General features: G+C 62.4%; 56 protein-coding genes and 2 tRNA genes (2 of these 58 cut by a window edge). 34 read left to right on the top strand and 24 right to left on the bottom strand.

Going from position 1 to position 55,983, the window contains the following annotated elements; genetic code table 11:
* A protein-coding gene (locus BUC08_RS03255) for a hypothetical protein (protein WP_037920619.1) crosses the window boundary here: on the bottom strand, positions 1-1,222 show its 5' portion. It extends 47 nt beyond the left edge of the window; the window shows 1,222 of its 1,269 coding nt (coding positions 1-1,222); the start codon lies at positions 1,220-1,222; its stop codon lies off the left edge, out of view.
* Between the two features lie 51 nt (positions 1,223-1,273).
* Complete coding sequence (locus tag BUC08_RS03250) at positions 1,274-2,026, bottom strand: cytochrome c biogenesis CcdA family protein (RefSeq protein WP_028956450.1); 753 nt, start codon at positions 2,024-2,026, stop codon at positions 1,274-1,276.
* 92 nt (positions 2,027-2,118) lie between these two features.
* Between BUC08_RS03250 and BUC08_RS03245 the strand changes: the two genes are divergently transcribed.
* Positions 2,119-2,352, top strand: a complete 234-nt coding sequence (locus BUC08_RS03245) for a sulfurtransferase TusA family protein (protein ID WP_037920620.1) — start codon at positions 2,119-2,121, stop codon at positions 2,350-2,352.
* Here the strand turns inward: BUC08_RS03245 and BUC08_RS03240 are convergent.
* The 8 genes from BUC08_RS03240 to purC form a co-directional block, all read right to left on the bottom strand.
* The gene (locus tag BUC08_RS03240) at positions 2,349-3,557 is read right to left on the bottom strand and encodes an MFS transporter (RefSeq protein WP_037920622.1); all 1,209 of its coding nucleotides are present in this window, start codon (positions 3,555-3,557) and stop codon (positions 2,349-2,351) included. The genes BUC08_RS03245 and BUC08_RS03240 overlap by 4 nt on opposite strands.
* Positions 3,558-3,616: 59 nt before the next feature.
* Entirely contained in the window at positions 3,617-4,876 is a 1,260-nt protein-coding gene (locus tag BUC08_RS03235) for a SulP family inorganic anion transporter (protein WP_037920624.1), read from the bottom strand.
* Positions 4,877-5,031: 155 nt separating this feature from the next.
* Positions 5,032-7,839, bottom strand: coding sequence for an Rne/Rng family ribonuclease (locus tag BUC08_RS03230; protein WP_037920627.1), 2,808 nt, complete (start codon positions 7,837-7,839; stop codon positions 5,032-5,034).
* Positions 7,840-8,343: 504 nt separating this feature from the next.
* Positions 8,344-9,684 carry a sigma-54-dependent transcriptional regulator gene (locus tag BUC08_RS03225; RefSeq protein WP_028956446.1) on the bottom strand — a complete coding sequence of 447 codons (1,341 nt, stop codon included), beginning with the start codon at positions 9,682-9,684 and terminating at the stop codon, positions 8,344-8,346.
* A gap of 3 nt (positions 9,685-9,687) precedes the next feature.
* Positions 9,688-11,457 (bottom strand): sensor histidine kinase, encoded by a 1,770-nt coding sequence (locus BUC08_RS03220; RefSeq protein ID WP_037920629.1) that lies wholly within the window; start codon positions 11,455-11,457, stop codon positions 9,688-9,690.
* 37 nt (positions 11,458-11,494) lie between these two features.
* Positions 11,495-12,163, bottom strand: a complete 669-nt coding sequence (gene purQ, locus BUC08_RS03215; protein ID WP_037920631.1) for a phosphoribosylformylglycinamidine synthase subunit PurQ — start codon at positions 12,161-12,163, stop codon at positions 11,495-11,497.
* A gap of 32 nt (positions 12,164-12,195) precedes the next feature.
* A complete protein-coding gene (gene purS, locus BUC08_RS03210) occupies positions 12,196-12,426 on the bottom strand; it encodes a phosphoribosylformylglycinamidine synthase subunit PurS (protein WP_037920633.1) in 231 nt (76 codons plus the stop codon).
* A gap of 58 nt (positions 12,427-12,484) precedes the next feature.
* The gene (gene purC, locus BUC08_RS03205) at positions 12,485-13,246 is read right to left on the bottom strand and encodes a phosphoribosylaminoimidazolesuccinocarboxamide synthase (protein WP_037920635.1); all 762 of its coding nucleotides are present in this window, start codon (positions 13,244-13,246) and stop codon (positions 12,485-12,487) included.
* Between the two features lie 165 nt (positions 13,247-13,411).
* On the opposite strand from purC, the gene BUC08_RS03200 reads away from it, so the two are divergent.
* From BUC08_RS03200 to bmt, 3 genes are all read left to right on the top strand, one after another.
* Complete coding sequence (locus BUC08_RS03200) at positions 13,412-13,732, top strand: DUF1476 domain-containing protein (RefSeq protein ID WP_037920637.1); 321 nt, start codon at positions 13,412-13,414, stop codon at positions 13,730-13,732.
* Between the two features lie 150 nt (positions 13,733-13,882).
* Positions 13,883-15,763: a phosphatidylglycerol lysyltransferase domain-containing protein gene (locus tag BUC08_RS03195; RefSeq protein WP_051693804.1), complete on the top strand. Its 1,881-nt coding sequence runs from the start codon at positions 13,883-13,885 to the stop codon at positions 15,761-15,763.
* A 40-nt stretch (positions 15,764-15,803) separates the two neighbouring features.
* Complete coding sequence (bmt, locus tag BUC08_RS03190) at positions 15,804-16,823, top strand: betaine--homocysteine S-methyltransferase (RefSeq protein ID WP_037920639.1); 1,020 nt, start codon at positions 15,804-15,806, stop codon at positions 16,821-16,823.
* A gap of 12 nt (positions 16,824-16,835) precedes the next feature.
* Here bmt and BUC08_RS03185 read toward each other — a convergent pair whose 3' ends face one another.
* Complete coding sequence (locus BUC08_RS03185) at positions 16,836-17,930, bottom strand: PA0069 family radical SAM protein (RefSeq protein ID WP_234973736.1); 1,095 nt, start codon at positions 17,928-17,930, stop codon at positions 16,836-16,838.
* Between the two features lie 184 nt (positions 17,931-18,114).
* On the opposite strand from BUC08_RS03185, the gene BUC08_RS03180 reads away from it, so the two are divergent.
* Complete coding sequence (locus tag BUC08_RS03180; protein WP_037920641.1) at positions 18,115-18,813, top strand: corrinoid protein; 699 nt, start codon at positions 18,115-18,117, stop codon at positions 18,811-18,813.
* 93 nt (positions 18,814-18,906) lie between these two features.
* Positions 18,907-19,092, top strand: a complete 186-nt coding sequence (locus BUC08_RS03175) for a hypothetical protein (protein ID WP_037920643.1) — start codon at positions 18,907-18,909, stop codon at positions 19,090-19,092.
* A 2-nt stretch (positions 19,093-19,094) separates the two neighbouring features.
* Here the strand turns inward: BUC08_RS03175 and BUC08_RS03170 are convergent, their stop codons facing one another.
* A complete protein-coding gene (locus BUC08_RS03170) occupies positions 19,095-19,586 on the bottom strand; it encodes a hypothetical protein (RefSeq protein ID WP_037920646.1) in 492 nt (163 codons plus the stop codon).
* A 106-nt stretch (positions 19,587-19,692) separates the two neighbouring features.
* Here BUC08_RS03170 and BUC08_RS03165 point away from each other — a divergent pair, with 106 nt between their 5' ends.
* Complete coding sequence (locus BUC08_RS03165) at positions 19,693-20,343, top strand: DUF1638 domain-containing protein (protein ID WP_037920648.1); 651 nt, start codon at positions 19,693-19,695, stop codon at positions 20,341-20,343.
* A 50-nt stretch (positions 20,344-20,393) separates the two neighbouring features.
* Here BUC08_RS03165 and BUC08_RS03160 read toward each other — a convergent pair whose 3' ends face one another.
* A complete protein-coding gene (locus tag BUC08_RS03160; RefSeq protein WP_037920650.1) occupies positions 20,394-20,801 on the bottom strand; it encodes a SufE family protein in 408 nt (135 codons plus the stop codon).
* A gap of 126 nt (positions 20,802-20,927) precedes the next feature.
* On the opposite strand from BUC08_RS03160, the gene BUC08_RS03155 reads away from it, so the two are divergent.
* Positions 20,928-21,458, top strand: a complete 531-nt coding sequence (locus BUC08_RS03155; protein WP_037920653.1) for a hypothetical protein — start codon at positions 20,928-20,930, stop codon at positions 21,456-21,458.
* 87 nt (positions 21,459-21,545) lie between these two features.
* Here BUC08_RS03155 and rnd read toward each other — a convergent pair whose 3' ends face one another.
* The 3 genes from rnd to purM form a co-directional block, all read right to left on the bottom strand.
* Entirely contained in the window at positions 21,546-22,706 is a 1,161-nt protein-coding gene (gene rnd / locus BUC08_RS03150) for a ribonuclease D (RefSeq protein WP_037920655.1), read from the bottom strand.
* A 79-nt stretch (positions 22,707-22,785) separates the two neighbouring features.
* Positions 22,786-23,376 carry a phosphoribosylglycinamide formyltransferase gene (gene purN, locus BUC08_RS03145; RefSeq protein WP_037920657.1) on the bottom strand — a complete coding sequence of 197 codons (591 nt, stop codon included), beginning with the start codon at positions 23,374-23,376 and terminating at the stop codon, positions 22,786-22,788.
* The gene (gene purM, locus BUC08_RS03140) at positions 23,373-24,425 is read right to left on the bottom strand and encodes a phosphoribosylformylglycinamidine cyclo-ligase (RefSeq protein WP_037920659.1); all 1,053 of its coding nucleotides are present in this window, start codon (positions 24,423-24,425) and stop codon (positions 23,373-23,375) included. Before purM ends, purN begins: the two co-directional genes overlap by 4 nt.
* A 115-nt stretch (positions 24,426-24,540) precedes the next feature.
* Here purM and BUC08_RS03135 point away from each other — a divergent pair.
* A tRNA-Ile gene (locus BUC08_RS03135) sits at positions 24,541-24,617 on the top strand.
* A 110-nt stretch (positions 24,618-24,727) separates the two neighbouring features.
* Here the strand turns inward: BUC08_RS03135 and BUC08_RS03130 are convergent.
* The gene (locus BUC08_RS03130; protein WP_037920662.1) at positions 24,728-25,081 is read right to left on the bottom strand and encodes a VOC family protein; all 354 of its coding nucleotides are present in this window, start codon (positions 25,079-25,081) and stop codon (positions 24,728-24,730) included.
* A 15-nt stretch (positions 25,082-25,096) separates the two neighbouring features.
* The gene (locus tag BUC08_RS03125; protein WP_037920664.1) at positions 25,097-26,410 is read right to left on the bottom strand and encodes an ATP-binding protein; all 1,314 of its coding nucleotides are present in this window, start codon (positions 26,408-26,410) and stop codon (positions 25,097-25,099) included.
* A 45-nt stretch (positions 26,411-26,455) separates the two neighbouring features.
* Between BUC08_RS03125 and BUC08_RS03120 the strand changes: the two genes are divergently transcribed.
* Together BUC08_RS03120 and BUC08_RS03115 are read left to right on the top strand one after the other, a co-directional pair.
* A complete protein-coding gene (locus BUC08_RS03120) occupies positions 26,456-27,367 on the top strand; it encodes an MBL fold metallo-hydrolase (RefSeq protein WP_037920667.1) in 912 nt (303 codons plus the stop codon).
* A gap of 81 nt (positions 27,368-27,448) precedes the next feature.
* Positions 27,449-27,523: transfer RNA gene (locus BUC08_RS03115), tRNA-Asn, on the top strand.
* A gap of 157 nt (positions 27,524-27,680) precedes the next feature.
* On the opposite strand, the gene BUC08_RS03110 is transcribed toward BUC08_RS03115, so the two are convergent.
* Both BUC08_RS03110 and hemN read right to left on the bottom strand, forming a co-directional pair.
* Positions 27,681-28,505 carry a hypothetical protein gene (locus BUC08_RS03110; protein WP_037920668.1) on the bottom strand — a complete coding sequence of 275 codons (825 nt, stop codon included), beginning with the start codon at positions 28,503-28,505 and terminating at the stop codon, positions 27,681-27,683.
* A 268-nt stretch (positions 28,506-28,773) separates the two neighbouring features.
* Positions 28,774-30,129, bottom strand: coding sequence for an oxygen-independent coproporphyrinogen III oxidase (gene hemN / locus BUC08_RS03105; RefSeq protein ID WP_037920672.1), 1,356 nt, complete (start codon positions 30,127-30,129; stop codon positions 28,774-28,776).
* Between the two features lie 58 nt (positions 30,130-30,187).
* Between hemN and fnrL the strand changes: the two genes are divergently transcribed.
* The 10 genes from fnrL to ccoS all read left to right on the top strand — a co-directional run bounded on the left by fnrL (position 30,188) and on the right by ccoS (position 39,562).
* Positions 30,188-30,922, top strand: coding sequence for a transcriptional regulator FnrL (fnrL, locus tag BUC08_RS03100; protein ID WP_037920675.1), 735 nt, complete (start codon positions 30,188-30,190; stop codon positions 30,920-30,922).
* A gap of 74 nt (positions 30,923-30,996) precedes the next feature.
* Complete coding sequence (locus tag BUC08_RS03095; protein ID WP_037920677.1) at positions 30,997-31,404, top strand: universal stress protein; 408 nt, start codon at positions 30,997-30,999, stop codon at positions 31,402-31,404.
* A 216-nt stretch (positions 31,405-31,620) separates the two neighbouring features.
* Entirely contained in the window at positions 31,621-33,216 is a 1,596-nt protein-coding gene (gene ccoN / locus BUC08_RS03090) for a cytochrome-c oxidase, cbb3-type subunit I (protein WP_037920679.1), read from the top strand.
* Between the two features lie 34 nt (positions 33,217-33,250).
* Positions 33,251-34,054, top strand: a complete 804-nt coding sequence (ccoO, locus tag BUC08_RS03085) for a cytochrome-c oxidase, cbb3-type subunit II (RefSeq protein WP_224769742.1) — start codon at positions 33,251-33,253, stop codon at positions 34,052-34,054.
* A 9-nt stretch (positions 34,055-34,063) separates the two neighbouring features.
* Positions 34,064-34,264: a CcoQ/FixQ family Cbb3-type cytochrome c oxidase assembly chaperone gene (locus BUC08_RS03080; protein ID WP_037920681.1), complete on the top strand. Its 201-nt coding sequence runs from the start codon at positions 34,064-34,066 to the stop codon at positions 34,262-34,264.
* Positions 34,257-35,120 (top strand): cytochrome-c oxidase, cbb3-type subunit III, encoded by an 864-nt coding sequence (gene ccoP / locus BUC08_RS03075; protein ID WP_037920682.1) that lies wholly within the window; start codon positions 34,257-34,259, stop codon positions 35,118-35,120. The genes BUC08_RS03080 and ccoP overlap by 8 nt, the downstream gene beginning before the upstream one ends.
* A gap of 143 nt (positions 35,121-35,263) precedes the next feature.
* A complete protein-coding gene (gene ccoG, locus BUC08_RS03070) occupies positions 35,264-36,808 on the top strand; it encodes a cytochrome c oxidase accessory protein CcoG (protein ID WP_037920685.1) in 1,545 nt (514 codons plus the stop codon).
* Positions 36,805-37,260 carry a FixH family protein gene (locus BUC08_RS03065; RefSeq protein WP_037920687.1) on the top strand — a complete coding sequence of 152 codons (456 nt, stop codon included), beginning with the start codon at positions 36,805-36,807 and terminating at the stop codon, positions 37,258-37,260. The genes ccoG and BUC08_RS03065 overlap by 4 nt, the downstream gene beginning before the upstream one ends.
* Positions 37,257-39,410 (top strand): heavy metal translocating P-type ATPase, encoded by a 2,154-nt coding sequence (locus BUC08_RS03060; protein WP_037920689.1) that lies wholly within the window; start codon positions 37,257-37,259, stop codon positions 39,408-39,410. The genes BUC08_RS03065 and BUC08_RS03060 overlap by 4 nt, the downstream gene beginning before the upstream one ends.
* A complete protein-coding gene (ccoS, locus tag BUC08_RS03055; protein ID WP_028956415.1) occupies positions 39,407-39,562 on the top strand; it encodes a cbb3-type cytochrome oxidase assembly protein CcoS in 156 nt (51 codons plus the stop codon). Before BUC08_RS03060 ends, ccoS begins: the two co-directional genes overlap by 4 nt.
* Positions 39,563-39,759: 197 nt before the next feature.
* Here the strand turns inward: ccoS and BUC08_RS03050 are convergent, their stop codons facing one another.
* A complete protein-coding gene (locus BUC08_RS03050; protein ID WP_037920692.1) occupies positions 39,760-40,695 on the bottom strand; it encodes an aminotransferase class IV in 936 nt (311 codons plus the stop codon).
* A gap of 82 nt (positions 40,696-40,777) precedes the next feature.
* On the opposite strand from BUC08_RS03050, the gene BUC08_RS03045 reads away from it, so the two are divergent.
* From BUC08_RS03045 to BUC08_RS03030, 4 genes are all read left to right on the top strand, one after another.
* Entirely contained in the window at positions 40,778-41,719 is a 942-nt protein-coding gene (locus BUC08_RS03045) for an aldose epimerase family protein (RefSeq protein WP_051693807.1), read from the top strand.
* Between the two features lie 326 nt (positions 41,720-42,045).
* Positions 42,046-42,216 (top strand): YqaE/Pmp3 family membrane protein, encoded by a 171-nt coding sequence (locus BUC08_RS03040; protein ID WP_037915299.1) that lies wholly within the window; start codon positions 42,046-42,048, stop codon positions 42,214-42,216.
* The gene (locus BUC08_RS03035) at positions 42,209-42,571 is read left to right on the top strand and encodes a DUF4112 domain-containing protein (protein ID WP_037920697.1); all 363 of its coding nucleotides are present in this window, start codon (positions 42,209-42,211) and stop codon (positions 42,569-42,571) included. Before BUC08_RS03040 ends, BUC08_RS03035 begins: the two co-directional genes overlap by 8 nt.
* 64 nt (positions 42,572-42,635) lie before the next feature.
* On the top strand, positions 42,636-43,253 hold the full coding sequence (locus BUC08_RS03030) for an RNA ligase family protein (protein WP_037920699.1): 618 nt from the start codon (positions 42,636-42,638) through the stop codon (positions 43,251-43,253).
* 83 nt (positions 43,254-43,336) lie between these two features.
* Here the strand turns inward: BUC08_RS03030 and ndk are convergent, their stop codons facing one another.
* Positions 43,337-43,759 carry a nucleoside-diphosphate kinase gene (ndk, locus tag BUC08_RS03025; protein WP_028956410.1) on the bottom strand — a complete coding sequence of 141 codons (423 nt, stop codon included), beginning with the start codon at positions 43,757-43,759 and terminating at the stop codon, positions 43,337-43,339.
* A gap of 131 nt (positions 43,760-43,890) precedes the next feature.
* Between ndk and BUC08_RS03020 the strand changes: the two genes are divergently transcribed.
* From BUC08_RS03020 to BUC08_RS03010, 3 genes are read left to right on the top strand one after another with little or no spacing between them, the layout of a single operon-like run.
* Positions 43,891-45,738, top strand: coding sequence for an ABC-F family ATP-binding cassette domain-containing protein (locus BUC08_RS03020; RefSeq protein WP_037922016.1), 1,848 nt, complete (start codon positions 43,891-43,893; stop codon positions 45,736-45,738).
* Positions 45,739-45,787: 49 nt separating this feature from the next.
* On the top strand, positions 45,788-46,414 hold the full coding sequence (locus tag BUC08_RS03015; protein WP_037920702.1) for a MarC family protein: 627 nt from the start codon (positions 45,788-45,790) through the stop codon (positions 46,412-46,414).
* Positions 46,415-46,440: 26 nt separating this feature from the next.
* Positions 46,441-47,022 carry a retropepsin-like aspartic protease family protein gene (locus BUC08_RS03010; protein WP_037920704.1) on the top strand — a complete coding sequence of 194 codons (582 nt, stop codon included), beginning with the start codon at positions 46,441-46,443 and terminating at the stop codon, positions 47,020-47,022.
* A 19-nt stretch (positions 47,023-47,041) separates the two neighbouring features.
* Here the strand turns inward: BUC08_RS03010 and BUC08_RS03005 are convergent, their stop codons facing one another.
* The gene (locus BUC08_RS03005; protein ID WP_037920706.1) at positions 47,042-47,491 is read right to left on the bottom strand and encodes a DNA polymerase III subunit chi; all 450 of its coding nucleotides are present in this window, start codon (positions 47,489-47,491) and stop codon (positions 47,042-47,044) included.
* 3 nt (positions 47,492-47,494) lie between these two features.
* On the bottom strand, positions 47,495-48,979 hold the full coding sequence (locus tag BUC08_RS03000) for a leucyl aminopeptidase (RefSeq protein ID WP_037920708.1): 1,485 nt from the start codon (positions 48,977-48,979) through the stop codon (positions 47,495-47,497).
* 196 nt (positions 48,980-49,175) lie between these two features.
* On the opposite strand from BUC08_RS03000, the gene lptF reads away from it, so the two are divergent.
* From lptF to rsmA, 6 genes are all read left to right on the top strand, one after another.
* Entirely contained in the window at positions 49,176-50,309 is a 1,134-nt protein-coding gene (lptF, locus tag BUC08_RS02995) for an LPS export ABC transporter permease LptF (RefSeq protein WP_037920710.1), read from the top strand.
* On the top strand, positions 50,306-51,403 hold the full coding sequence (gene lptG / locus BUC08_RS02990; protein ID WP_037920712.1) for an LPS export ABC transporter permease LptG: 1,098 nt from the start codon (positions 50,306-50,308) through the stop codon (positions 51,401-51,403). The genes lptF and lptG overlap by 4 nt, the downstream gene beginning before the upstream one ends.
* On the top strand, positions 51,387-53,591 hold the full coding sequence (locus tag BUC08_RS02985) for an LPS-assembly protein LptD (RefSeq protein WP_037920714.1): 2,205 nt from the start codon (positions 51,387-51,389) through the stop codon (positions 53,589-53,591). Before lptG ends, BUC08_RS02985 begins: the two co-directional genes overlap by 17 nt.
* 11 nt (positions 53,592-53,602) lie before the next feature.
* Positions 53,603-54,808 (top strand): peptidylprolyl isomerase, encoded by a 1,206-nt coding sequence (locus BUC08_RS02980; protein WP_143186661.1) that lies wholly within the window; start codon positions 53,603-53,605, stop codon positions 54,806-54,808.
* Positions 54,805-55,779, top strand: coding sequence for a 4-hydroxythreonine-4-phosphate dehydrogenase PdxA (gene pdxA, locus BUC08_RS02975; protein WP_037920719.1), 975 nt, complete (start codon positions 54,805-54,807; stop codon positions 55,777-55,779). Before BUC08_RS02980 ends, pdxA begins: the two co-directional genes overlap by 4 nt.
* Positions 55,780-55,843: 64 nt before the next feature.
* A protein-coding gene (rsmA, locus tag BUC08_RS02970; RefSeq protein ID WP_037920721.1) for a 16S rRNA (adenine(1518)-N(6)/adenine(1519)-N(6))-dimethyltransferase RsmA crosses the window boundary here: on the top strand, positions 55,844-55,983 show its 5' portion. It continues 703 nt past the right edge of the window; only the first 140 of its 843 coding nucleotides appear in the window; the start codon lies at positions 55,844-55,846; the stop codon falls past the right edge of the window.

Below are 55,983 nucleotides of genomic sequence, written 5' to 3'. Positions count from 1 at the left end.
ATTTCGACGGTTGCCGTCCCGCATAGCGGTCAGAGAGGTATCGCGGGCCTGCGGTGATCTGGAAATAATCATAGTCCCCAGGTCGGTCAAAGGCACACAGATATTGAAAATGCAGCCGGAAGAACCGCCAGCGCAGCTCCTTCCAGCGGGCGGGGCTCAGCGTCTGGGTAAAGGCCGCCGACAGCACCAGCGGCCACTTTTGCCCCTTGGGCGCCACACCCGACACCGCCACCGGATCGCACAGGGCAAAGGCACAGCCGTCGCCCGGGGCGGTGACATCCACCCATGTCAGCGCGTCCGTCGTGCTGAGAAACCGCAGATCACCGCGCAGGCGTTTCGCGTCAGGCAAAAAGGACACCATTGGCACCACCTGCCCCAGCGACAGAAACGCCAACTGCGGACCATCACCCGGCACCCTGCCCGCGCGGATCAGGTCCGACAGGATCGACACCGCCAGATGCGCACCCGAGGAATGGCCAACGACCAGCACCTCGTCCACATCGGATTGCAACGATGCCGCGATGCTGTCCGCAAAGACCGCCATGCGCGTCTCAAGCTCGGGCGGGTTTGCCCCCCGCGAGGCGGCGGAAAAGGCGTAATCGTGCATCAGGTAATAGGCAAAGAACTTGCCGTCCTGTTTCTTGAACCACCGCATCAACCAGACCGCCGCCCCCAGCGCCAATGCGCCCCACAGGATCAGCCGCAGGCCGAACAGCGGCCCCAGCATATGCGGGCCCAAAGCCGCCTGCATCGCCCAGTCCATCGCGCGAAAGCCCCATGTGAACACGGCCCACGCCAGCAGAACTGCCAGCAGCAATTGCACCAGCAACATCCCCACCGGATAAAGCGCCGCAATAATCGGCCCCTTGCGCAGCTTCATCAAACGCCCCAAGGCCCCTGTCGAGATATAGACCCAAGCCGTGCGGACCAGTTGCAGATAGGTTGCGGGGATCGAGGTTGCCATGCTGTCGCGCACGATATCGGACCAGACCAGCACTTCGACATCGGCGTCCACGTCCGTGCCATCAATGACCGCATCCACATGCCAGCCATAGTTGCCATTGAACTTGCGCGGCTTCAGCCCGATCTCATAGCCGCTGATCTCGGCCTGCGCGCTGCCTTCCTTGCGGTACAGCTCGCGGTAGCGGCGCGGGTGAATGGGATCATAGCCGGGGATGTAGAACACCCGTCGTCTGGTCACTGTGTCTTTTTGTTCGTGCATCCGGCCTGCGTCCTGCTTTGGGTCACAGTCTAGACCGGTTTCACGCAGCCGTCAGCCTAAAGTGCTGAGAACGGGAAAGGTTTCCAGCAGCCAGAAGCTGAACCAGGTAAACGCGCCGGTGACCAATGCCAGACCGACGATCACCAACAACACGCCCATGATCCGTTCAATCAGCTTCATGTGGCGTTTGATCCGGTTCATCAGCCCCATCGCGCGGGTGATGAACATCGCGGCCAGCAGGAACGGAATGCCCAGTCCCGCCGCATAGACCCCCAGCAGAACGGTGCCACGGGCCACGGATGCCTCGGACGCCGCCAGCGACAGGATCGCGCCCAGTTGCGGGCCGATGCAAGGCGTCCAGCCAAAGGCAAAGGCCAGCCCCAGCACATAGGCGCCAAAGGAGGACCCACCCCGGTCGCCCACATCCAGACGCGCCTCTTGGTCCAGAAACGGAATGCGGAAGACGCCCAGGAAATGCAGGCCAAAGACGATCACCACGACGCCGGAGATCTTGGAAAACAGCGCCTGGTTTTGCAGGAAAAACGCGCCAAAGGCCGAGGCTGTGAACCCCAGCAGCAAGAACACGGTGCTCAGCCCCATCACGAAGAACAGCGCCGCAATCACGGCACGTCTGCGACCCGATGCAACGCTGTCCATATCGTTCAGGGTCACGCCGCTCATATAGGCCAGATAGGGCGGCACGATGGGCAGCACGCAGGGCGACAGAAAGCTGAAGACTCCGGCCACAAGAGCAACCAGCATGGCGGGCAGCAGGGCTGCGTCGATGATGTCTATTCCATACATGGCTTCGACATAGGCCATTGGCACAGCGCCGTCACGCGGCCTTTGGTCACAACCTTGTGGACAGCTTGAAACAACCCGCCTAAGTCAGGGACATGACTGATGATCCTCACATGCTGGACGCCACTGGGCTGCTGTGCCCGCTGCCCGTTCTCAAGGCGCGCAAACGGCTGCAACCGCTGGCCGTGGGCGACACGCTGACCGTGCAGGCGGACGACCCCGCCGCCGTGATCGACATGCCGCATTTCTGCGCCGAGGCAGGGCATGAACTGGTGTCTGCGAACGTGGATGGTGACGTGCAGGTCTATGTCATCCGCAAGGGACGCTAGGCGGCCAGCATCCGGGCGCGGCGCGTCTTGCGCAACAGGGTGCTGACGATGATCAGGTTCAGCACTCCCGCAATCGCCGCCACCGCAAAGGCGGCTGTGTAATTCCCTGTCAGATCGTACAGTGCCCCGCCCTGATAGCCGCCAATCGCATGGCCGAACCAGCCGAACATCGTGACGATCCCCAAAGCCTGTGCGCGCCGTGACGGCGGCGTCAGCATCCGCAGGGACACCAGCACGCCGGTCATGACACCCGCATAGCCAAAGCCGTAGATGATCCCGTAGACGTAGAACAGGCTGAGATTGTCGATGTAGATAAACCCGAAGACCAATGCCGTCATCCACGCTGTCGCGGTCATATAGGCAGGCACAGCCCCGATCACGTCGGCCAGTTTGCCAAAGGCAAGACGGCCCGCAATCGCCACAAGCAGCATCACGAAGATCACGCTGCCGGCTTGTTCGGCGGCAAAGCCGCAGTCCTGGATAAGCGGCACAAGATGCATCAGCGGTGTCGACATGCACGTACAGCACAGGATGATCGCGGCACTCATCGTGATGATGACAGTGTTGGTGGGCACCAGTGTCTCTTCTTCGGCGGCACTGGCCTTGCGCTGTGCATCATCCGCAGAAGGCGGCTGACGCAACAAAAGGCTGAGCGGCAGCAAGGTCACCAGCATAAAGACACCTGTCACCCAGAACGCACCGCTGATGCCGATGGCCTTGATCAGGAAGGACGAAACAAAAGGCACCCCGCCCTGCCCCATGGCCTGGCCCGCCGACGCGATGCCGATCGCCATACCAGCGCCCACGAAGAACCAGTTGCCGACAGCAGCCATGACGGGCGGGAAAATGGCAGCCGCGCCAAAGAACCCTGCGATGAAGAACAACAGATAGAACTGCCACAGCGCGGTCATGAAGGCGGCTGCAAGATAACACAGGCCCAGAACGGTAACGCCGAACATCACAACAGGCCGCGTGCCTTTGCGGTCGGCCAAAGGCCCCATAAACAGCCCCCCAAAGGCCAGCCCCATGATGCCCGCGAAATTGATCAGCGCAATCTGTCCGCGCGGCCAGCCGAACTGCATCTGCATCGGCACGATAAAGGCGGACATGCCGTTGACGATGGCCCCCATCGAAATCGCCAATATCAGCGCCGAGGCGATGACGATCACCCAGCGGTATCGCGCTTGCGGAATCGATGTGGTCATCAGCGTGTTACCTTTGCTTGGTCGGGGTCGGCTATCGTTAACACATCCACGTGCGTGCACTATCTGTCACGTGGCGTCCAATCTTCCTTGCGTCCTTGGGCGCGCAGTCGCAAGGCAAGGCCAACCGCCACCCCCACGCCAATCGCAACCGTCAGATCGGCAAAGACCGTCAATACCAGCGTCAGCAACAACAGTAGCCGGTCCGATGGCCGCGCTTGCATGTAGCTGCGCCAGCGGTGCGGTTCGGTCATGTTCCACGCGGTCAGGATCAGCAGCCCCGCAAGGGCTGGCATCGCCAGATAGCCCGCCAGCGGCGCCGCCAACAGCATGACCAGCAGGATCGTCAGCGCATGCACCATCCCCGCCACCGGTGTCTTGCCCCCGGCCCGCACATTGGTGGCGGTGCGCGCAATCGCGCCCGTGGCGGGCAGACCGGTGAACAGCGCCGAGCCGATATTGGCAAAGCCTTGGGCCAGGATTTCGGCGTTGGGGCGATGGTGGCCGTCAATCATCCGGTCGGCCACCATGGCGGAAAGCAGCGATTCAATGCCTGCAAGGAACGCGATGACAAAGGCCGAAGGCAAAAGCTCGACCACCCGCGTCATGCTGAAGTCGGGCAGCGCGGGCATGGGCAAGCTGCTGGGCAATGTGCCAAAACGCGAAAAGATCGTGTCGACCGGCAAGGCGCTGAGCGCCACCAGCGCCGATGTCACCCCGACGGCAACGATCAACCCCGGAAAGCGCGGTGCCAACCGACGCAGCACCACAATCAGCACCATCGTCGCCACGCCGATGCCCAGGGCGACACCGCTGGTCGTGCCCCGCGCAGCCCACAGGGTTTCGACCTTGGCGATAAACTCCGCAGGCACCTGCGCCGTGTTCAGGCCGAACAGATCCTTCAACTGGCTGGTGGCAATGATGATTCCGATGCCGATGGTAAACCCGTTGATCACAGGCTCGGGCACATAGGCCACCAGATTGCCCGCCTTCAGATAACCGGCAATCAGCATGATGATCCCGGCCATAAAGGTCGCCAGCACCAGCCCGTCATAGCCATGTTCGGCGATCACGCCAAACACCACGACGATAAACGCCCCCGTCGGCCCGCCGATCTGCACGCGGCTGCCACCCAGTGCGGAAATCAGGAAACCCGCGACAATCGCCGTGATCAGCCCCTTTTCCGGCCCGGCACCCGATGCGATGGCGATGGCCAGACTGAGGGGCAGCGCGATCATGGCCACCGTCACCCCCGCGATCAGGTCGGCGGTGAACTGCTGGCGGTCATAGGTGGCCAAAGTCGTCAGAATTTTGGGTTTCATGACAACAGCTAACGCCTGTCGGACGCGCGCTTCAAGACGCTATTGCACCTGAACGACAGTCATATTGGCGCAGATACTGGTGCTGGATCAGTCAGCCAAGAAAAAAGGGCGCAGCCGGATGGCCACGCCCCTTTGTTCAACTTGTGTGACAGGCCTTAGCCGCCCAGCGACCACCAGCCTTTGCGTTTTGGCTTGGCGGGTGCGTCCTCGTTCGCTGCTTCCTCTGCCTTCGGCTCTTCTGCCTTGGGCGCGGGTGCAGGTGCAGGTTCCGCTTCCGGCGCGGGTGCTTGCGCTGCAACGGGTTCCGCTACGGGCGCTTCTGCCGGAGCTTCAACCGGTGCCGCAGCTTCGGCCTGAACCTCGGTCGGTACCGCTGCTTCAGCTTCTGCTGCGGCTTTTGCCTCGGCTTCGGCTTTTGCCTTGGCCGTGGTCCGCGTGCGCTTGGGCTTTGGTGCCTCCGCGTCCGCAGCGACCTCTTCCGTGGCTTTCGCCTTGGTCGTTTTGGCTGTCGTCGCCTTGGCTGTCGTCGCCTTCGCCGTCGTGGTCTTGGCCGAGGTCGATGCCTTGGCCGTGGTCGAGCGTGTGGAACGGGTGCGGGTCACCTTGGGCTTGACCGTTTCCTCCGCATCCTCAGGGGCTGCATCGGCTGCGACCTCATCACCTGTGGTCTCGGCCTTTTTCGCAGTGGACCGCGAACGGCTGCTGGTTGGCTTTGGCTTGTCCTCGACGGGTGCGGATTCGGCTGTTGTCTCGGGCGTCGATGTGTCTGCGGACGCATCGTCATTGCCGTCGTTCTGATCGTCATCATCACGACCGTTCTCACCGTTCTGATCCTCGCCCGTGGACGATTTGCTGCGCCGACGCCGACGCCGACGCCGACGTTTGGGTTTGGGCTCGCCATCTTCGCCGACTTCTGCGGCGGGATGCGACTGGGACGCGGGCTGCGATGCCTTGGCCTCTTGTGCGGCTTCGGCTGCAATATCCGCCGCTTCCGCAGCTTCTGCGGCGCGGGCGTCCGCCTCGTCGATCTGGTCCATGATGGATGTGTCGACCGAAACCACCTGTGTGGCTGCCGTCACAACGCGTGTGGCAGTCTTGAACTTCTCGATGTTGAAATCGGGGCTGATCAGCGTCGGATCACCCTCGATCCGCACCGACAGACCATAGCGCACTTCGATCTGCGCGATGTGTTCGCGTTTCTGGTTCATCAGGAAGTTCGAGATGCCAACCGGGCATTTCACCAGCACTTCGCGCGACCGGCGGCGGGTGCCCTCTTCTTCGATCTGGCGCAGGATCGACAGCGCAAGGTTGTCGTCAGAGCGGATCAGACCGGTGCCGTGGCAGGCCTGACACGGCTGCGTGGTGGCCTCGATCATGCCGGGACGCAGACGCTGGCGCGACATTTCCATCAGGCCAAAGCCCGAGATGCGGCCCACCTGAATGCGCGCGCGATCGGTCTTCAGCTTGTCCTTCATCATCTTTTCGACGGCGGCGTTGTTCTTGCGCTCGTCCATGTCGATAAAGTCGATGACGATCAGGCCCGCAAGGTCGCGCAGACGCAACTGGCGCGCCACTTCGGCGGCGGCTTCAAGGTTGGTCTTCGTCGCGGTCTGCTCGATCGAGCCTTCCTTGGTCGCACGGCCAGAGTTCACGTCAATCGCCACCAGCGCCTCGGTCACGCCGATCACGATATAACCACCCGAAGGCAGTTGAACCGTCGGGTTGAACATGCCCGCCAGATAGCTTTCGACCTGATAGCGGGCAAAAAGCGGCAGGCTGTCTTCGTAGCGTTTCACGTTCTTGGCGTGGGACGGCATGATCATCTTCATGAAGTCCTTGGCGATGCGATAGCCGCGCTCGCCCTCGACAAACACTTCGTCGATGTCGCGGTTGTACAGGTCGCGGATCGAGCGTTTGATCAGGTCGCCCTCTTCGTAGATTTTCGCGGGCGCAATGGATTTCAGCGTCAGCTCGCGGATCTGTTCCCACATCCGTTGCAGGTATTCGTAATCGCGCTTGATCTCGGCCTTGGTGCGTTTGGCACCGGCGGTGCGCACGATCAGGCCGGCGCCACGCGGCACTTCGATCTCGTTGGCGATCTCTTTCAGCTTCTTGCGGTCCACGGCGTTGGTGATCTTGCGGCTGATGCCGCCACCACGGGCCGTGTTGGGCATCAGGACGCAATAGCGACCGGCCAGCGACAAGTATGTGGTCAGCGCCGCACCCTTGTTGCCGCGCTCTTCTTTCACGACCTGAACCAGCAGGATCTGACGGACCTTGATGACTTCCTGGATCTTGTAACGCTTGGCGCGCGGTTTGCGGACCGGGCGAATGTCGTCGCTGTCGTCTTCGTCGGCGACGGATTCGATGCTGTCGTCCTTGTCGGCGGCGTCAGCGGCCACGTCTTCGTCGTCGTGATCGTGATCATCGTCCGCCGCTGGCGTTTCCACCGGCGTTTCGCGCACGGTTTCCATGGGCGAAGACCCTTCGTCCACGCCATCATCGCCCTCTGACAGGTCGATGGTTTCCATGCCCACCACTTCATCCGAAGATGTCACGGCGTCGTCGCTGGATGTCTCTTCCGCCTTGGTCGAGGACCGGCTGCGCGACCGCGACCGCGACGACGAACGCTTGGGCTTGTCGTCATCTTCATCCTTGGCGCGCTGCGCTTCGGCCAGCGCACGTTCTTCCTCCATCAGCGCCTCGCGGTCGGCGACGGGGATCTGGTAGTAATCGGGATGGATTTCCGAGAACGCAAGGAAACCGTGGCGATTGCCGCCGTAATCTACGAACGCCGCCTGCAGCGACGGTTCAACCCGCGTTACCTTGGCGAGATAGATGTTGCCAGCAAGCTGGCGTTTGTTTTCGGATTCAAAATCGAACTCTTCAACTTTGTTTCCGTCGACCACCACAACGCGCGTTTCCTCGGCGTGGGTGGCATCAATAAGCATTTTCTTTGGCATGTTGTCCGTTTGCACGTGCGCAGCGCCACATCACCCGGGGGTGCGGCGGTTCTGGAGACGTGTCTATTTATGGCGAATAGCGACGCGCGGCAGCACCGGCCCCTGGGGCCTGCTGCTGTCCTGCTCATGGCATGTGCGCGTGTCATCGCGTTTCTTCTCCGACACGCAGTGACGTTTGGTCCTGCGCATCCATTCAAAAGCTGCGCATATGTTGACCATACCGCCGGCATCTCACGGCCGTTTCCGGCCCAATCGGTCTGTTTCAGGTCGGGGCGTTTTGGCCACCAAACGCTGTCACAGCGAAACTCTCATCAGGTCCGACGTGTGGATAACGTCAAAGTCCTACCCTTTAGATAATGCGTTTCACATCACTATTACAATCGCTAACTGCCGATGGGGCGTTGCAATCGTTGTTTCAGGGGGCCGAACGCAATGGTGCAGCGCCCGGAAAAGGCACTGCACCATATGGTTGAAACCGATCTGCGTAAAATCACAGCGCAGCGGTCAGTTTTGCAGGTAGTCCGACCGTTGCAGGCCGTATTTGGCCATTTTCTCGTTCAACGTCCGGCGTGGCAGGCACAGTTCGTCCATCACGCTGGCAATCGAGCCTTTGTGACGGCGCATAGTGTTGTCGATCAGCATCCGTTCAAACGCTTCGACGTATTCTTTCAACGGCTTGCCTTCGGTGGTCATCACCGGCTGCATTTCCTCATGGTCCGACATCAGCAGCGACGCGATGGTGCCGGTGCCACGACGCGATTGCAGAACCGCACGTTCGGCAATGTTGATCAGCTGGCGCACGTTGCCCGGCCAGGGTGCTTGCAGCAGCTGAGCGGCCTCTTGCGCGCTGACATTGGGTGCTTCGCAGCCGTATTCATCGGCGAACTGTTCGCTCAGGCGGGTGAACAGCGTCAGGATATCCTCGCCACGCTGGCGCAGCGGGGGGACAGTGATGCGCAGGGCGGCCAGACGATAGAACAGATCGGGGCGCAGCGCGTCCTCGCAGGTGCGGCCCGCCTCTTGCATGTTGCAGATGCCGACGATGCGGGTCTCGGCCGGGGTGCCCTGATCGTTGATCGCGCTCAGCAGGCGCGCTTGCAGCGGCTCACTCAGCGCCTCGATGTCCTCCAGCACCAGCGTACCGCCGCGCGCCTCTTCGATGGCGGGCAATTGCGCATCTTCGGGCTGCATCGGGCCGAACAGGCGTTTGGCCAGCGCATCCTCTTCCAGCGCGGAACAGCTGACCAGCACGAACTTCTTGCCCGCACGGCTGCCCACCGCGTGCAGCGCGTGGGCCACCAGTGTCTTGCCGGTGCCGGTTTCGCCGTCGATCAGGACATGGCCGTCGGCCTGCCCCAGATCGAGGATATCCTCGCGCAAGCGATCCATTACCGGGCTTTGGCCGATCAGCTTTTTCATCAGCTGGCTGCCATCCGACAGCTCGCGGCGCAGGGCGCGGTTGTCCATGACCAGACGACGCGCACCGGTGGCCTTCTTGGCCAGCTCGCTCATGCGGTCGGGGTTGAACGGCTTTTCAAGGAAATCAAACGCACCGACGCGCATCGCCTCGACCGCCATCGGCACGTCACCGTGGCCCGTGATCATGATGACAGGCAGGGCGCTGTCATTGCCCATCAGTTTCTTCAGGAATTGCATCCCGTCCATGCCGGGCATCTTGATGTCAGAAATCACGATGCCGGGATAATCCGGCCCCAGAACCTTCAGCGCATCTTCGGCGCAGGCAAATGTTTCTGTGTCATAGCCCGACAGGGCCAGCCACTGGCTGATGGATTGCCGCATATCTTGTTCATCATCGACAATCGCGATCTTCATGGCTTGGGTCATTCTTTACTCCGCCGCATGGCTATTGTTGCTTTCGCCCTCAACGCTTGAGAGGATAGGAAGTTGCATCTCGAACACAGCACCGCCCCCTTGGCCGTTGCGTGCCGTCAGTCTACCACCTAGGTCGTTCACAATCCCGGACGAAATCGCAAGGCCAAGCCCCACCCCGTCGCCGGGCTGTTTGGTCGTGTAAAACGGCTCGAACAATGCGTCCAGATCCTCGATGCCGGGGCCGTTGTCGCGCACCGTCAAAGTGGCCGTCTGACCCGCCGACAGAATAATATCCACCTGCGGGTTCCGCTCTGATCTGGTGGCGTCGATGGCATTTCGCAAGAGGTTGACCATAACCTGTTCAATCCGCATCCGGTCGCCCATCACGCGGACAGGCTCGTCCGGCAGGATGCGGGTGATCTGGACCTGTCGCTGACGCAGCTGCGGTTCCATCATCGACAGGCTCGAGGCCAGCGCATTGCCCATATCTACAGGCGAAAGCGCGTCCGCACCCTTGCGGGCATAGGATTTCAGCTGGCGTGTGATGGCGCCCATACGCTCGATCAGATCGTCGATCCGACCAAAGGACGACAGCGCCTCGTCCTTGCGGTTGCGGGTCAGCAACAGGCGCGCCCCCGCCAGATAGGTTTTCATCGCCGCCAGCGGCTGGTTCAGCTCGTGGCTGACAGCGGCAGACATCTCGCCCAAGGCGGCCAGCTTGCTGGATTGTTCCAGCGTTTGCTCGGCGACGGCAAGGGTTTCCTGCACACGCTCACGCTCGGCGATTTCCCGCTGCAAACGGGCGTTCAATGCGCGAAGCTCTGCCGACTCGCGCTGAAACAGCGCCATGCGAAAGGCTGTGCGCCGTGACAGGAAATAGAACGCAACCGCCAGCAGAATCGCAAATCTCATGATTTCCAGCGCCAGAACGCCGTTCACCCGCTCGCGCACCGAGGTGTAGGTGGTGAAGGACGCCATGCGCCATCCCCGGAACGGAATACGGGTTTCCAGCCGCATCACCCCCTCGCCCTGGATATAGGCGTCAGGCGGCAGCGCGGTCCAGTCGGCGGTGGCCTGAATGGCCCGTTCGATGGCGCTTTGCGGGGTTTGCCGCGCCAGCGCCTCGGCCTCGGTCCGCCCGCGCCAGCGTGGTTCAGTTGCCAGAATGATCGCGCCTGTGCTGTCGGTCACCAAAACCGCATCCGAGATGCCCGCCCAGGCGCGTTCGAACTTTTGCAGGTCCACCTCGACCGTGATGACACCCAGAACGTCGCCACCCGATTGCACGCGCCGCGAATAGGTAAAGGTGTAACCGCCGGATTCACGCGGGATCACGGCAAAGATGGTCCCCGCCGCGCGCATCGCATCAACGAAATACAGTGCATTGCTGTGCGACGAGCCCAACCGGTTCCGGTCGGTGGCCGCCACCGTGCGCCCGTCCTTGTCCAGCAACATCAGCGACGCCGCCCCGATTTCCTCGACAAAGGAAATCAGCCGTTGCGTCGATTGCGAGTAATCCGAGGAATTCAGCGCCCCGATCAGCGTGGGGTCACGCGCCAGCAGCTGCGGCACAATCGCATTCTGGCGCAGCTCCGACAGCAGGTTGCCCGAATACAACGCCAGCCGCAGTTCGGCACGGTTGCGCGTGGTCTGGGTAAAACGGTCAGTCAGCAGGCTGTTGGTGATCCAGACCGTGAACAGCGCCAATACGAACAGCAATCCCAAAGCCACGCGCACGCGCCAGCTGATCGCCTTGTTGTTGCTGAAAACACCCTGAGCCTGCATTCAGGCACCATAAGCGCAACGGCGCCCCGCGCTCAAGTCACGCAGGCGCCAGTGCCCCCATCAACGCGCGGAAAAGCGCCGTACCGTCGGTGCCGCCGTGGCCAGCATCCGCTGCCCGTTCGGGATGGGGCATCATGCCCAGCACGCGACGGTTTTCCGACAGGATGCCTGCGATGTCCGCCCGCGCCCCGTTCGGGTTGTCGGTATAGGTGAACGCGATGCGGTCCTGATCCTGCAAGCCCGCGATGGTGGCGTCGTCGGCGTAATAGTTGCCATCGTGGTGCGCGATCGGGATGTTGATCACGTCGCCCGCATTGTACCCTTGGGTAAAGGCGCTGTCGCTGGTCTCGACTTTCAGACCCACGGTCTTGCAGATGTATTTCAACCCCGCATTGCGCAGCAAGGCGCCGGGCAGGATGCCGGTTTCGGCCAGGACCTGAAAGCCATTGCAGATACCGATGGCATAGCCGCCACGATCCGTATGCGCCTTGAGCGAATGGCAGATCGGCGAGTTGGCGGCAATCGCGCCGCAGCGCAGGTAGTCGCCAAAGGAGAACCCTCCCGGCACGCCGACGATGTCCACATCGCGGGGCAGATCGGTGTCCTTGTGCCAGACCATTTGCACATCCGCGCCAGCGGCCTCAAAGGCAACGGCAAGATCACGGTCGCAGTTCGAACCGGGGAAAACGATGACAGCAGCTTTCATGGGGACGTTCCTTGTCGCAGCGCGAATGCGCCTTAGCCCAGCTCGACCGAATAGGATTCGATCACGGTATTTGCCAACAGCTTTTCGCACATGGCGGTCACATCGGCCTCGGTCGCGCCCTCGGCCAGATCCAGTTCGATCACCTTGCCCTGACGCACGCCATTCACGCCCTCAAAGCCAAGCGCGCCCAAGGCGTGGCGCACGGCCTCGCCCTGCGGGTCCAGAACCCCGTTTTTCAACATCACATGTACCCGAGCTTTCATCGCGCCGTGGTCCTTTTCGCTATCGTGTCGTTCGTAACTTTGCGGGCCGCCGCCGATCTCAGTTGATCAGCGTCGGTTTGGTGATGGGCGATGCGTTCTTGGGCAGCACACCCAGACGCCGCGCCACTTCGGTATAGGCGTCCGTCAGGTTGCCCAGATCGCGGCGGAACACGTCCTTGTCCAGCTTTTGACCGGTTTCCATGTCCCACAGGCGGCACGAATCCGGGCTGATCTCGTCCGCGACGATCAGACGCTGGAAATCACCGTCATAGACGCGACCGATCTCGATCTTGAAGTCGACCAGCTTGATCCCCACCGCCAGCATGACGCCGGACAGGAAATCGTTGACCCGCAAGGCAAGGCTCAGAATATCATCCATGTCCTGCTGGCTGGCCCATCCAAAGGCGGCGATATGCTCTTCGGTCACCAGCGGATCACCCAGAGCATCGTCCTTGTAGCAATATTCGACGATGGGACGCGGCAGTTGTGTCCCCTCGTCGATGCCCAGGCGCTTGCTCATCGACCCTGCGGCATAATTGCGCACGATCACTTCCAGCGGAATAATCTCGCACGAGCGGACCAGCTGTTCGCGCATGTTGATGCGTTTGATGAAATGCGTGGGCACCCCGATCTGCGCAAGGCCGGTCATGAAGAATTCGCTCAGGCGGTTGTTCAACACGCCCTTGCCTTCGATCACGTCCTTTTTCTGCGCGTTGAACGCAGTGGCGTCATCCTTGAAATACTGCACGATCGTGCCCGGCTCCGGGCCTTCATACAGAATCTTGGCTTTGCCTTCGTAAATCTTTTTGCGCCGCGCCATTGACGTTCCCCTTGGTGCTGACGGGGCCGAGTCCCTGTCACGTTAGCGTCCTCTTAGTGCAAGGGGCGCACTGCCGCAAGGAACACGCGTGAAAGTGGCCCTTGTAAGGGTCGTATCTGCACCGCATATTCCAAAAAGACGCCATTCAGTTCCGAAGGAAAGCCCATGAGCACTTTTGACGACCGCGAGCACGCCTTTGAATCGAAATACGCCCATGACGCAGAAATGCAGTTCAAGGCCGAAGCCCGCCGCAACAAACTTCTGGGCCTCTGGGCGGCAGAACTGCTGGGCAAGACCGGCGAGGCAGCCAACGCCTATGCGGTCGAGGTGGTGAAATCCGACTTCGAAGAAGCGGGTGACGAGGATGTCTATCGCAAGGTATCCGGTGATCTGGGCGACAAGGCCGACGAAGTCACCATTCGCACCAAAATGGTCCAGCTGATGGCCGAAGCCAAGGCGCAGATCATGACCGAAGTCAAAAACTGATCGTGATTTAGGTCACGGGTTTAATCAAACCCGCATCAGTTACCCGGCGCGCAGCCCCCTCTGCGCGCCTTTTTTGTGTCTGCCGTTAACGCCCTCCTCAGCCGCTATCGCGTAGTTCCCTGCGCAGGGGACAACCGGGGGCGAGGCGACATGCTGCAATTTCTGAACTCCAATGCGATTGCGCAGATGACATTGCGGGTGCTGGTGCCTGCGGTGGTTCTGGGCCTGTGTCTGTCCGCGCTGTCGCAGCGGCTGGACCCCGGCATATCCGGCGCGATCTGGACGCATGTGGCGGATGTCCCTGCCGCAATCTGGTGTCAGGCCCTGGGTTTGAGCGGGATCAGCCTGTGGGCCGTGGGGCGCTACGACAGTGTGGCGCACCGGCATTTGGGCACGGGTATCCGTGATCGGCCTGCACGGCTGGCAGGCACCGCGTCGATTGCCCTGGCACAGTCGCTGGGGTTGGGCATGCTGACCGGTGCGCTGGCGCGCTGGCGGTTGCTGTCCGAGCTGACATTGACCGAAGCACTGCGGCTCAGCGCCTTTGTATCGGTTTCGTTTCTGGCCGGTTGGGCAGTGGTGACCGCAATGGCCTGTGTCCTGCTGCCTGCACCCGGCTGGACGCTGTGGCCTGCTTTGGCTGCGCTTGTGCTGGCGGGGGTGTTGCTGGGCGTGCAGTTCTTTTGCCCCGTGGTGCGGGTCCGCGGCCGGTCGGTGTACCTGCCCACCCTGCCCGCCTCGGCGGCCATCGTGCTGTGGACCGGGGTCGACACGCTTTGCGCCGCCGGTGCGCTTTATGTGCTGCTGCCTGCCGATGCCGTCGTCAGCGCCGCGCAATTTCTGCCGCTGTTCCTGATCGCGCTTGGCACGGCGCTGATTTCGAACACGCCCGGCGGGGTTGGTCCCTTTGAGTTGATGATGCTGGGGCTGCTGGCCCATTTGCCGCCCGCCGATGTGCTGGGCAGCATCGTGGCGTTTCGCATCGTGTACTATGCCCTGCCCGCCCTGCTGGCAGCGGTGGCGCTGTTGCGCCCTATGCGCGATGCCCGTACGAACCGGCGTTTGTCCATGCCATTTGAACGCCACAGTGCACCGCGTGCCGAACTGGGTGTGATGCACCAGAACGCAGCCCGCGCGATTGCGCATCAGGGCGCAAGCGTGGTGGCCTGGACGACGGGCCAGACCCTGACCAGCCTCAGTGACCCACTGGCAGGCAGGCCCGAGGCTGCCTTGGCCGCCCTAAACCGCCTGGCCCGCCAACAAAGCCGCGTGGCGTGCTTTTACAAATGCACCGCCCGCACGGCGGCAACGGCGCGCAGGTCCGGCTGGGCCGTGCTGCACATCGCCGACGAGGCGGTGATTGACACCGCATCCTATGACATCAACCGCCCCGCCCTTCGTCGCCTGCGCCGCAAGCTGCGCAGCGCCGCGAAAGCAGGCGTGGACATCTGTCAGCCCGCCCGCCTGCCGCTGGCCGAGATGGCGCGTGTCGATGCCGCATGGCAAGCCAGCCACGGCACCGCGCGGGGCGGCACCATGGGGCGGTTCGAAGCCCGTTACATCAGCGCGCAGCACTGCGTTCTGGCCTATGTTCGCGGGCGGCTCATTGGTTTTGTTACCTTTCACACGGGCGCGCAGGACTGGTGCCTTGATCTGGTGCGGCATGTGGATGATCTGCCCGATGGCACTATGTACGCACTGACCGATGCCGCGATCCGGACGGCCCGCGCCGCAGGCATCGCACAGGTCAGCCTTGCCGCGACCCCCGCCTGCCCCGACCCGGCAAGTGCCATGTGGCGCTGGGTCGGTTTGCAAATGGTTGTGCACGGTGGTGGCAGCGGCCTGCGCCAGTTCAAATCCGCCTTTGCCCCGGGATGGCAGCCGCGTTACGCCGCCGCACCGAACTGGGCCGCCCTGACGCTTGCGCTCGCCGACATCACCCGCGCCGTGCACCGCCCCGACCCGCCCCGCTGGTCGGCGGCTCATGATGGTGATGAGAATTATGAGGTGGCCAGCCGCCGAACTTCGTGACAAATGGGACAATCACGCGCGCGCGAGAAAGGCCCCTGAGATGACGAATTTGCTGAGCAAGATGCTTGAAACCCACGACACCCTGCTGGCAGACGGCGCCACGGGCACCAACCTGTTCAACATGGGTTTGATGTCGGGCGACGCGCCCGAGATGTGGAACGAGGAACACCCCGACCGCATCACCACGCTGTACCGCGGCGCGGTCGATGCAGGGTCGGATATTTTCCTGACCAACTCCTTCGGGGCCAATGCTTCGCGGCTGAAACTGCACGGCGCCGCCAAACGCGCCCACGCCCTGTCGCGCATCTCGGCCGAGATCGCCCGCGAAGTGGCCGACACCGCAGGCCGCCCCATCGTGGTGGCAGGCTCGGTTGGCCCCACCGGCGAAATCATGGAACCCGTGGGCCCGCTCAGCCATGCGGTCGCCGTGGAGATGTTCCACGAAACCGCCGACGGGCTGAAAGCGGGCGGTGCCGATGTGGGCTGGCTGGAAACCATTTCCGCCCCCGAAGAATACCGCGCCGCCGCCGAAGGGTTTGCGCTGGCCGGTCTCGACTGGTGCGGTACCATGAGCTTTGACACCGCAGGGCGCACCATGATGGGCCTGACAAGCTCCGGGCTGGTCGAGCTGGTGCAGGAACTGGAAAACGCACCGATGGCATTTGGCGCGAACTGCGGCACCGGGTCGTCCGACCTGCTGCGCACCATTCTGGGCTTTGTCGCTGCAAACCCCACCCGCCCGATCATCGCCAAGGGCAACGCGGGCATTCCGAAATACCACGACGGGCACATCCACTATGACGGCACGCCCGAACTGATGGCCGACTATGCCGTGATGGCACGCAACTGCGGCGCGCGGATCATCGGCGGCTGCTGCGGCACCATGCCCGACCACCTGCGCGCCATGCGCGAGGCGCTGGACACGCGGCCCAAGGGAGACGCGCCGCTTCTGGAAGAAATCGTCGCCAAGCTGGGCGCGTTTTCATCAGAGAACGACGGCACCGGCGACCAGTCCGACGCGCCGCAGCGCCGCAGCCGCAACCGTCGCAGCCGCACGTAATCCGACCCGAAATCAGAACAACGACATCTGCGCCCCCGGCAAGACTGGGGGCCGGAACAGATCGCAGCGCATCGGCGTGCCTGCGGTTTGCAGCCCCAGCCGCTTGACCGCCACCTTGAACCGCTGCGCCACCATTTCGGCATAGGGTCCGGAGCCACGCATCCGTTGCCCCCAGCGGGACTCATAATCTGCCCCACCGTGCATCTCGCGCAGCCGCGCCATGATCCGCCCTGCACGGTCGGGGTAATGCTGTGCCAGCCACTCCTGCACGAGCGGCGACACCTCGCGCGGCAGCCGCAGCATGATCCAGCTGGCCGAGCGCGCCCCCGCGTCCTTGCCAGCCGCCAGAATGGCCTCAAGCTCGGGATCGCTCAGCGCCGGGATCATGGGCGACGCCATGACCCGCACCGGTATCCCCGCCTGCGCCAGCCGCCGGATGATTTCGATCCGCCGTTTGGGCGCGGGCACACGCGGCTCCATCAGCCGTGACAGGCGCGCGTCCAGCGTGGTGACGGAAATGCCCACACGCACCAGCCCCCGCCGCGCCATGTCCGACAGGATGTCGATGTCGCGTTCGATCAGCGTTCCCTTGGTCACGATGGCCACCGGATGACCCGCATCCGACAGCACCTGCAAACAGGCCCGCGTGATACCGTATTCCCGCTCGATCGGCTGATAGGGGTCGGTGTTCGTCCCCATGGCAATCGGGGCCACGATGTAGCGCCGCGCCGCCAGCTCCCGCTGCAAAACCAGCGGCGCATCGGGGCGCGCGATCAGCCGGGTTTCGAAATCCAGCCCCGGCGACAGCCCCAGATAGGCGTGGCTGGGCCGCGCGAAACAATAAACGCAACCGTGTTCGCAACCGCGATAGACATTGATCGACCGGTCGAACGGCAGATCCGGCGATTTGTTATAGGTGATGATGCTGCGCGGCACCTCGACGCTGACTTCTGTGCGCAAGGGCGGCAACGCCTCGCCCGCGTCCCAGCCGTCGTCCTCCTCGGTTCGGGTCAGCCTGTCAAAGCGGCTGACCGCGTTGCTGGCGGCCCCGCGCCCCAGGGCCCGCATGGCATAGGTTTGGCGTGTCATGTTCACATGGTAGAACATAAAGTGAACATTACGCCAGCGCAAAAGCCGCTTTACCCTGTCAGGCCTGACAATTAAGTGGCTTTCGTAACGCTCAGGTCGCACATTGCGCGGCGTGTGTCGCAATTTTGACAGTCCCCCTTGGGCTTTGTGTCAAAAGGGGTCAAACTGCGGTGGGCCGTGGGCTAAAATAAAGGGATCTGCCATGTCAGACGAAGACGAAATCATCCTGTCGGAACTGGACGACGAAGAACTGGTTCAACAGATGTTCGACGACCTTTATGACGGTCTCAAGGAAGAGATCGAAGAAGGCGTGAACATCCTGCTGGAGCGCAACTGGGAACCCTACGACATCCTGACCAAGGCGCTTGTCGGCGGTATGACCATCGTCGGTGCCGACTTCCGCGATGGCATCCTGTTCGTGCCCGAGGTGCTGCTGGCCGCCAACGCGATGAAGGGCGGGATGGCGATTCTCAAGCCGCTGCTGGCCGAAACCGGCGCGCCGCGCGTCGGCAAGATGGTCATCGGCACGGTCAAGGGCGACATCCACGACATCGGCAAGAATCTTGTCGGCATGATGATGGAAGGTGCGGGTTTCGAAGTGGTCGATCTGGGCATCAACAACGCGGTCGAGGCCTATATGGAAGCACTGGAAACCGAAGGTCCTGACATCCTGGGCATGTCGGCCCTGCTGACCACCACGATGCCTTACATGAAAGTCGTGATCGACACGCTGGTCGAACAGGGCAAGCGCGACGATTATATCGTTCTGGTCGGCGGCGCGCCACTGAACGAGGAATTCGGCAAAGCCATCGGTGCCGACGCCTACTGCCGTGACGCAGCCGTGGCGGTGGAAACGGCCAAGGATTTCATGGGCCGCAAGCACAACCGCGCCAACGCCTGATTTCAGTTATATGACACGGATACAGCCCCGCCCTTGCCGGCGGGGCTTTTCTTTTGGCGCGCGCATCCCCAGATAAAGATCAAAGGAGCGCCCATGCCATTTAACCGCCTCGTCCTGATCCTTGTCGTCGTGATCGCGGCCGCCGCCGTCACCGTGTGGCTGGCCATGCTGGCCGCCGCGGCCTTCAGCCTGCCACAGGCGGCAACAGCCTTGGTGCCGCTCGCCTTGCTGGCGTTTGTGCTGGTCCGGCTGCTGCGCGACCGGACCGGGGACAGTTAGCTTCAGACCTTGGACCGTGTCAGCCAGACCATCACGGCCACCATGACGATCCCGTACAGCACATGGCCCACCAGTGCGACCCAAGTGATGCCGGTAAAGTTCAGGAAAAACGGCAGCCCCGCGATTGCCGTGATCCCGCCGATGGCAAAGACCCACAGGCCAAAGCCGTAAACAGCCGCGGGCACGAACCAGTGCAGGCCCGTGCCGATCACCCGATCCCAGAGCGGCTTGAAAATGAACAACCAACCCACCGGATAGCCGATCAGCCCCACCAGGTAGAAATGCATGAAATACCCTGCAAAATCCCCGTTCGGCAGCCCCAGCGCGCCAAACAGGCTTTTGGCCAGCCCGTGCGGCGACAGATTGGCAAAGCCCAAGGCAGGGCTGACCACCTGCCCCCAGAAATCAAAAGCCATCGTCGCAAAACAGCCCGATATGAACATCAGCCCCAGCGTGGCCGTGTTCAGACCGGCCTTGTTCCTATAAATCGTCATTGTGTTCCATCCCTGTTTGAAATGTCGTATCTGACACATCCAGCTACGCAGCTTGTGTGGCACCGTGCAACGATACACAGATACCCCACACGCATTGGTTAGAATTGTGACAGAGCCTTCCACCTCCCTGCCCGACCTGGACCAGCTGACCGAAAGTGGCCTGCGGCCCAAGGGGGCGGGTTCTATCCTGCTGATCGCCTGCGGCGCACTGGCGCGTGAGATTCTGGACCTAAAGCAGGCCAACGGCTGGACTCATATGGACCTCACCTGCCTGCCCGCCAAATACCATCTGTATCCCGAGAAAATCACCGCAGCCGTGCGCGAGAGCGTCGCCAAACACCGCGACCGCTATGACAGTATATTTGTGGTCTATGCCGATTGCGGCACCGGTGGCCTTCTGCAAGCCGCCTGCGCCGAAATGGGCGTTGAAATGGTGGCCGGTCCCCATTGCTACAGCTTTTTCGAAGGCAACGACCGCTTTGCGCAACACAGCGAAACCGAGATCACGACCTTTTACCTGACCGATTTCCTGGTCCGTCAGTTCGAGGCGTTCATCATCAAGCCGATGGGCCTGGACCGTCATCCGCAACTGCGCGACATGTATTTCGGAAACTACGAAAAGCTGGTCTATCAGGCCCAGACCGACGATCCGGCCCTGACCGAAAAAGCCCGCGCCGCCGCCGACCGGCTGGGGTTGGAGTTCGAGCGGCGCTTTACCGGCTACGGTGACCTTGCCACCCACCTCAAAGACCTCTGAACCTTCTTTTGGCCAGAAATATCCCGGGGGTCCGGGTGCAGCGTCCCCGATTACGCCGCCGCCGCGACCGTCCGAATCCGCTCGATCATGGCCCGCAACCCGTTCGAGCGTTGCGCCGACAGATGGTCGTTCAGCCCAAGCCGCTCAAGCTCGCCGCGCGCATCTACCGCCAGAACCTCGGCCACCGGTACACCGTTGTACAGCTTGCGCAGCACCGCGATCAGACCGTTCACGATCATCGCATCGCTTTCCCCGTCAAAGTGAAACACCCCGCCGTCGATCTGCGGGTGCAGCCAGACCTGGCTGGCACAGCCATCCACTTTGGTCGCGGGCACCTTCAGCGCGTCCTCAAGCGGGTCCATCGCCTTGCCCTGTTCGATGACATAGCGATAGCGGTCCTCCCAATCCTCAAGAAATTCGAAATCCTCGACAATCTCTTCAAACGCGGCTTGAGCCATGAAAAATACCCCTTTGACTGTCCTTGGGAGGTAAGACGCCTCTGGCCAAAGGTCCACCCCCCGCGCATGATGCTTTTCAACGTGTCCCCGATGGGCTAACACAAGCCAAACAACAGGCAATCCGATATGCGTCTTACACTTAGTGCCCTTTTGATCTCGTCCATGGCCCTTGGGGGATGTGCTGCTGTCCGTGACAGCCGCGTCAATCCGTTCAACTGGTTTGGCGGCTCCCGCTCCGAGGCCGTTGCGACCGCCCCGACCGAGGCCAGCACCAACCCGTTGATTCCCGCACAACGGGCCGGGTTGTTTGCCCGCAAACGTGCCGAGCGCGAGATTTACCTGGGCACCCCCATCGACACCGTGTCCGACCTGGTGATTGAACGGGTGCCCGGCGGTGCAATCATTCGCGCAACAGGCGTGTCACAATCGCAGGGCCTCTACGAGGTGCGCCTGACCCCCGAAAACGTAGACGACGAAGCCGTTGATGGTGTTCTGTCCTACCGCCTGGAAGGGCGGCTGCCCGAAAAGGCACGTCCCGGCGGGTCAGAGGCGACGCGCACTGTGACGGCAGCCCATGCGGTGACAGAACAGCAGCTGCGCGGCGTCAGCACGATCCGCGTCGTGGGCGCACGCAACGCACGTACGTCGCGCCGTTAACGGCTGACGCGGTTGGGGGCGGTGTGTACCGTTTCCCGGGAAATCTGTACATAAAAGCAGGACCGGCCTGCGCGCAATCGCGCGGGCTTAATCCAGTTCTACGACGCGCACGCTCTGGCCCTTGGCCGCAAGGGCGATCTTGCCGTCGCACAGACGCAAGGCATCCTTGCCAAAGACTTCCCGACGCCAGCCGGTCAGCGCATCCACATCGCGCAGCCCTGCGGCAATAGCATCCAGATCAGCGGCGGGTGCGATCAGTTTAGCGGCGACACCGGCACTTTCGGTCTTGGCCTTCAGCAGCACGCGCAGCAAGTCGGCCAGGGCCGGGTTCACCTGCAGCTTTTCGCGGCTGGTGTCGGCCTTTGGCAACCGGTCTGCGGCGATGTTCACGCCGCGTTTGACGGCCTCAAGGATGCCGTCGGCAATCTCGCCCCGGCGTGCTTCGCGCAGCAGCAGGCGGGCGCGGTTCAGCTCTTCGAGCGTCTGCGGTTTGTTGCTGGCCAGTTCGACCAGCGCATCGTCCTTGTAGACGCGGTTGCGCGGGATGTTGCGTTCCTGCGCATAGGTCTCGCGGAACGCGGCCAGCTCGCGCACGATGCCCAGAAAGCGCGCGCTGTTGGTGCGGGTCTTGACCCGTTTCCACGCCTGATCGGGGGCCACGGTATAGGTGTCGGGTGACAGCAGGGTTTTCAGTTCCTCCTCGACCCAGGCACTGCGCCCCGTTTCCTCCAGCCGTGCGGCCAGGAATTCGTAGATCTGCCGCAAGTGGGTGACATCGGCCAGCGCATAGGTTTTCTGCGCTTCGGTCAACGGGCGGCGCGACCAGTCGGTAAAGCGCGATGTCTTGTCCAAGGGTGCTTTTGCGATTTTGCGTACGAGGGTTTCATAGCCCACCTGTTCGCCAAAACCACAGACCATCGCGGCGACCTGTGTGTCGAACAGCGGAATCGGAAAGACACCTGCATCGACAAAGAAGATTTCCAGATCCTGACGGGCGGCGTGAAAGACCTTTACGACGGTGACGTCCCGGAACAGCTTATACAGCGGTTCCAGCGACAGGCCTTCGGCCAGCGGGTCCACCAGAACGGCGCCACTGTCGTCCGTGCCCGGCATCGCCAGTTGCACAAGACACAGTTTCGAGTAGTAGGTCCGTTCGCGCAGGAACTCTGTATCGACAGTCACATAAGGGTGTTTTGCGGCCTCTTCACAGTAGGCTGCAAGCTCTTCGGTCGTCGTCAGTGTTCTCATCGTGGGGTCTTAACCTTATCTGTCCGGGCTGCGCGCGTTCGATCTGACTACACCAAAGGTCCGGCCAAGACCAGAGAACTCACAGATCAAGCCGGTTGGTGTTGCCCGAAGCAAAGCGGCGCAATACGGCAGGGTACAGGCGGTGTTCCTGTTCAAGCACCCGCGCGGCCAGCGCATCAGGGGTATCATCGGGCAGGATCGGCACGGTGGCCTGCCCCAGTACGGGACCGTCGTCGAGTTCCGGCGTGACCAGATGCACGGTACAGCCGTGGCTGGTGTCGCCTGCCTCGATCGCGCGTCTGTGGGTGTGCAGGCCACGGTATTTGGGCAGCAGCGACGGGTGGATGTTCAGCATCCTGCCTTGCCAGGGGCTGACGAAACCGGCGGTCAGCACCCGCATGAAACCGGCAAGGCAAATGATATCCGGCGCATGTTTGGCCAATGCGGCGTCCAGGGCGTGCTCAAAGGCGGCGCGGTCCTCGCCGTAGGGACGGTGATCGACGACCTCGGTGGCGATCCCCTGCCCCTTGGCCCATGCGATGCCGCCGGAATTTTCATTGTTCGAGACGATGACCACAGGTCGCGCCGCATGGTCACCGGTCATATCCTCGACCAGCGCCCGCATGTTCGACCCGCCACCCGAGACAAAAATCGCAACGCGCTGCGTCACACCAGCGTCCCGCTGTAGGTCACCTCGCCTGCACCCGCGACCACCTGGCCCAAGGTGCAGACGGTTTCACCTGCCGCTTCCAACAGCGGCACCAGCCTGTCAACGGCGTCGGCGTCGACAACCACAACCATGCCGATGCCCGCGTTGAAGGTCTTCAGCAGTTCGGCCTGATCCATGCCGCCGTTGTCCACCAGCCAGCGGAACACGGGCGGCAACGTCCATGCGTCCAGGTTCACCGCGCAGCCCAGCCCCTCGGGCAGCACGCGCGGCAGGTTCTCGGTCAGGCCGCCGCCGGTGATATGCGCAAGCCCGTGCACGCCGCCCGCGCGGATCGCTTCCAGAACGGAGGTCACGTACAGCCGTGTTGGCGTCAGCAGGGCAGCGCCCAGGGTGGTGTCTGCATCCCAGGGACACGCGTCGTCCCAGCCAAGGCCGGACAGTTCGACAATCTTGCGCACCAGCGAAAAGCCGTTGGAATGCACACCGTCCGAGGCCAGCCCCAGCAGAACCTGACCTTCGGCGATGCCTGCGGGCAGTTCGGTGCCGCGTTCCATCGCACCCACCGAGAAACCGGCCAGATCGAAATCACCTGCAGGATACATACCCGGCATTTCCGCCGTCTCGCCACCGATCAGCGCACAGCCCGATGCTTTGCAGCCTGCGGCGATGCCTTCGATGATGCGCGCGGCCTGATCCAGTTCCAGCTTGCCGGTGGCGAAATAGTCCAGGAAAAACAGCGGCTCGGCGCCCTGACAGACCAGATCGTTAACGCACATGGCGACCAGATCGATGCCCACGCCGTCCACGTTTCCGGTGTCGATGGCGATGCGCAGCTTGGTGCCCACGCCGTCGGTCGCAGCGACCAGAACCGGATCGGTGAACCCGGCGGCCTTGAGGTCGAACAAACCACCGAAGCCGCCCAGACCTGACATCACACCGCTGCGCTGCGTGCTTTTGGCGGCGGGTTTGATCCGCTCGACAAGCGCGTTGCCTGCGTCGATGTCCACGCCGGCTTCGGCATAGGTGATCCCGTTCTTCGGCTCGGTCATGGCTGTGGTCCTTGGCAAATGCGTCGCTTTGGAGGTGGGGTTAGAACATCCCGCGCGTGCGTGCAACGCTCTCTCTTGACGAAGGGCGCGCGGCGACATACCCAAACGCGCAGGCGGGCCTGTAGCTCAATTGGTTAGAGCAGAGCGCTCATAACGCTTTGGTTGCGGGTTCAAGTCCTGCCGGGCCTACCAAAATCCATATATTTCAGTGCGTTGTGAGGCAACATTCACGCAAAATCGCAAAACACGGTGACGTGCAAGCGCACGGCATCCGGCGACTCGTCCCGTTCGTTCGGTCCCCATCACCGAGGATGCGCCAGCACGTTGATCAGCTTGCCCGCCGGATCGCGCAGGTAAAACCGACGCACGCCCCATGGCTCGTCCGTCAGGTCATAGACGATTGTGTGCCCCAGATCCTTGGCCCGCGCATAGACAGAATCAACGTCGTCCACCTCGATCGACATATCCGGCACGGGCGTGCCCGAACCGCCCTCCGAGGCGATGCTGATCTGGGTCTGCGCGGTCTCGCCCGAGGCGAGCGTGACGATCCAGCCGTGATCCATCACCACCGACAGGTCAAACAAATCGGCATAAAAGGCGCGTACGGCGTCCACCGACGGTGTCGCGATATTTGAAACGATGCGTTTGACGACCATGTGTCCTCCTGCTTTCTAACGCGCGATCACAATGTCCGCCTGCAATCCGCCCAGCCGGTCACTGTGCCCCAGACGCAGCACGCCCCCATGGGCCCGCGCAACGTCGGTGGCAATGGCAAGACCCAGTCCGACACCCCCGCCTTTGTCCTGATTGCGTGCGGGGTCCAACCGTGTAAACGGGCGCTGCGCGTCGGCGCGCCGGTCCTCGGGGATGCCGGGGCCGTCATCCTCGACCCGAAAGCGCAGGGACTTGTCGGTCAAGACGACGCTCACCTCGGCCTTTGCACCATAGCGCACCGCGTTGTTGATCAGGTTTTCGATGGCACGGCGCATGGCAACCGGACGCAGGTTGATGGTGCCCGACCCGGTGGCCTCGATCAGCGTGACAGGCCGCCCCGCCCGCTGCTGGTCGGTCACGATGTCGCGGATCAAGGCCAGCGGGTCGACACGTTCAGGTTCACCCTCTTGCGCGCCTTTGGCAAAGTTCAGGAATTCGTCGATCATGTTTTGCATCTGGTCCACGTCGTGTTCCAGGGCCTCGCGGTCGTCGTCATCCAGCATCGACAGCGACAAACGCATCCGTGTGAGCGGCGTGCGCAAGTCATGGCTGACCCCCGACAACATCAGCGTGCGCGTCTCGATCTGTCGTTCGATCCGGTTGCGCATATCGACAAAGGCGGCCCCCGCCGCACGCACCTCTGTCGCGCCGGCGGGTGTATAGGGCACGTGCCGCCCACGGCCGAACGCCTCGGCGGCGCGGGCCAGGCGTTTGATGGGCCGCAACTGGTTGCGCAGGTAGATCAACGCGATGATGGTGATCAACACGCTGAAAAAGACCATGTTCACAAAAAGCTGGTGTGGATTGGCCGCCGACAGTCTGCGCCGGTCCAGATCCACCCGCACCGGCCCTTTCCCCGTGTCGACATAGACATGAACACGCTTGCCATCTGTCAGATCAATCGCCATCGCGCGTGGCACATTCTGGTGCATCTGTGCCACGACAAACCCGCCTGACAGGTCCAGCCAATCCCAACTGTCCTTTGCAGGCATCTCGTCAACCGGCGTCACGTAAATCTGAAGCTGGGGTGCAATCTCCTGCACGGTCAGCCCGATCAACGCACGCGCGGGCGCCGCCTCTACCGCGTCCAGCACCAGCGCAATTTCGCGCCCTGCCGCCGTGGTCATCTGCGCTGTGACCCCTTCGAAATGGCGCTGGGTGAACAGGACCGAAACCACGATCTGCACGAAGACCACCGGCAACAGCAGGATCAACGCGGCACGGCCATACAGGCTGCGGGGCATATAGTGTTTGAGCCAGTCAAAGGACATGTCTAAACCCTAGCGGTGAATACCAGCAGAGAGAAGGCCCCAGCCATGATGCCACCCGATGATTTTGATCCCGCAATTGGTGTGGCCGAAACGCTGGAACCCGGGCTGCGCCGGATCGTGGCGCCGAACCCCTCGCCCATGACCTATCGCGGCACCAACACCTATCTTCTGGGCACCCGTGGGCTGGCCGTGATCGATCCCGGCCCCGAGGATCAGGCGCATCTTGAGGCGATTCTGTCGGCGGTCGGCCCCGACCAACGCATCACCCACATCATCGTCACCCACACCCATCTGGACCACTCGCCGCTGGCCCGCCCGCTGGCAGAGCGTACCGGCGCGCCGGTGTTGGCCTTTGGCGGGCCGCACGCGGGGCGCAGTGCCGTCATGGAAGAGCTGGCACGCGGGGAATCGGTCGGCGGCGGCGAAGGCATCGACACCAAATTCGTATGCGACATCGAGGTCCCGGACGGCACCCGGATCGACGGCGACGGCTGGACGCTTGATGCGATCCACACGCCCGGCCATATCGGCAATCACCTGTGTCTGGGCTGGGGCGATGCCTGCCTGACCGCCGATCACGTCATGGGCTGGGCCACGTCGCTGGTGTCGCCCCCGGACGGCGACCTGACCGACTTCATGGCCTCCTGCGCGCGCCTGCAAGCCCGCGACTGGCGTGTGTTCTACCCCGGCCACGGCGCGCCTGTGACAAAGCCCGCCGCACGGCTGGACTGGCTGGTCGATCACCGGCTGAGCCGCGAGGCGTCGATCCTGCACCACCTGTCACAGGGGCCCGCCACCGCCGCCGCGCTGGCCGCCGCGATCTACACCGAAACCCCGCCTGCCCTGCAAGGTGCCGCCACGCGCAACGTGCTGGCCCACCTGGTTGATCTGACCGGCAAGGGCCGCGCCGCACCCGTCGGAAAGCTGACCGCAACAGCCACCTTCAAGGCGCTTTGATCCGCCCCGTTGGAAAAGTTGATTTTTTCGCCAAAACCCTCTGGACGGCTGAAATCACTGTTGCTATACGGCGCGAACCGTTCCGACGTAGCTCAGCGGTAGAGCAGTTGACTGTTAATCAATTGGTCGTAGGTTCGATCCCTACCGTCGGAGCCATAATAAGCCCTTTAAGGTCAACGCCTTAGAGGGCTTATTTGGTTTCTCTACTTATTGATGCGTAGCGCTTGCATTTATGCGACCACCCGCGCGACTACCGAGTCTGTCTTTATACGAACCGAACGGCAAAACGCGCGACATGCCGCTGCACTTGTTGCTACTGAGGCAGGTATTTCCGAAGGTGCTCGGGAACTTCAATCCTGGGAATAGTGAAATTGCGCCACTCTCCCGGCCCCTTCGGACAGACCTTGTCGACGCGCACTTTGAATTCCCGGATGCCGAACGTCGGCCCGTTTGCGTTCGTCCATTCCGAGATCGCCGCAAGGTTGTCGTGGGCGAAGAACTGCTCCCCAGCCACCGCAAGTGAGATACCGCGCCTCACTTCTTCCCAAGATCGCTTTCGACGCTCCTCGAACACTTCGAATTCCGCGTGTGTCGCGCTGTCGAGCCTTTCGATTTGACGGACGGTTGCCTCGGCAGAAGACAACATGCTGCTTGATTGGTCTAGAAATCCAAGACCTTTAATCGACATTGCTTCGAGCGAGACGATTGCACCGGGCGAAAATAAATCAGCAAGGATCAGCTTTGCGACTGACGTTTGGGATTCAATTTCAGAGATGAATTGAAGGGCAACTCGCAGTTCGTCGATGTCGACTTTGAGCTTGATGGCACGTTGGCGGGCGTCGTGTTCGCGTTTCAGGTGATTTCGACTGCGGTCAATGGTCTGCTTTTTGACTGCGTCAAAGTTGGCTGCGCAGCAATTGCCGCAGGGAGCACGTGTACCGTCACTCAGTACGGCAAAATACCCGTCGCGATGATGCTGCCTTTGCGTACAGAAGGCACAACGCACTTGTGGCTCCGCACGGTAGGGAATGTCGTCGATGTCGATCATATCGATTCCATTAGGCACGTGCTCAACCACGTTTGGCTGTTCAAGGGGATTTGTAATCAGGAAGCCTACGTTCTTGATTTGTTCGGCCATGCAGTAATCCTTATGCTGTACACCCCCAATCTAGGGTCAACCTAGACGTGAGTCAAGCATATTGTGGGTCTATTGCATTCCAACCCTATATCTAGTGCTAATCGGCGCGACGGTCAACCTGAAATTTTCTGTTGAGCGTTTACCGGTTTGAAATATATCGTTTAACCGCACGGCTGCGAATACTTCCCCTCGCGCGAAATCTGAGCCCGACTTTGGCCCACGGGAGCCGTACCCAGCTCCGATGGGACACACTTACAGACCACCCCCCTCAGATCGCGGAACTGTGCGCCACCTGCCCTGTGCGGTAGCGGTCCAGATGACCGGCCATGACCCGCACCAGCGGGGCAAAGCCGTCAGCGATCTGCACACCGGTTCCGTCGCTGCGACACGCATCGGGATAGGCCGCGACCAAGGCCGCCACTGCGCCGGCCACGGTCGCGCGCTGGTCGGGGAATTCGACCGCCAAAGCCTCTGCGTCGATGGCAAAGCCGCACATCAGCTGTTCGATCATACGCGCGGTCAATCGATCTGCATCGCTGAGGACATGACCCCGCGCACCTGCAAGCTGTCCCTGTCCGATGGCCGTGGAATAGGCTGCCGTTGCAGACTGATTCTGGACATAGCCTTGTGGGAATTGCGAAATCGCCGAGGCCCCCAGGCCGATCAGAACCTCGGCCCGGTCGTCGGTGTAGCCCTGGAAATTGCGCCGCAATCCGCCGTTCCTGGCGGCCAGCGCCAGACTGTCGCCGGGGCGGGCAAAGTGATCGATGCCAATGGGCGTGAACCCGTCCAGACACAACATTTTCTGCGCCAGTTCGGTCAGCGCGAAACGCGCCTCGGCTGACGGCAGCGCGGTGCCGTCGATCATCACCTGCCGTTTCGACATCCACGGCACATGGGCATATCCATAAAGCGCCAGCCGATCCGGTTGCAGCGCCAGAACCTGCTCCAGCGTATCCACAAGGCTGGCCGAGGTCTGGTGCGGCAACCCATAAAGCAGATCCATGTTCAGGCTATGCACCTTGGCGGCGCGCAGGATCCGGATGCAGTCAAAGGTCTGGGCATAGGTCTGTGCCCGCCCGATGGCGTCCTGAACCTTGGGGTCAAAATCCTGCACCCCGATACTGGCGCGGTTCATGCCGTTGTCCGCCAGTGTCTGCAACAGCTCGGGAGCGGCTTCGGTGGGGTCGATTTCGACGGAGAATTCGAACCCTTCGGCGCGTTCGAAACTGTTGAACACCCCTGCCAGAAGCCGGGTCATCGTCCTGGGGCTGAGAATCGTGGGCGTCCCGCCCCCCAGATGCAGCCGCGCGATGCGCACGTCCCGGGGCAGCAGCTGCGCCACCTGGGCCATTTCCTGCAACAGGACATTTACATAGATATCCACCGGGCGCAGCGTTTTGGTGCCCTGCGTCCGGCAGGCACAGAACCAGCACAATCGCTTGCAGAACGGGATATGGATATACAGCGAAACCTCGCTGCCTTCCGGCACGGCCCTGATCCATTCTCGCTGATGCAAGCCACCCGCATCTGCGGCAAAATGGTTCGCGGGCGGATAACTGGTGTAACGCGGGACCTTTGCGTCGAAAAGTCCATGGCGGCGGAGTTGATCTATCTGTGTCATACCGCTACTTAAACGTGCGCCTTGCGCGCTGACTTTGATGCAGATCAAAAGCCCGAATATGAGCGTTGACCTTCTTTCCCGTCCGAAATGCAGCGAATGCCCGATCCGGCACCGCGCTGTCTGCTCGCGTTGCGATGCGGATGAGATCGAGCAATTGGAACAGATCAAGTCCTACAAGACCTTCGCGGCGGGTGATCCGATCCTGTGGCGTGGTGACGACCTGACTTATGTCGCCTCAGTGGTCAAAGGGGTGGCGACACTGAGCAAGACCATGGAAGACGGGCGCATCCAGATGGTCGGCCTGTTGATGCCTTCCGATTTCATTGGGCGTCCCAATCGCAAGACCATAGAATTCGATGTCGTCGCAGCCACCGAAGTGACCCTGTGTTGTTTCCAGCGTGTGCCATTTGAGCGGCTGCTGGCCACGGTGCCCCATGTATCGCAGCGCCTGCTGGAAATTGCGCTGGACGAGCTGGACGCGGCGCGCGACTGGATGCTGTTGCTGGGCCGCAAGACCGCGCGTGAAAAGATCGCAACCTTTGTCGAAATGATGGTGCGCCGCCAGCATGTTGACGGGCTGGGTCTGGATCATGAACCGCTGGTTCTGCCCCTGACACGGGACGAGATTTCGAACTATCTTGGCCTGACGCTGGAAACCGTCAGCCGCCAGTTGAATGCGTTGAAGAAAGAAGGCGTGCTGCAATTTGTCGACCGACGGCGATTCGAGGTCATCGACATGGCCGCGCTGCACGCCGCGTCAGGCGACGATTCAGACGGCGGCGTTCTCTGCTGAAACCTGATCTGGATCAAAGCGCCGCGCGCTAAGGTGTCGTTCACTGCTTGGGAAACCCCAAGGAGCGTAACGTCATGTACAAAAACATCCTGATCCCTGTCATGTTGGGCGACAGCCGCGACACCCAGACAGCGTTCAAGGCCGCCCAGGCCCTGGCCGACACCGGCGCGCAGATCACGCTGTTGCATGTGATCGAAACCGTGCCTGTCTATGTCTCGGAATATTTCCCGCCCGATTTCATCACCACCGCCCGCGACACGGTGCAAGCCGCACTGGACGCCATGGTCGCCACCCTGCCCGGCAGCCGCGCTGCGATCACCGAGGGCAAGGCCGGTCCGCGCATTTGCCGCTGGGCCGAGGAAAACGGCTGTGATTGCATTATCGTTGCCTCGCACAAACCGGCGATGAGCGATTTTTTCCTTGGCTCCGTGGCCCACCATGTCGTCGGACATGCAGCCTGCGCGGTCCACGTGGTGCGCTAGCGCGCCTGACCTCATAAATGAACCACTTGTTCGCTGCCTTCGCCTGCGGCGCGGCGCGAAAAATGGCCTGCAATCCCTCAGGTTGATGGCCGGACGCATTAAACGCACGAAAAGTTGACTCAGATCAAAGAGCGCCCCCGCCACCCCGGCTACTGAGACACTGCGAACAGAACCGCAGACCCGCCCATGGGGCGACTGCGTACAAGAAGGTGCCACATGGAATATATTAAATTGATCGCGCTGGGGCTGATAACCCTGATCGCTGCGATGGGGGCGAATTTCGCCCATGACATAGCCTATCAGGTCCATGCCGTTCTGATCATGCTCATCGCGGCAGGCATGTTTGTCTGGGTGCTGCGTGGCATCGACGAACCAGAGGTGGTGCAGGACACCAGCGGATACAGCGACGGCGTTATCCGTGCCGGTGTCATTGCCACCGCGTTCTGGGGGCTGGCCGGTTTCCTGGTGGGCACGTTCATCGCGTTCCAACTGGCTTTTCCGGTGCTGAACTTTGACTGGGCACAACCCTTCGCCAACTTTGGCCGCCTGCGTCCGCTGCACACCTCTGCGGTGATTTTCGCATTTGGGGGCAACGCGCTGATCTGCACGTCGTTCTATGTCGTGCAACGCACCAGCGCCGCACGGCTGTGGGGCGGCAATCTGGCGTGGTTCGTGTTCTGGGGCTACCAGTTGTTCATCGTGCTGGCGGCGACCGGCTATCTGCTGGGCGCGACCCAGTCCAAGGAATACGCCGAACCCGAATGGTACGTCGACATCTGGCTGACCATCGTCTGGCTGGCCTATCTGGCGGTCTTCCTCGGCACCATCTTCAAACGCCGCGAGAAACACATCTACGTGGCAAACTGGTTCTTTCTCAGCTTCATCATCACCGTGGCGATGCTGCATGTGGTCAACAACCTGTCGATCCCCGTCAGCTTCTGGGGCAGCAAGTCGGTACAGGTCTTTTCCGGCGTACAAGATGCCATGACCCAGTGGTGGTACGGCCACAACGCCGTGGGCTTTTTCCTGACGGCAGGTTTCCTGGGCATGATGTATTATTTCGTGCCGAAACAGGCCGAGCGTCCGATCTACAGCTATAAACTGTCGATCATCCACTTCTGGGCGCTGATTTTCCTGTACATCTGGGCCGGTCCGCACCACCTGCATTACACCGCCCTGCCCGACTGGGCCTCTACCTTGGGCATGGTGTTTTCCATCGTGCTGTGGATGCCAAGCTGGGGCGGCATGATCAACGGCCTGATGACGCTGCAAGGCGCGTGGGACAAGCTGCGGACAGACCCGATCATGCGGATGTTCGTGATCTCGCTGGCCTTCTACGGCATGTCCACATTCGAAGGTCCGATGATGTCGATCCGCGCGGTCAACTCGCTGTCGCATTACACCGACTGGACCATTGGTCACGTCCACTCTGGCGCACTTGGCTGGAACGGCATGATCACCTTTGGCGCGCTTTATTTCCTGACACCGCGCTTGTGGGGCCGTGCACAGATGCATTCGATGTCCGCGATCAACTGGCACTTCTGGTTGGCCACCATCGGCATCGTTCTTTACGCGGCGTCGATGTGGGTGACCGGCATCATGGAAGGCCTGATGTGGCGCGAGGTCGATGACCAGGGGTTCCTCGTCAACACCTTCGCCGACACCGTGGCTGCGAAATTCCCGATGTACGTGGTGCGCGGACTGGGCGGGGTTCTGTACCTCTCGGGCGGTATCCTGATGTGCTGGAACATGTGGATGACCATCCGGGGTGGCGCCAAGCGCACCGCGCCGGTCGGTGTCCCGGCTGAATAAGAGAGACAGGCAAATGGCTGATAATGAAAAGATAATGGATTCCGACAAGGACCCCAAGGTGTCCACCCTTTCGGACCTGCCGGACGAGATCCCGAACGAACTGCCGCACCAGACTGCGTTGCTGAACCGCCATGCGATCCTGGAGAAAAGCCCGACGCTCTTACTGATCTTTTCGCTGCTGGTGGTGACCATCGGCGGGATCGTCGAGATCGCACCGCTGTTCTGGCTGGAGAACACCATCGAAGACGTCGAAGGCGTGCGCCCCTATTCGCCGCTGGAACTGACGGGGCGCGACATCTATGTGCGCGAAGGCTGCTACCTGTGCCACAGCCAGATGATCCGCCCGATGCGCGACGAGGTGGAACGCTATGGCCACTATTCGCTGGCGGCGGAATCGATGTACGATCACCCGTTCCAATGGGGGTCGAAACGCACCGGCCCCGATGTGGCGCGCGTGGGCGGGCGGTATTCCGACGCCTGGCACGTCGATCACCTGACAGACCCGCAGTCGGTGGTGCCGGAATCGATCATGCCTTCGTATGCGTTCCTTTCCGACACCAGGATCGAGCCGATGCATATCGAGGCGCTGCTGAACACGCACCGTTTGGTGGGCGTGCCCTATGACGACGACATGATCGCCGCAGCCGCTGCCGATTTCCGGGCGCAGGCCGATCCCGACTCGGATTACGACGCGCTGCTGGAACGCTATCCGGGTGCGGCCGTTTCGAACTTTGACGGCCAGCCCGAGCTGACCGAGATGGACGCGCTGATCGCCTATTTGCAGGTGCTTGGCACGATGGTCGACTTTTCCACCTTCACCCCAGATGCCAGCCGATAGGAGGCTTTGATGGACACTTATTCCTTCATGCGTGAACTCGCCGACAGCTGGGTGCTTTTGGCCATGTTCGGATTTTTCGTCGCGGTCATCCTGTGGGCCTTCCGCCCCGGATCGACGCGAACCTATGACGCCATCGCACAGATCCCGCTGCGCGAAGACACCCCGATGGGCGCGGCCCAAACCACACGGAAAGGAGCGTCCGATGTCTAAGCGCAAGACCGACGAGGTCACCGGCGTCGAGACCACCGGCCACAGCTGGGATGGCATCGAAGAATTGAACAACCCGCTGCCGCGCTGGTGGCTGTGGACACTTTATCTGTGCATATTCTGGGGAATCTTGTACACAATTGCCTACCCTGCATGGCCGATGATCTCGGGCGCGACACAGGGTGTGCTGGGCTGGTCGACCCGCGCCAATGTGGCCGCAGAGATCACCGCGCACGAGGCTGCCAATGCCGAGCTGGTGACGCAGCTTGTGGCCGCCGACATGCCGACGCTGCCGCAGGATGCCGACCTGAATCGCTATGCCATCGCGCGCGGCGGTGCGGTGTTCCGCGCCAACTGCTCGCAATGTCACGGATCGGGCGCGGCTGGTGCCAAGGGCTATCCCAACCTTCTGGACGACGACTGGCTGTGGGGCGGTGATATCGACGCGATCATGACCACCGTACGCCACGGTATCCGCAACACGCTGGACGACGACGCCCGCTATTCGGCCATGCCCGCCTTTGGCGACATGCTGGAACCTGCCGAGATCGACGCCGTGGTCGAGCATGTGGTGTCGCTGTCCAGCTCTGACTTTGACGCGGCTCTGGCCGAACAGGGCGCGGTGGTCTTTGCCGACAACTGCGCCTCGTGCCACGGCGAGGCAGGACTGGGCAACCGCGAGATGGGCGCGCCCAACCTGGCGGACGCGATCTGGCTCTATGGCGGCGACCGCGCCACCCTGCACACCACCGTCGAACAGGCCCGCTTTGGCGTCATGCCGCCCTGGGGTCCGCGTTTGAAAGAGGCCGATATCCGTGCCGTTTCCGCCTATGTTCACAGCCTGGGAGGAGGCGAATAAGGCGGAACAGACCACCCGCACGGGTGGTCGCCCCCGAAGCGGACCTGTTCGCACTCGTGCCGCTTCGGGGTTGCTCTTGATGCAGATCAAGGAACGGGCACGCGCCCTGCCCTAAACAGGCGTTGCGAACAGGAACAAATGACATGACATCCCAACCCCACCAACCGCTTTACGCCGCCCGCACGCCGATTTTTCCGCGTCGGGTCAATGGCTTTTTCCGCCGCTTCAAATGGTGGATCATGGCTGTCACCCTTGGCATCTACTACCTGACACCCTGGCTGCGCTGGGACCGGGGCGCCAGCCTGCCCGATCAGGCGGTGCTGATCGATCTGGCCAACCGCCGCTTTTACTTTCTGTGGATCGAGATCTGGCCGCACGAATTCTATTTCGTCGCCGGATTGCTGATCATGGCAGGCCTGGGGCTGTTCCTGTTCACCTCGGCGCTGGGCCGGGTCTGGTGCGGCTATACCTGCCCCCAGACCGTGTGGACCGATCTGTTCCTGCTGGTCGAACGCTGGATCGAAGGCGACCGCAACGCGCGTCTGCGCCTGCACAAGGCCAATTGGAGCCTGCACAAATGGCGGCTACGGCTGAGCAAATGGGCGGTCTGGCTGATGATCTCGGTCGCCACGGGCGGTGCCTGGGTGTTCTATTTCACCGACGCGCCCACATTGCTGCGCGATCTGCTGCGCTTTGACGCGCATCCGGCGGCCTATATCACCATCGCGATCCTGACCGCGACGACCTTCATTTTCGGCGGCTTCCTGCGCGAACAGGTGTGCATCTACATGTGTCCCTGGCCCCGCATCCAGGCGGCGATGATGGACCCCGATACGATCACCGTCGCCTACCGCGACTGGCGGGGCGAGCCGCGCGGCAAGCATAACGTCAAGAACCGCCGCGCCGCCGAGGCGCAAAAGGCCGTGGCCGAGGCACAGGCCGCAGGCGCCGGTGTCGCGCGCTATGCGGGCACGCCCTATCCCAATCTGCCCGCAACGCCGGCAAAGCCAGTGGCTGAAAACGCACAAGGTGACTGCATCGATTGCATGGCCTGCGTCAACGTCTGCCCCATGGGCATCGACATCCGCAACGGCCAGCAAATGGAATGTATCACCTGTGCGCTGTGCATCGACGCCTGTGACGATGTCATGGCGCGTATCGGCAAGCCGCGTGGGCTGATCGACTATCTGGCGCTGTCGGACGAGCCGGCCGAGCGTGCCGGTGCTGCACCCAAACCGCTGTGGAAACACGTGCTGCGCCCGCGCACCATCCTGTACACTGCCTTGTGGACGCTGGTCGGCGTGGGGCTGCTCTATGCGCTGTTCATCCGGTCCGACATCGAACTGACCGTCAGCCCCGTGCGCAATCCGACCTTTGTCGTTCTGTCCGATGGCACTGTCCGCAACATCTATGACGTGCGTCTGCGCAACAAGGCGGGCGAGGCGCGCACGTTCCGGCTGAGCCTGACCAGCGAAGACATGTTGCAGATCGGGCTGGAGGGCCGCGACACGCTGTCCGTCACTGTGCCTGCTGACACCACCGTGTTGCAACGGGTCTATGTCTCGGCCCGCGCGGGTGACCCGGCGGCCTCCGATGACACGACGCCGCTGCGCCTGTGGGTCGAGGATGTAACCGCACAGATCCGCGCGTCCAAGGCCACAACATTCAACGGAAGAGGTGCAAAATGACCCGCGAAATCAAGGGATGGCACGTGCTCACAGGCTTTGTCGCGGCCTTTGGCATCATTATTTCGGTCAACCTGGTGCTGGCCTATCAGGCCGTGGCAACCTTTCCGGGGCTGGAGGTGAAAAACTCCTACGTTGCCTCGCAGAGCTTTGACGTGGACCGCGCAGCACAAGAGGCGCTGGCCTGGGACGTGCGCGCAGAGGTCACCCACGACACACTGCGCCTGTTCATTCACCACGAAGGCCAACCGATTGCGCCGCAGGTCCAAGAGGCCACGTTCGGCCGCGCCACCAGCATCGCCGCCGACCAGACGCCCGCGTTTGTCTTTGACGGCACGGCCTATGTTGCGCCCGTGGTCGCCGGTCCCGGCAACTGGAACCTGCGGATCAAGTTGCGCGCACCCGATGGCACCCTGTTCCAACAGCGCGTGATCGTCGCGCATGTGCCGTCATGACGACCCTGTCCGCCTGCCCCGCTTGTGCCGCGGCCCCGCTGGCCGAAAGCATGGCACAGCGCGAGATTGCCAAAGCTGACGTGATCCTGTCGCTGCCCACGATCCATTGTGCCGCCTGCATCGGCACGGTCGAACGCAGCCTGCGCACCATGCCGGGCGTCGAAGATGCGCGCGTGAACCTGTCGCTGAAACGGGTCAGCGTGCGGACCCGGACACTGACAGATGCTGCCCTGGTCGCCCGCTTGCGCGATGCGGGGTACCAGGCGCATCCGATGGACAGCGCCGTTCTGGACAATGGCAATGACCCTGAGGGTCAGCGCCTGCTGGTCAAACTGGCCGTTGCCGGGTTTGCAATGATGAACGTCATGCTGTTCTCGGTCGCCATCTGGTCGGGGGCCGCCGACAGCACCCGCGACCTGTTCCACCTGATTTCGGCGGCGATCTCGCTGCCTGCGGTGTTGTTCTGCGGTCAGCCGTTCTTTGCCAGCGCATGGAGTGCGCTGCGGGTGCGGCGGCTGAACATGGATGTACCGATTTCACTGGCGATCCTGCTGGCGGCGGGCATGTCGTTCTACGAGGTGCTGAACGGCGGCCTGCACAGCTATTTCGACGCGGCGCTATCATTGACGTTCTTCCTGCTGGTCGGGCGTTATCTGGACCATCGCAGCCGCCGCACGGCACGCTCGGCTGCGCGTGATCTCGCCGCGTTGGAAGTGCACAGCGCGCACAAACTGGTGCAGGGCAGCACGCAAACCGTGCCTGTCAGCGACCTGCGCGTGGGTGACGTTGTGATGATCCCAACCGGTGTGCGTGTGCCTGTCGATGGCACTCTGATCAGCCTTGAGGCCACCACCGACCGCGCCTTTCTGACAGGTGAAACTGCGGCCATACGTTCAATCATGGGCAATCCGGTTCAAGCGGGCGAGATCAACCTGGGCGCGCCGTTCAAGGTGCAGGCCACAGCCGTGGGCGCAGACACCACCCTGCGCCGTGTGGCCGCGATGGTTGAAATGGCAGAGAACAGCCGCAACAGCTATACCGCGCTGGCCGACCGGGCGGCGGCGATCTATGCGCCTGCGGTGCATTTGCTGGCGTTGCTGGCGTTCCTCGGCTGGGCGGTGCTGGGCGGCGATCTGCGGCAGGCGTTGAACGTGGCGGTTGCGGTGCTGATCATCACCTGCCCCTGTGCGTTGGGACTGGCCGTGCCCGCGGTGTCGACCGCCGCCATCGCGCGGCTTTATGCCAAGGGGTTTCTGGTGAAATCCGGCACCGCATTGGAGCGGCTGGCCGAGGTGGACATGGCGATGTTCGACAAGACCGGCACGCTGACCGTGCCCGCATCAAAGGCCGTGCGCAACCTGCTGACACCTGCGCAACAGGCGGTGGTGCGGGCGCTGGCACAAAGTTCCACCCATCCGGTGTCGCGTGCGGTGTTGGCGGCCCTGCCCGCAGGCGAAGCCGCGACGCTGAGCAACATTATCGAGGTGCCGGGGCGCGGGGTTCAGGGGCTGGGCCCGGACGGACTGGCGCAACTGGGCGGTGGCGGTTGGCTGGGCGCCGATTTCGACGGCCCGGGCCTGCGGATCGGCTGCGCGCCTGCCATCGCCCTGCCCCTGTCGGAAAACCTGCGCAGCGGTGCACAAGCGGCCATCGACGGGCTGCGGACCATGGGACTGCGCCCCGGCATCATCAGCGGCGACCGTGCCGCAGTGGTCACACCGCTGGCCGATGCACTGGGCGTTGCGGACCATCAGGCGGGCATCACCGCCACCGCCAAACACGACCGGCTGCAGGCACTGGCGGACGGCGGACACCGTGTGATGATGGTCGGTGACGGGCTGAACGATGCAGCAGCACTGGCGGCAGCCCATGCGTCGGTCGCGCCCTCCTCGGCCCTGGATGCGGCGCGCAATGCGGCGGATATCGTGATCCTGAACGACAGCCTGGCCGACCTGCCCTTGTTGATCCGCGTGGCGCGGGCGACGACGCGGCTGTCGAAACAGAACTTTGCCATCGCGGCGCTGTACAACTGCATCGCGGTGCCTGTGGCGCTGGCCGGACTGGCCACACCGCTGCTGGCAGCGATTGCGATGTCGGTGTCGTCGCTGACGGTGCTGGTCAATGCGATGCGGATACGGAGGGTGCGATGAACGTTCTTTTGGTGCTGATACCGGTGTCGATCGTGCTGGGCGGTCTGGGGCTGTGCGCGTTCCTGTGGACGGTGCGCAGCGGACAATATGACGATGCGGCGGGCACATCGGCGCGGATCTTGCTGGATGATGACGGGCCGGATGAGGGGTGAAAGATTGAGGTTGGCGGTTCGGACTATGCCACTTTCCCAATGAAACACGAAGCCGCGCATCGCCGTGCCGTGGGGCGGCCCGTCATGTCGAAGACATGCCTCTGGCATGATGCGCGGCGGCCTGCGGCCTTGTTCCGCGCCGGAGTCAAACGCAAGGTTACCAATGAGGGAAAGGGGGTTTGTCTCCACCCAAAAATTTACCCCTTCGCCAGCGCCACCTGTTCCTTGATCAGATCCTTGTACAGCCCGCGAATGCGGTGAAACACCGGCCCGGCCTTGCCGCCGCCGATCACCCGACCGTCGATCTCGAACACCGGGGTCTGTGCGCCGAAGGTGCCGGTCAGAAACGCCTCGTCCGCGCCGTAAGTGTCCACCAGCGAAAAATTCCGCTCGTACACCGGGATCGCATTCTCGCGGCACAGGTCGATCACCTTTTGCCGCGTGATCCCGTTCATGCAGTAGTCCCCGGTCGAGGTCCAAACCGCCCCCTTGCGCACGATGAAAAAGTTGCAGGCGTTGGTGGTGTTCACAAAGCCGAAGGGGTCCAGCATCAGCGCCTCGTCAGCGCCTGCACGGATCGCGTGGTTCAGCGCGATGATGCAGTTCAGCTTGGAATGCGAGTTCAGCTTGGCGTCCTGCGTCAGCGGCAGACCGCGATGGTGCGGCACCGTGTGCAGGCGAATGCCGCGCTGCACCATGGTTTCGTCCGGCTTTGAGTGTTCGGCGATGATGACTATCGTGCTGCCCCAGATGCTGAGATGCGGATGCTGGAACGGTTTGCGCTTGCGCCCGCGCGTGACCATCACCCGCAGGTGCACATCCGTGTGCATGTCATTGGCCCGCAAGGTGTCATGGATCGCCGCCGTCAGCTGGTCGCGGTCCATGCCGATGTCCAGATCCAGATACAGCGCCGCCTCGTAGAGCCGGTCCAAATGCGCATCGAGAAAGCTCAGGACCCCGTCATACAGCCGCAAACCTTCCCAGATCCCGTCACCCAGCATGAAACCGCTGTCATAGACCGAGACTTTGGCGTCGTCGCGATGGACGATATTGCCGTCAACGTAGATCTTGATATCGTCATTGCGCGCGTCCGCAGCGGCATCATGGGTCGAGACGTGATCGGTATCGGTCATGGGGGCATCCTTTTCTGTCAGGCCACACAAAGCCAAGCATGGGGCGGTGGTCAAGCGGGGATCGATGCAGCAAGGGACTGGAATGCAGGCGAGCCATATCGAAATATCAAACGACCGACTGCGCGCGCGCCTGTCGCCGCGGGGCGCGGCGCTGGTCGGTCTGTGGGTCGGTGACCTGCCCCGAAGCCTTGTGCTGGGTTATGCTGACGAGACAGCAGCGGGATACATGGGCGCGCTGGTGGGACCGGTGGCGAACCGGATCGGCGGCGCCGAAGTGACGATTGACGGCACCCGCTGGCAGATGCAGGCGAACGAAGGGGCGAACTGTCTGCACAGCGGCGATACGGGCTTGCACAGCCGTCTGTGGTCCGTAGAAGACCACAGTGCCACCCATGTGACGTTATCCCTGACACTGGTCCATGGCGACTGCGGCCTGCCGGGGCTGCGCCGGATCACCGCGCGTTATGCGCTGGACGGGTCTGCCCTGAGGCTGGACATTTCCGCCACCACCGACCGCACCACGGTGATGAACATCGCCCACCACCCCTATTGGAACCTCGCGGGCAGCGGCACGATCCGCGATCACGGCTTGCAGGTTTTTGGCGACAGCTACCTGCCCGTGGACGCAGGCAAACTGCCCACCGGCGCGCAGGCGTCCATACGCGATCTGGGCCTGTCTCCGGGTGCGTCGACGCAGCTGCATCAAGCCGCCCCGCTGGATCACAACATATGCCTTGCCCCCGGACAGGACACCCTGCGTCCTGCCGCCTGCCTGACCGGCCCGAACGGCTTGCAACTGACCATCGAAACCACCGAGCCGGGCCTGCAGGTCTATGACGGCGCGGGGCTGCCGGATCAGCCAGACGCGGAAACGCTGGGCGCACCGGTCGGCCCCTATGCGGGAATCGCCCTTGAGCCTCAGGGCTGGCCGAACGCCCCGCATCATGAGAGTTTCCCCGCGATTGTGGTGCAATCTGGAAACAATTACCGACAGACGACCCGATATATTCTCAAATCGCCGTGATTTCCATGTTTTGGCCACAATTAAGTCTCTGGTATTCCACTGCGGACGTGCATATTGGTCCGCATCGGCCCCATTGTCTGGTGACCCCATCAGACCGGAACATAGATAAAAGGTAAGACCATGTTTCAGCACGCGCAAAGCCAGCCAAAGCCGCCCGTAACCGCCCAGGCCCCACAGCCCCCCGCGCCCAAGCCGCGCCCGGAGATTACCGACTACGCCAGCCTGTAAAGGGCAGGCCTGTAAGGCCGCTCAGGACCGCAACAGGGAACTCCGACCGTTTGGGCTGCGTTGTAATTGAAACGCAATCCAAAACCGGAGGACCTGACATGGACCTGCTACGCATTCTGATCGCTATCCTTTTGCCGCCTCTGGGTGTTTTCCTGCAAGAGGGCTTTGGCAAACACTTTTGGCTGAATATCCTGCTGACCATCCTGGGCTATATCCCCGGCATCGTGCACGCAGTGTACATCATCGCCCGTACCCCCGAACATGCATGACACACACGCCGCGCGGCTGGATCATCTGGACCGCGTGGCCCACACCATGGACCGCGCCCTGCGCATCCCGTTGATCGGGGTGCGCGTTGGTCTGGACAGCATCATGGGGCTGGTGCCCGGCGTGGGCGATCTGCTGGCGCTGGGACCGGCCGGATATATCGTGCTGCAAGCCCACCGCATGGGCGCGCCGCGCGGGTTGGTGGCACGGATGGGCGTGAACATCGGCATTGACGCGGTCGTGGGCTCGATCCCGTTAATCGGTGATTTGTTCGACGTCGGCTGGAAGGCGAATTCGCGCAACGTGAAGCTGCTGCGCGACCATCTGGAGGCGCAGAGCGTTGCGGTAACGTCATAGCGTGCCGCTATTCGACCCAAGCTCTCTTTTTCAATGTCAGATTTCCCGCTAGGCCATAGGCATCATGCAAAAATATGGCCGAACCTTCCATCTTCCGATCTCTCTGGGCGCAACCTCTGACGACAAGATCCTGACGTCACTGGAGGGGCTCTCGGGCGATGACCTGATCGTCACCGAAAAGATGGACGGTGAAAACACGACGCTGCACGCAAATGGCACCCACGCGCGCAGCCCTGACAGCCGCTATCACCCCTCGCGCGATTGGGTGAAAGCATTTGCAGCCGGTATCAGCCCGCAACTGGCAACAGGTGAACGCATCATCGGTGAAAACCTGTTCGCCCGTCATTCGCTGGCCTACGACGCCCTGCCCTCGTACTTTCTGGGGTTTGCATGGATCGTGGATGGCGTATTTCAGAGCTGGGACCAGACAGTTGCACGTTTTGCCGAACTGGGGATCACGCCCGTCCCGACGCTTTACCGTGGCCCATATGTGGCAAACCTGTTCGAGGACATTGCCGCAAGCCTTGATCCCAAGAAGCAAGAGGGATTTGTCGTCCGCGCGGCAGGCCCGTTTCCAGAAACAGAAATGTCTGCACGCTTGGGCAAATATGTGCGGCAGGATCACGTGCAGAGCGACACGCACTGGATGCATGCGCCGATGATCGCGAACAAGTTGGCGTAACCGCACCCCAAAACACAAACGGGCCAGCGCATCCCGCGCCAGCCCGTTCCAATCTCACAAGGCCGCAGCCTTCAACAGATGGCTTAGCCCACCAGTTCCAGACCCGAGAAGAAATACGCGATTTCCACTGCGGCTGTTTCAGGTGCGTCCGACCCGTGAACCGAGTTTTCGCCAACGCTTTCGGCGAATTCGGCGCGGATGGTGCCGGGGGCTGCGTCTGCGGGGTTGGTGGCGCCCATGACTTCGCGGTTTTTCGCGATGGCGCCTTCGCCTTCCAGAACTTGTGCAACGATGGGCGCGGAGGCCATGAATTCGCACAGTTCGTCATAGAACGGACGCTCGGCGTGCACGGCATAGAACTCGCCCGCTTGCGCCTTGGTCAGGTGGATGCGTTTCTGTGCGACGATGCGCAGGCCTGCTTCTTCGAACTTGGCGTTGATCGCGCCTGTCAGGTTGCGGCGTGTTGCGTCGGGTTTGATGATCGAGAATGTGCGCTCAAGGGCCATGTCGGTGCTCCGGTTGATCGGGCACCACACCTGCGGCCCCCGTGAATTGAAATCGCGGCTCCGATAGCATGGGGTTTCACGCTTGAAAAGCGGCGATTGACGCCGCCGCTGCGTTGCGGCACACCGCATCCATGTTGCGCATATCAGATATATCCTATTCCATCGCGGGCCGTCCTTTGTTCGAAGGTGCCTCTGCTGTCATTCCCGAAGGCCACAAGGTGGGCCTGATCGGCGCCAACGGCACGGGCAAAACCACGCTGTTCAAGCTGATCCGCCGCGAGCTGGTTCTGGAAGGTGGCAGCATCTCCCTGCCCTCCAAGGCGCGCATCGGTGGCGTGGCCCAAGAGGTGCCTGCCTCGTCCACGTCTTTGCTGGACACGGTCCTGGCCGCCGACACGGAACGTGCCGAGCTGATGGCCGACGACAGCACCGACCCCACACGCATCGCGGAAATCCAGACCCGTCTGGCCGACATCGACGCCTGGTCCGCCGAGGCGCGCGCGGCAACGATCCTGAAAGGTCTGGGATTCGACGATGCCGAACAGCTCAAACCCTGTTCCGATTTCTCGGGTGGCTGGCGGATGCGCGTGGCGCTGGCGGCGGTGCTGTTTTCGCAACCCGACCTGCTGCTGCTGGACGAGCCGACCAACTATCTTGATCTTGAGGGCGCGCTGTGGCTCGAGGCCTATCTGGCGAAATACCCGCACACGGTCATCATCATCAGCCACGACCGTGGCCTGTTGAACCGGGCCGTGGGTGCGATCCTGCATCTGGAAGAACGCCAGCTGACCTATTATTCCGGCCCCTATGACCAGTTCGCCCGCCAGCGCGCCGAACGCCGCGCCGTGCAGGCCGCGATGGCCAAGAAACAACAGGCCCGCCGCGAGCACATGCAAAGCTTTGTCGACCGGTTCAAGGCCAAGGCGTCCAAGGCCAAGCAGGCGCAGTCGCGTCTGAAGATGATCGAAAAGATGGACATGATCGCAGCCCCCGAAGAGGCGGCAAAGCGCGTGTTCACCTTCCCCGAACCCGAAGAGCTGTCGCCGCCGATCATCAACATCGAAGGCGGCACAACAGGCTATGGCGACACGGTGATCCTGTCCAAGCTGAACCTGCGCATTGATCAGGACGACCGCATCGCCCTGCTGGGCAAGAACGGTCAGGGCAAATCGACCCTGTCGAAACTGCTGTCCGACCGCCTGCCGCTGATGTCGGGCAAGGCGACGCGGTCGACCAAGCTGCGCATCGGCTATTTCGCGCAGCACCAGGTGGACGAGTTGCACATCGACGAAACCCCCTTGCAACACCTCCAGTCCCTGCGCCCCGGTGTGATGCAGTCCAAGCTGCGCGCCACACTTGCTGGTTTCGGCCTGGGCGCCGATCAGGCCGACACTGCCGTGGGTCGCCTGTCGGGCGGGCAAAAGGCGCGTCTTTCGCTGCTGCTGGCCACCATCGACGCGCCGCACCTGCTGATTTTGGACGAACCGACCAACCACCTGGACATCGAATCCCGCGAGGCACTGGTCGAGGCGCTGACCGCCTATACCGGTGCGGTGATCCTGGTCAGTCACGACATGCACCTGCTGGGGCTGGTCGCTGACCGGTTGTGGCTGGTGTCGAATGGCACCGTTCAGCCCTATGACGAGGATCTCGAAGCCTATCGCAAGATGCTGTTGTCGGCGGACAAACCTGCGAAACCGGCCAAGGTCGAGGCCCCCAAGGCCAAGCGCCCCAGCCGGGAAAAGGTTCTGGAACTGCGCGCCGAGGCCCGCAAATCCGAAGCCCGCGTCGACAAGCTGAACGAGATGCGCGACAAACTGGCCAAGAAACTGGCCGACCCCGCGCTCTATGACGACAGCAAGAAAGGCGAGGCCGAAGTCTGGCAGAAGAAATACGCCGAGGTCATGAACGCCTTGGATCGCGCCGAGGCCATGTGGATGGCGGCCCTTGAAAAGCTGGAAGGCGCCGACGCCGTCTGATAGGTTTCTGGTTCAGAACATCCCAAAGGCGCTGCGAGGAAGACCGAAGATGATCGACACCGCCTTTCTGATCACTGCCTTTGTCACCATGTTCGTGGTGATCGACCCGATGGGCATGGCACCGCTGTTCGTGGCCTTGACCCAAGGCATGACCCGCCAACGCCGCCGCGCCATCGCGGTGCGGTCTTGCGTCACGGGTTTTCTGGTGCTGCTGGCCTTTGCCGCCTTTGGTGAAAAACTGCTGGGCTTCGTGGGCATCTCCATGCCTGCCTTTCGCGTCGCAGGTGGCATCCTGTTGTTCATCACCGCGCTCGACATGCTGTTCGAACGCCGCACCAAGCGGCGCGAGGACACGTCGGAAGAACATGGCGACGACCCGTCCGTCTTTCCGCTGGCGATTCCGCTGATCGCAGGACCCGGTGCGATTGCATCGGTGATCCTGCTGACCGGCCAAAAGCCGGGGCTGGCCGGGCTGGGCATTGTCGCGGGCATCACGCTGGCGGTGCTGCTGGTGGTGTTCTTGCTGTTTCTGGCCTCGGGCCTGCTCGAACGCGCCTTGGGCAAGACGGGAATCACCGTCGTCACCCGCCTGCTGGGCATGTTGCTGGCGGCCCTGTCGGTCCAATTCGTGCTGGACGGACTGCGCGCCTTCAGTTTCTACGAAGGCCTTGGCTAGGCCCCGCGCCTGCCTATATTTGATCCATGGATACTTTTGACACCGGCCGCCTGATCTATCTTGTCCTGCTTTTGCTGATGGTTGTCGGCTGGGCCGTCGCATCGCGGCGCACCTCTTGGAACAAGACGCTGCAATATGCCGCCGTCTGGGGGCTGATCATACTGGGCGCGGTGGCTGCCGTGGGCCTGTGGGACGATATCGCGCGCAGCTCCATGCCCTATCAGGCCAGCGTTGTGGGCGAGAACTCCATTTCCGTGCCACGCAGCCGCGACGGTCACTATTACCTGACGCTCAAGGTGAATGACGCCGACGTGCGTTTTGTCGTCGACACCGGGGCCACCGATATCGTGCTGACCCGCGAGGACGCGGCGCGGGCGGGCGTTGATGTGGATGCGCTGGATTTTCTGGGACGTGCAAGCACCGCCAACGGCGAGGTGGCGACCGCCTCTGTGCGGCTGGACCGTATCGCGTTGGGCCCGGTCGAGGATCGCAATGTCCGCGCCGTGGTGACGGGGGGCGAGATGTTCGGCTCGCTTCTGGGGATGGGATATCTGCAGCACTGGGGCAATATTTCGATTGCCCGTGACACGCTGACGCTGACCAGATGAACTTGACCCCGTAAGGCGTTCAAGTCTCGGCCTTTTTCTCCCATCCGCCGGATTCGTCTGACCAATATTGCGCCGATGCGCCCGCATCTTTCAGCGCCTTCCACTGCCTGCGGGCGGTGTTTAGCGCTTCGTCGTAGTCCTCGAACAGCACGCACACACGCTCCATCCGCGCCACCTCTTCGGCGGTCACCTCGGCCCCGTCCACCGACATGATGCAGGTGGCCCCGTTCGGGCAATCGCTTTGCGTGGTCAACAGGATCGGCTGGGCCGCGTCATGGTCCCCTCCCGCCAGCCCATGCGGCACAAAGCCGTCGCCCTGCCAAAGCCGGTTGTCCAGATGCACCATGCGCGACACCTCGCGGCCGCGCACAGCCACCCGCCAACCGGCGCCGCGCGCCTTGCCCAGCAGCATCGACAAAGTGTCCTCCATCGAGCGCTGGGTCAGGTGGTAGAAATAGGCGGCGCCCATGGCCTATTCGCTTTCGAACTTGTCCGCGACCAGACGGTTCAAAGCTGCCACACCCCAACCCGTCGCGCCCTTGGGGGCCAGCGCCGTTTCCGAAGTGACCGAAGCGACACCGGCAATGTCCAGGTGAATCCAGGGCGTCTCGTCCTTGACGAACCGTTTGAGGAACTGCGCCGCCGTGATCGAACCGCCGGGCCGTCCGCCCACGTTTTTCATATCGGCGATGCGGCTTTTCAACTGGTCATCATAGGCCTGACCCAATGGCATCCGCCATGCGCCTTCGTTCTCGGCGGCGGCGGATTTCAGGAAGGCGTTGCACAGCGCATCGTCGTTGGAAAACACACCGGCGTTTTCATGGCCCAGACCGATGATGATCGCACCCGTCAGCGTCGCCAGATCAATCATGCCGGCCGGTTTGAACCGCTCTTGCGCGTACCACATCACGTCGCACAATACGAGACGGCCCTCGGCGTCGGTGTTGATGACCTCGATGGTGTCGCCCTTCATGGATTTGACGACATCGCCGGGGCGCACGGCATTGCCCGAAGGCATGTTTTCAACCAGTCCGACCAGCCCGACGACATTCGCCTTGGCCTTGCGCCGCGCCAGCGCGCGCATCACGCCCGCAACGACACCGGCACCGCCCATGTCCATGGTCATGTCTTCCATGCCTGCGGCAGGCTTCAGGCTGATCCCGCCGGTGTCGAACACCACACCCTTGCCGATCAGGGCCAGCGGTGCGTCGCCTTCGGTGCCGCCGTTCCATTGCATCACGACCACCTTCGAGGGGCTGTCCGACCCCTGCCCCACACACAAAAGCGAACCCATGCCTAGACTTGCAAGCTGATCTTCATCCAAAACCTCAACTTCAAGGCCCAGATCCTTCATCGCTTCGAGACGGTTGGCGAATTCGGTTGTGGTCAGCACGTTGGCCGGTTCATTCACCAGATCGCGGGTAAAGAACGCGCCCTCGGCCACAGCCATCAAAGGTGCCGCCTCGGCCTGCACTTCGTCAGGCTTGCCACACATGATGCGCACCGCACCTTCGGCGGGCTTTGCGTCGGATTTATGAGCGTTAAACTCATAATCACGCATCGCCAGACCAAAGCCCAGATCAGCGAGATGGCGCGTGCTGCCTGCCGCCACCAGCATATCGGAGGTGCCGCGCACCTTGGCCAGTGCGGCCCCCGCCTTGCGCGCGTCCTGAACGCTGGGACGACGGGACAGGCACAGAACGTCCACAGCGTCGGCGGCCATGCCTGCGGGCATCGCAAGGGTGATCAGACCACCCTGCTTGAGTTTGGAAAACGCCTTGCCCTCGGCCAGCCGCGCCAGCGCGCCACGGGTCAGCTTGTTGATACGACGTCCGGCGGCGTCCATCGTGCCATCCGCCTCCAGCACCACGGCGACGCGGCCCGTGGCAGTGGCCAGCGCGCCGATATCCAGCGCTTCAAAGCTGACTTGGGTCATGGGAGTGGGTTGGGAGGTCATGGCGCATCCTTTCGCGGGAGTATCGGGTTGCACAACTGTTAGCGCGGGCGCGCCCACATGGCCAGAGCAGGCGCGGTGCTATGCGGGCACCAACTTGCCTGTGGCGCAAATATGGTGGATTTACAGGTTCCCCACCGCGAAACCTTGGGATAAGTTGCTGTCAACTTTGCCAAACCATGTGCAACCGGGGGGTTATGTGGCCAGATTCGACAGATACATGCTGTCGCAGTTTCTGCTCTTGTTCGGCTTTTTCGCGCTGGTGCTGGTGGCTGTGTTCTGGATCAACCGAGCGGTGGTTCTGTTCGACCGTCTGATCGGTGACGGGCAGACGGCGCTGGTGTTTCTCGAATTTACCTCGCTGAGCCTGCCCAAGCTGATCGTGACGGTGCTGCCCATCGCCACCTTTGCGGCATCGGTCTATGTGACCAACCGGCTGTCGGGCGAATCCGAACTGGTGGTGATGCAGGCCACGGGTTCCGGACCCTGGCGGCTGGCGCGTCCGGTGCTGGCTTATGGGTTGATCGTTGCTGCCATGATGTCGCTGCTGACCCATGTGCTGGTGCCCGCCGCCCAGGGACAGCTGAGCATCCGCGAGGCCGAGATTTCGCGCAACGTCACCTCGCGGTTGCTGACCGAGGGCACGTTCCTGTCACCGGCCGATCAGGTCACCTTTTACACCAGCACCATCGGTGAAGACGGCGTCCTGCGCGGCGTGTTCCTGTCCGATCGCCGCAACCCCGAACAACGGGTGATCTACACCGCGGCCCAGGCCTATCTGGTGCGCAATGACGCGGGCACCACACTGATCATGGTGGACGGGATGGCACAGCGGCTGAACACCAAGGACAACCGCCTGTCGACGGCAAAGTTCCAAGATTTTTCCTTTGATATCACCAAGCTGGTCAGCACGGATACAGAGGTGACCGGGTCAATCCGCAACATGGGCACGCTGGCGCTGCTGACCGACTGGGATCGCATCTCTGATGAAACCGGCGCGCGCAATGGCGACATTGCCGAAGAGGTCCACAGCCGCTTTGCCCAACCGCTGTTTTGCATCGTGGCGGCGTTGATCGGATTTGCCACGCTGATGGTTGGCGGCTATTCCCGCTTTGGCGTCTGGCGCGAGGCGGTGATCGCCTTTGGCCTGCTGATCGGCATTGACGGGATGCGCGGCACCTTTGCGCAGATGGTTCTGGATGATGCCAGCCTGTGGCCGACGATGTACTTGCCGTCCCTGTTGGGGGCCTTGCTGGTGGCTGGAATGCTGACATGGGCCGCCCATCCGTCCCTTTTGCGCCGTCGCAGACGGCAAGCGGTGGTCCCGACATGATCCTGCATTTCTATTTCGCCCGCCGCTTTGCCTATGCTTTCGTGATGCTGACGGCCGTGTTCTTTGCGCTGGTGGCGCTGGTTGACCTGATCGAACAGACCCGCCGCTTTGCCGACTATGATGTCAGCCTGACCGACCGCATCGGCCTGACGTTGCTGCACACGCCCGAAACGATCAACCAGATCCTGCCGCTGATCATTATCCTGGCGACGGTGGTCTTGTTCATCGGACTGGCGCGCAGCTCCGAGCTGGTCGTGACACGCGCCGCAGGCCGGTCGGCGCTGCGGGCCCTGGTGGCGCCGGTGGTTGTGGCGCTGGTGATTGGCGGGGTGGCGGTGACCATGCTGGGCCCGATCGTGGCCGCCACGACAAAACGCTATGCGCTGTTGTCCGAAAACTACCGCACCGGCGGGCGGTCTGCGGTGCTGGTGTCCGGCGACGGCGTCTGGCTGCGACAGGGTGGTCTGGATGGCCAAACGGTGATCCGAGCTGCGCGGTCGAACTCTGATGCTTCGGTTCTTTATGATGTGACGTTTCTGGAATATGCGCCCCAGGGCGGCCCGCAACGCCGCATCGAGGCGGCAAGCGCGGCCTTGGGCGACGGCGCATGGGCCTTGCGCGATGCCAAGGTCTGGCCGCTGACCGGGGACGTCAATCCAGAAACCAGTTCCGAAACCCATGCCGTTCTGCGCGTGCCGTCCACACTGACGCTGGAACGCATCCGCGAGACCCTGGGCACATTGGGTGGCGTGTCGATCTGGGACATGCCCGCCTATATCCGCCAGCTTGAGCAGGCCGGCTTTTCCGCGCGCCATCAGATCGTATGGTTTCAGGCGGAATTGGCCCGCCCCCTGTTCCTGATGGCGATGGTTCTTGTTGCCGCAGCCTTCACCATGCGGCATACCCGTTTCGGGGGCACCGGAACGGCGGTGCTGGCAGCAGTGCTTTTGGGGTTCGGTTTGTATTTCATCCGCAGTTTTGCACAGATTCTTGGTGAGAACGGGCAAATCCCGGTGGCCTTTGCCGCCTGGGCACCGCCCGCTGCCGCGATTTTCCTGGCTCTCGGGCTTTTGCTGCATGCCGAGGATGGTTGAGGTGGTGCGCTCTTTCCCCCATATCCTGCTTGCGGCAAGCTTGCTTGCCACACCGCTGATGGATGCGCCGGTCGTGGCACAGACCGTCAGTGCGCAGCAAACCGCCACACCTGCGATGCTGGTGGCCGATGACGTGACCGTCACCCGTGACCGCGTGCTGACCGCGCGCGGCAACGTCGAAGCGTACCAGGGCACCACCCGCCTGCGCGCCTCTGCGATCAGCTATGACGAAAAGACAGGCGCGCTGGTCATCACCGGACCGATCACCATCGAGGATGGCGAGGACGTGGTCATTGTCGCCGATCAGGCCGAACTGAGCCGTGATCTGCAAAACGGCCTGCTGACCGGCGCCCGCATGGTGCTGAACCAGCAACTGCAACTGGCCTCGGTCGAGATGAATCGCGTCGGCGGCCGTTATACGCAGCTTTATAAAACCGCAGTGACCTCGTGCCACGTTTGCGACGATGGCCGCCCGCCCCTGTGGCAGATCCGCGCCCGCCGTGTCATTCATGACAAACAGGAACGGCAACTGTATTTCGACAACGCGCAGTTTCGCATCGGCAACGTGCCGGTGTTCTTCATTCCGCGCCTGCGTCTGCCGGACCCGACGCTGAAACGCGCCTCGGGCTTTCTGATCCCCTCGCTGAACAGCGACACGCAGCTGGGCACCGGCATCAAGGTGCCCTATTTCATCAAGATCGGCGATCACCGCGATCTGACGCTGGCCCCCTATCTGACCAGCCACACCAAAACGCTGGAATTCCGCTATCGCCAGGCCTTTCGCACCGGGCGGATCGAATTCAACGGCGCGCTCTCCGATGACGATCTGCAACCGGGCGACACCCGTGGCTATCTGTTCGGCATGGGCCGGTTCGACATGCGGCGCGACTTTGTGCTGACGTTCAACATCGAGGCGACGACCGACACCGCCTATCTGACCGACTACGATTATTCCGACAAGGACCGCCTGACCAGCAATATCGAACTGGCGCGGGTCAAACGGGATGAATATCTCAGCTTCCGCTACACCAACTTTCGCAGCCTGCGCGACAGCGAAGACAACGACACGATCCCGACCAACGTGCTGGATGCAACCTTTGAAAAACGGTTTTTTCCGCGCGCTTTCGGGGGCGAGTTGCGGTTCAGCGGCAACGCGCACGCCCATTACCGCAGCTCGGACGAGGCCAATGATGTGAACCTGGACGGCATTGCCGACGGGCGTGACGTGCAGCGGATCAACCTGGACGCGGAATGGCTGCGCAGCTGGACCCTGAGGGGCGGTGCGCGTGCCGAGGCGTCATTGGGGATCGAAGCCGACGCGATCAACGTAAGCCAGGACAATGTCTTTACCGGCAGCGATGCGGGGCTGACGCCACAAGGACAGCTGACCCTGCGCTATCCGCTCGTGCGCCACAACGGCGATGGCTCTTCCGTATTGCTCGAACCGATCCTGCAGGTGGGCTATGTCGGCGGCCATGACCTGAACGTGCCCAACGACGAAAGCACCCGGGTCGAATTCGACGAAGGCAACCTGTTGTCGCTGTCCCGTTTTCCACGTCCCGACCGGCGCGAGCGCGGATTGGCTGCCGCCTATGGCGTCAACTGGTCGCGCTTTGATCCCGCAGGATGGGAAACGCGCCTGACATTGGGACAGGTTCTGCGGCGCGACGGCGAGCCGGACTATTCCGAAACCTCGGGCCTGTCGGGCACCACATCCGATTTCCTCCTGGCGGCCCAGTGGAAGACACGCAACGGGCTGGCCCTGACCGGGCGCACCGTGTTCAACGAGAGATTCGACGTGGCCAAGGCCGAGTTGCGCGGCGACTGGATCGGCAAGCGCCTGACCGTGGGCGGCAGCTATGTCTGGCTGGGCGAGGATGCCGACGAGGATCGCACGCTGGCAGTCTCGGAACTGACGGTGGACGGTGCCTATGACCTGAACCAAAGCTGGACCGCCAGCGCCAATTGGCGTTACGATCTGGTGGACGACCGGGCAGCCTATGCGGGGGCCGGGCTGGTCTATAACAACGAATGCGTATCGGCCAAATTCTCCGTGAGCCGACGGTATAGTTCCTCGACAAGTGTTGAGCCCTCGACAAATCTGGGCTTTACAGTGACCTTGCGGGGCTTCTCGGTCTCGCAGGGAACGGAAAAATACGTTAGATCATGCGGGAAGCAGGCGAAATGAGCGGGAAAACGATGAAACAATTTGGACTGGCCGTGGCCTTGGCCGTCACAACGGCCCTGCCCGTCGTGGCACAAAATCTCTTCGCGCCGGTGGCCAAGGTTGACGACAGCGTAATCACCGAATTCGAAGTACAGCAACGCGTGCGGTTCCTGCAGGTGCTGAATGCCTCGGGGGCGACCCGCAACAGCGCAATCGACGCGCTGATCGACGACCGGCTGCGGCTGAACGCAACGCAGGCCGTCGGGCTTGAGCTGACACCCGAAGGACTGGCCGAGGGGCTGGCCGAATTTGCCGCCCGCGCCAACCTGAGCACCGAAGAATTCGTCAAGGCGCTGGAAAGTGCCGGCGTCGCGGGCGAGACCTTCCGCGACTTTGTGCGCGTGAACCTGTCATGGCGCGAGCTGATCCGCGCCCGCTACGGCAGCCGCGTGCAGGTCTCCGAAGCAGAGATCGACCGCGCCATGTCCGCGAGCGGTGGCGACAGCGGTATCCGCGTGCTGATCTCGGAAATCATCATTCCAGCGCCGCCAAACGAGCAGGCCAACGCCATGGCGCGCGCCGAACAGGCCGCTGCCAGCACATCCGAGGCCGAATTTTCCAACTATGCCCGCCAGTATTCCGCAACGCCATCGCGCGGCAATGGCGGACGGCTGGACTGGGTTGACCTGAACACCCTGCCGCCCAGCCTGCGTGGCGTGTTGCTGGGCCTGACGCCGGGCGAAGTGACCGACCCGCTGCCGATCCCGAACGCCGTGGCGCTGTTCCAGCTGCGCGACATCCAGGAAACCGGCGCCCCCAGCACCGACTATGCGGCCATCGAATATGCCGCCTATTACATGGCAGGCGGACGCAGCCCCGAAACGCTGGCGCGCGCCGCCAAGCTGCAATCCCAGGTGGATGTCTGTGACGACCTTTACGGCGTCGCCAAGGATCAGCCCCCCGAGGCACTGGAGCGTGGCAGCAAGGCCCCCGGCGAGATCCCGCAGGACATCGCATATGAACTGGCCAAGCTGGACCCGGGCGAGGTCTCGACGGCTCTGACCCGCTCGGACGGCAACACGCTGGTCTTCCTCATGCTGTGCGGCCGCACAGCCAGCCTGAACGAGGCTGCCAGCCGTGAAGAGGTTGCCCTGCAACTGCGCCAGCAACGTCTGACCGGATATTCCGACAGCCTGCTGGAAGAATTGCGCGCCGACGCCCGCATCACGCGCGAATGACGCCTGCAACCGCTTTGCCGGTTGCGATCAGCTGCGGCGAGCCTGCGGGGATCGGACCCGAGATCGCGGCCAAGGCCTGGGCGGCACTGCGCGGCGAGGTTCCGCTGTTCTGGATCGGTGATCCCGCGCATCTGCCTGCCGACGTGCCGGTGGTCGTGATCGACAGCCCGTCACAGGCGGCTGGCGTCATGGACCGTGGGCTGCCGGTTTTGTCCCACGACTTTGCCGCGCCGAACACACCGGGCACCGCCAACCCTGCAAACGCGCAGGGCGTGATCGACGTTATCGCGCGCGGCGTCGATCTGGTGCAATCCGGTCAGGCCGCCGCCCTGTGCACGGCGCCCATCCACAAGAAAGCCCTGCAAGACGGCGCAGGCTTTGCCTATCCCGGTCACACCGAATACCTGCAGGCTCTGGCGGGCGCGGAACGTGCCGTGATGATGCTGGCCTCGGAGCAGCTGCGGGTGGTGCCTGCCACCATCCATATCGCCCTGCGGGAGGTGCCAAAAATGCTGACGCCCACGCTGCTGCGCGACACCATCCGCATCACCGCCGACGGGTTGCGTAGCCAGTTCGGCATCGCACAGCCGCGCATCGCCGTCGCAGGCCTGAACCCCCATGCCGGCGAAGGCGGTGCCATGGGACGGGAAGAGATCGACTGGATCGCCAAACTCGTCACCGACATGAGCGCCGAAGGCTATGACCTGCGCGGCCCGCTGCCCGCTGACACCATGTTCCACGCCACTGCCCGCGCCAGCTATGATGCCGCCGTGTGCATGTACCACGACCAGGCGCTGATCCCGATCAAGACGCTGGATTTCGACCGCGGCGTGAACGTGACGCTGGGCCTGCCCTTCATCCGCACCTCGCCCGACCATGGCACTGCCTTTGACATTGCGGGCACCGGAGTGGCCAATCCCTCGTCGATGATCGAAGCATTGCGCATGGCGCACCGGATGGCGCAGTCATGACGGCTCTTTTGGCCGCACATATCCCCGCCGGAGGCGTAGAATCCATGATCCCGATGGCCTCGAAATGAGCACGATCGACAATCTGCCGCCCCTGCGCGATGTGATCAACACCCACGACCTGCGCGCACGAAAGTCATTGGGCCAGAACTTCTTGCTGGACCTGAACCTGACCGCCAAGATCGCGCGTCAGGCGGGTGACCTTAC

The sequence above is a fragment of the Pseudosulfitobacter pseudonitzschiae genome, assembly GCF_900129395.1.
Lineage (GTDB): Bacteria > Pseudomonadota > Alphaproteobacteria > Rhodobacterales > Rhodobacteraceae > Pseudosulfitobacter > Pseudosulfitobacter pseudonitzschiae.
Note: the sequence above shows the minus strand (reverse complement) of the source record. Positions and strands in the feature narration are given on the sequence as shown.

What these genes read in the sequence shown, in the direction of transcription:
- BUC08_RS03000 (WP_037920708.1), bottom strand. Translation starts at nt 48,979, where the DNA reads ATGACCTCCCAACCCACTCCCATGACCCAAGTCAGCTTTGAAGCGCTG.
- BUC08_RS03040 (WP_037915299.1), top strand. Translation starts at nt 42,046, where the DNA reads ATGGACCTGCTACGCATTCTGATCGCTATCCTTTTGCCGCCTCTGGGT.
- purM (WP_037920659.1), bottom strand. Translation starts at nt 24,425, where the DNA reads ATGACCGAGCCGAAGAACGGGATCACCTATGCCGAAGCCGGCGTGGAC.
- ccoG (WP_037920685.1), top strand. Translation starts at nt 35,264, where the DNA reads ATGACATCCCAACCCCACCAACCGCTTTACGCCGCCCGCACGCCGATT.
- pdxA (WP_037920719.1), top strand. Translation starts at nt 54,805, where the DNA reads ATGACGCCTGCAACCGCTTTGCCGGTTGCGATCAGCTGCGGCGAGCCT.
- ccoN (WP_037920679.1), top strand. Translation starts at nt 31,621, where the DNA reads ATGGAATATATTAAATTGATCGCGCTGGGGCTGATAACCCTGATCGCT.
- hemN (WP_037920672.1), bottom strand. Translation starts at nt 30,129, where the DNA reads ATGACACAGATAGATCAACTCCGCCGCCATGGACTTTTCGACGCAAAG.
- BUC08_RS03030 (WP_037920699.1), top strand. Translation starts at nt 42,636, where the DNA reads ATGCAAAAATATGGCCGAACCTTCCATCTTCCGATCTCTCTGGGCGCA.
- BUC08_RS03175 (WP_037920643.1), top strand. Translation starts at nt 18,907, where the DNA reads ATGCCATTTAACCGCCTCGTCCTGATCCTTGTCGTCGTGATCGCGGCC.
- BUC08_RS03160 (WP_037920650.1), bottom strand. Translation starts at nt 20,801, where the DNA reads ATGGCTCAAGCCGCGTTTGAAGAGATTGTCGAGGATTTCGAATTTCTT.
- BUC08_RS03005 (WP_037920706.1), bottom strand. Translation starts at nt 47,491, where the DNA reads ATGGGCGCCGCCTATTTCTACCACCTGACCCAGCGCTCGATGGAGGAC.
- BUC08_RS02980 (WP_143186661.1), top strand. Translation starts at nt 53,603, where the DNA reads ATGAAACAATTTGGACTGGCCGTGGCCTTGGCCGTCACAACGGCCCTG.
- BUC08_RS03245 (WP_037920620.1), top strand. Translation starts at nt 2,119, where the DNA reads ATGACTGATGATCCTCACATGCTGGACGCCACTGGGCTGCTGTGCCCG.
- BUC08_RS03250 (WP_028956450.1), bottom strand. Translation starts at nt 2,026, where the DNA reads ATGTATGGAATAGACATCATCGACGCAGCCCTGCTGCCCGCCATGCTG.
- BUC08_RS03010 (WP_037920704.1), top strand. Translation starts at nt 46,441, where the DNA reads ATGGATACTTTTGACACCGGCCGCCTGATCTATCTTGTCCTGCTTTTG.
- BUC08_RS03020 (WP_037922016.1), top strand. Translation starts at nt 43,891, where the DNA reads ATGTTGCGCATATCAGATATATCCTATTCCATCGCGGGCCGTCCTTTG.
- BUC08_RS03240 (WP_037920622.1), bottom strand. Translation starts at nt 3,557, where the DNA reads ATGACCACATCGATTCCGCAAGCGCGATACCGCTGGGTGATCGTCATC.
- BUC08_RS03155 (WP_037920653.1), top strand. Translation starts at nt 20,928, where the DNA reads ATGCGTCTTACACTTAGTGCCCTTTTGATCTCGTCCATGGCCCTTGGG.
- BUC08_RS03015 (WP_037920702.1), top strand. Translation starts at nt 45,788, where the DNA reads ATGATCGACACCGCCTTTCTGATCACTGCCTTTGTCACCATGTTCGTG.
- BUC08_RS03045 (WP_051693807.1), top strand. Translation starts at nt 40,778, where the DNA reads ATGCAGGCGAGCCATATCGAAATATCAAACGACCGACTGCGCGCGCGC.
- fnrL (WP_037920675.1), top strand. Translation starts at nt 30,188, where the DNA reads ATGAGCGTTGACCTTCTTTCCCGTCCGAAATGCAGCGAATGCCCGATC.
- BUC08_RS03050 (WP_037920692.1), bottom strand. Translation starts at nt 40,695, where the DNA reads ATGACCGATACCGATCACGTCTCGACCCATGATGCCGCTGCGGACGCG.
- BUC08_RS03180 (WP_037920641.1), top strand. Translation starts at nt 18,115, where the DNA reads ATGTCAGACGAAGACGAAATCATCCTGTCGGAACTGGACGACGAAGAA.
- bmt (WP_037920639.1), top strand. Translation starts at nt 15,804, where the DNA reads ATGACGAATTTGCTGAGCAAGATGCTTGAAACCCACGACACCCTGCTG.
- ccoP (WP_037920682.1), top strand. Translation starts at nt 34,257, where the DNA reads ATGTCTAAGCGCAAGACCGACGAGGTCACCGGCGTCGAGACCACCGGC.
- purS (WP_037920633.1), bottom strand. Translation starts at nt 12,426, where the DNA reads ATGAAAGCTCGGGTACATGTGATGTTGAAAAACGGGGTTCTGGACCCG.
- BUC08_RS03195 (WP_051693804.1), top strand. Translation starts at nt 13,883, where the DNA reads ATGCTGCAATTTCTGAACTCCAATGCGATTGCGCAGATGACATTGCGG.
- BUC08_RS03235 (WP_037920624.1), bottom strand. Translation starts at nt 4,876, where the DNA reads ATGAAACCCAAAATTCTGACGACTTTGGCCACCTATGACCGCCAGCAG.
- BUC08_RS03110 (WP_037920668.1), bottom strand. Translation starts at nt 28,505, where the DNA reads ATGGCCGAACAAATCAAGAACGTAGGCTTCCTGATTACAAATCCCCTT.
- BUC08_RS03065 (WP_037920687.1), top strand. Translation starts at nt 36,805, where the DNA reads ATGACCCGCGAAATCAAGGGATGGCACGTGCTCACAGGCTTTGTCGCG.
- BUC08_RS03060 (WP_037920689.1), top strand. Translation starts at nt 37,257, where the DNA reads ATGACGACCCTGTCCGCCTGCCCCGCTTGTGCCGCGGCCCCGCTGGCC.
- BUC08_RS02985 (WP_037920714.1), top strand. Translation starts at nt 51,387, where the DNA reads ATGCCGAGGATGGTTGAGGTGGTGCGCTCTTTCCCCCATATCCTGCTT.
- BUC08_RS03230 (WP_037920627.1), bottom strand. Translation starts at nt 7,839, where the DNA reads ATGCCAAAGAAAATGCTTATTGATGCCACCCACGCCGAGGAAACGCGC.
- BUC08_RS03220 (WP_037920629.1), bottom strand. Translation starts at nt 11,457, where the DNA reads ATGCAGGCTCAGGGTGTTTTCAGCAACAACAAGGCGATCAGCTGGCGC.
- purQ (WP_037920631.1), bottom strand. Translation starts at nt 12,163, where the DNA reads ATGAAAGCTGCTGTCATCGTTTTCCCCGGTTCGAACTGCGACCGTGAT.
- BUC08_RS03185 (WP_234973736.1), bottom strand. Translation starts at nt 17,930, where the DNA reads ATGTTCTACCATGTGAACATGACACGCCAAACCTATGCCATGCGGGCC.
- BUC08_RS03120 (WP_037920667.1), top strand. Translation starts at nt 26,456, where the DNA reads ATGATGCCACCCGATGATTTTGATCCCGCAATTGGTGTGGCCGAAACG.
- BUC08_RS03080 (WP_037920681.1), top strand. Translation starts at nt 34,064, where the DNA reads ATGGACACTTATTCCTTCATGCGTGAACTCGCCGACAGCTGGGTGCTT.
- BUC08_RS03130 (WP_037920662.1), bottom strand. Translation starts at nt 25,081, where the DNA reads ATGGTCGTCAAACGCATCGTTTCAAATATCGCGACACCGTCGGTGGAC.
- BUC08_RS03095 (WP_037920677.1), top strand. Translation starts at nt 30,997, where the DNA reads ATGTACAAAAACATCCTGATCCCTGTCATGTTGGGCGACAGCCGCGAC.
- ndk (WP_028956410.1), bottom strand. Translation starts at nt 43,759, where the DNA reads ATGGCCCTTGAGCGCACATTCTCGATCATCAAACCCGACGCAACACGC.
- lptG (WP_037920712.1), top strand. Translation starts at nt 50,306, where the DNA reads ATGATCCTGCATTTCTATTTCGCCCGCCGCTTTGCCTATGCTTTCGTG.
- BUC08_RS03200 (WP_037920637.1), top strand. Translation starts at nt 13,412, where the DNA reads ATGAGCACTTTTGACGACCGCGAGCACGCCTTTGAATCGAAATACGCC.
- BUC08_RS03225 (WP_028956446.1), bottom strand. Translation starts at nt 9,684, where the DNA reads ATGACCCAAGCCATGAAGATCGCGATTGTCGATGATGAACAAGATATG.
- rnd (WP_037920655.1), bottom strand. Translation starts at nt 22,706, where the DNA reads ATGAGAACACTGACGACGACCGAAGAGCTTGCAGCCTACTGTGAAGAG.
- BUC08_RS03125 (WP_037920664.1), bottom strand. Translation starts at nt 26,410, where the DNA reads ATGTCCTTTGACTGGCTCAAACACTATATGCCCCGCAGCCTGTATGGC.
- purC (WP_037920635.1), bottom strand. Translation starts at nt 13,246, where the DNA reads ATGGCGCGGCGCAAAAAGATTTACGAAGGCAAAGCCAAGATTCTGTAT.
- BUC08_RS03170 (WP_037920646.1), bottom strand. Translation starts at nt 19,586, where the DNA reads ATGACGATTTATAGGAACAAGGCCGGTCTGAACACGGCCACGCTGGGG.
- ccoS (WP_028956415.1), top strand. Translation starts at nt 39,407, where the DNA reads ATGAACGTTCTTTTGGTGCTGATACCGGTGTCGATCGTGCTGGGCGGT.
- BUC08_RS03035 (WP_037920697.1), top strand. Translation starts at nt 42,209, where the DNA reads ATGCATGACACACACGCCGCGCGGCTGGATCATCTGGACCGCGTGGCC.
- ccoO (WP_224769742.1), top strand. Translation starts at nt 33,251, where the DNA reads ATGGATTCCGACAAGGACCCCAAGGTGTCCACCCTTTCGGACCTGCCG.